Origin of the sequence: Paraburkholderia sp. GAS32, from assembly GCF_050434225.1 — a bacterium.
In the GTDB taxonomy this organism is placed as follows: domain Bacteria; phylum Pseudomonadota; class Gammaproteobacteria; order Burkholderiales; family Burkholderiaceae; genus Paraburkholderia; species Paraburkholderia madseniana.
Genome location: NZ_JBNPVS010000032.1, coordinates 1 through 57,671 on the forward strand (window position 1 = coordinate 1; position 57,671 = coordinate 57,671).

Annotated in this window: 51 protein-coding genes and 1 pseudogene (1 of these 52 running past the window's edge); 33 read left to right on the forward strand and 19 right to left on the reverse strand. The window is 61.2% G+C overall.

The window, feature by feature from the left end; genetic code table 11:
• Positions 1-946 precede the first annotated feature (946 nt).
• The 3 genes from P3T25_RS31280 to oxlT form a co-directional block, all read right to left on the reverse strand.
• Positions 947-1,666 (reverse strand): GntR family transcriptional regulator, encoded by a 720-nt coding sequence (locus P3T25_RS31280; protein ID WP_429360767.1) that lies wholly within the window; start codon positions 1,664-1,666, stop codon positions 947-949.
• Between the two features lie 299 nt (positions 1,667-1,965).
• The gene (locus tag P3T25_RS31285) at positions 1,966-3,603 is read right to left on the reverse strand and encodes a porin (protein WP_429360769.1); all 1,638 of its coding nucleotides are present in this window, start codon (positions 3,601-3,603) and stop codon (positions 1,966-1,968) included.
• A gap of 320 nt (positions 3,604-3,923) precedes the next feature.
• A complete protein-coding gene (gene oxlT, locus P3T25_RS31290; protein ID WP_429360771.1) occupies positions 3,924-5,222 on the reverse strand; it encodes an oxalate/formate MFS antiporter in 1,299 nt (432 codons plus the stop codon).
• A gap of 298 nt (positions 5,223-5,520) precedes the next feature.
• Between oxlT and P3T25_RS31295 the strand changes: the two genes are divergently transcribed.
• Together P3T25_RS31295 and P3T25_RS31300 are read left to right on the forward strand one after the other, a co-directional pair.
• A complete protein-coding gene (locus P3T25_RS31295) occupies positions 5,521-6,471 on the forward strand; it encodes a LysR family transcriptional regulator (protein WP_266239201.1) in 951 nt (316 codons plus the stop codon).
• A 144-nt stretch (positions 6,472-6,615) separates the two neighbouring features.
• Positions 6,616-7,005: a hypothetical protein gene (locus P3T25_RS31300; protein ID WP_154565359.1), complete on the forward strand. Its 390-nt coding sequence runs from the start codon at positions 6,616-6,618 to the stop codon at positions 7,003-7,005.
• 742 nt (positions 7,006-7,747) lie between these two features.
• Here the strand turns inward: P3T25_RS31300 and P3T25_RS31305 are convergent.
• Both P3T25_RS31305 and P3T25_RS31310 read right to left on the reverse strand, forming a co-directional pair.
• Entirely contained in the window at positions 7,748-8,023 is a 276-nt protein-coding gene (locus P3T25_RS31305; RefSeq protein WP_171928564.1) for a hypothetical protein, read from the reverse strand.
• A gap of 57 nt (positions 8,024-8,080) precedes the next feature.
• A pseudogene (locus P3T25_RS31310) lies at positions 8,081-8,524 on the reverse strand (IS6 family transposase); the annotation flags it as partial.
• Between the two features lie 120 nt (positions 8,525-8,644).
• On the opposite strand from P3T25_RS31310, the gene P3T25_RS31315 reads away from it, so the two are divergent.
• Positions 8,645-9,379: an IS6 family transposase gene (locus P3T25_RS31315; RefSeq protein WP_171928562.1), complete on the forward strand. Its 735-nt coding sequence runs from the start codon at positions 8,645-8,647 to the stop codon at positions 9,377-9,379.
• 95 nt (positions 9,380-9,474) lie between these two features.
• On the opposite strand, the gene P3T25_RS31320 is transcribed toward P3T25_RS31315, so the two are convergent.
• Positions 9,475-9,624, reverse strand: coding sequence for a hypothetical protein (locus tag P3T25_RS31320; RefSeq protein ID WP_171928561.1), 150 nt, complete (start codon positions 9,622-9,624; stop codon positions 9,475-9,477).
• Positions 9,625-10,104: 480 nt separating this feature from the next.
• On the opposite strand from P3T25_RS31320, the gene P3T25_RS31325 reads away from it, so the two are divergent.
• Both P3T25_RS31325 and P3T25_RS31330 read left to right on the forward strand, forming a co-directional pair.
• Complete coding sequence (locus P3T25_RS31325) at positions 10,105-10,401, forward strand: reverse transcriptase N-terminal domain-containing protein (protein ID WP_429360774.1); 297 nt, start codon at positions 10,105-10,107, stop codon at positions 10,399-10,401.
• Positions 10,402-10,954: 553 nt separating this feature from the next.
• Positions 10,955-11,170, forward strand: a complete 216-nt coding sequence (locus P3T25_RS31330; RefSeq protein ID WP_372342448.1) for an ankyrin repeat domain-containing protein — start codon at positions 10,955-10,957, stop codon at positions 11,168-11,170.
• Positions 11,171-11,182: 12 nt separating this feature from the next.
• Here P3T25_RS31330 and P3T25_RS31335 read toward each other — a convergent pair whose 3' ends face one another.
• Entirely contained in the window at positions 11,183-11,878 is a 696-nt protein-coding gene (locus P3T25_RS31335; protein WP_171928560.1) for a GntR family transcriptional regulator, read from the reverse strand.
• A gap of 505 nt (positions 11,879-12,383) precedes the next feature.
• Here P3T25_RS31335 and P3T25_RS31340 point away from each other — a divergent pair.
• The 12 genes from P3T25_RS31340 (at position 12,384) to argE (ending at position 25,391) form a co-directional block, all read left to right on the forward strand.
• On the forward strand, positions 12,384-13,112 hold the full coding sequence (locus P3T25_RS31340; RefSeq protein WP_429360777.1) for a maleate cis-trans isomerase family protein: 729 nt from the start codon (positions 12,384-12,386) through the stop codon (positions 13,110-13,112).
• Positions 13,109-14,599 (forward strand): dihydropyrimidinase, encoded by a 1,491-nt coding sequence (hydA, locus tag P3T25_RS31345; protein WP_429360779.1) that lies wholly within the window; start codon positions 13,109-13,111, stop codon positions 14,597-14,599. Before P3T25_RS31340 ends, hydA begins: the two co-directional genes overlap by 4 nt.
• Positions 14,600-14,708: 109 nt before the next feature.
• Positions 14,709-15,566 (forward strand): transporter substrate-binding domain-containing protein, encoded by an 858-nt coding sequence (locus P3T25_RS31350; RefSeq protein WP_429360781.1) that lies wholly within the window; start codon positions 14,709-14,711, stop codon positions 15,564-15,566.
• 13 nt (positions 15,567-15,579) lie between these two features.
• Complete coding sequence (locus P3T25_RS31355; protein ID WP_154565351.1) at positions 15,580-16,227, forward strand: amino acid ABC transporter permease; 648 nt, start codon at positions 15,580-15,582, stop codon at positions 16,225-16,227.
• 22 nt (positions 16,228-16,249) lie between these two features.
• On the forward strand, positions 16,250-17,083 hold the full coding sequence (locus P3T25_RS31360) for an amino acid ABC transporter ATP-binding protein (RefSeq protein ID WP_429360783.1): 834 nt from the start codon (positions 16,250-16,252) through the stop codon (positions 17,081-17,083).
• 22 nt (positions 17,084-17,105) lie between these two features.
• Positions 17,106-18,464, forward strand: a complete 1,359-nt coding sequence (locus tag P3T25_RS31365; protein ID WP_429360785.1) for an amidohydrolase family protein — start codon at positions 17,106-17,108, stop codon at positions 18,462-18,464.
• A complete protein-coding gene (locus P3T25_RS31370) occupies positions 18,461-19,657 on the forward strand; it encodes an ABC transporter ATP-binding protein (protein ID WP_429360787.1) in 1,197 nt (398 codons plus the stop codon). Before P3T25_RS31365 ends, P3T25_RS31370 begins: the two co-directional genes overlap by 4 nt.
• An 86-nt stretch (positions 19,658-19,743) precedes the next feature.
• The gene (locus tag P3T25_RS31375) at positions 19,744-20,802 is read left to right on the forward strand and encodes an ABC transporter substrate-binding protein (protein ID WP_429360789.1); all 1,059 of its coding nucleotides are present in this window, start codon (positions 19,744-19,746) and stop codon (positions 20,800-20,802) included.
• A 6-nt stretch (positions 20,803-20,808) separates the two neighbouring features.
• Entirely contained in the window at positions 20,809-21,660 is an 852-nt protein-coding gene (locus P3T25_RS31380) for an ABC transporter permease (protein WP_233465029.1), read from the forward strand.
• Positions 21,653-22,501, forward strand: coding sequence for an ABC transporter permease (locus tag P3T25_RS31385; protein ID WP_233465028.1), 849 nt, complete (start codon positions 21,653-21,655; stop codon positions 22,499-22,501). The genes P3T25_RS31380 and P3T25_RS31385 overlap by 8 nt, the downstream gene beginning before the upstream one ends.
• 38 nt (positions 22,502-22,539) lie before the next feature.
• The gene (locus P3T25_RS31390) at positions 22,540-24,039 is read left to right on the forward strand and encodes an amidohydrolase family protein (protein WP_429360792.1); all 1,500 of its coding nucleotides are present in this window, start codon (positions 22,540-22,542) and stop codon (positions 24,037-24,039) included.
• Between the two features lie 155 nt (positions 24,040-24,194).
• Positions 24,195-25,391, forward strand: a complete 1,197-nt coding sequence (argE, locus tag P3T25_RS31395) for an acetylornithine deacetylase (protein ID WP_429360794.1) — start codon at positions 24,195-24,197, stop codon at positions 25,389-25,391.
• A 12-nt stretch (positions 25,392-25,403) separates the two neighbouring features.
• Here argE and P3T25_RS31400 read toward each other — a convergent pair whose 3' ends face one another.
• Positions 25,404-26,135, reverse strand: a complete 732-nt coding sequence (locus tag P3T25_RS31400; RefSeq protein ID WP_154565347.1) for a GntR family transcriptional regulator — start codon at positions 26,133-26,135, stop codon at positions 25,404-25,406.
• Between the two features lie 478 nt (positions 26,136-26,613).
• On the opposite strand from P3T25_RS31400, the gene P3T25_RS31405 reads away from it, so the two are divergent.
• Genes P3T25_RS31405 through P3T25_RS31430 form a run of 6 tightly spaced genes read left to right on the forward strand, consistent with a single transcriptional unit; the run spans position 26,614 to position 32,762 of the window.
• Positions 26,614-27,531, forward strand: coding sequence for an ABC transporter substrate-binding protein (locus P3T25_RS31405; protein ID WP_171928555.1), 918 nt, complete (start codon positions 26,614-26,616; stop codon positions 27,529-27,531).
• 10 nt (positions 27,532-27,541) lie between these two features.
• Positions 27,542-28,603, forward strand: coding sequence for an ABC transporter substrate-binding protein (locus tag P3T25_RS31410; RefSeq protein ID WP_199203072.1), 1,062 nt, complete (start codon positions 27,542-27,544; stop codon positions 28,601-28,603).
• The gene (locus tag P3T25_RS31415) at positions 28,600-29,499 is read left to right on the forward strand and encodes an ABC transporter permease (protein ID WP_154565345.1); all 900 of its coding nucleotides are present in this window, start codon (positions 28,600-28,602) and stop codon (positions 29,497-29,499) included. The genes P3T25_RS31410 and P3T25_RS31415 overlap by 4 nt, the downstream gene beginning before the upstream one ends.
• A 1-nt stretch (position 29,500) precedes the next feature.
• A complete protein-coding gene (locus P3T25_RS31420) occupies positions 29,501-30,313 on the forward strand; it encodes an ABC transporter ATP-binding protein (RefSeq protein ID WP_429360797.1) in 813 nt (270 codons plus the stop codon).
• Positions 30,310-31,191 carry a carbon-nitrogen hydrolase family protein gene (locus P3T25_RS31425; protein ID WP_154565343.1) on the forward strand — a complete coding sequence of 294 codons (882 nt, stop codon included), beginning with the start codon at positions 30,310-30,312 and terminating at the stop codon, positions 31,189-31,191. Before P3T25_RS31420 ends, P3T25_RS31425 begins: the two co-directional genes overlap by 4 nt.
• A gap of 29 nt (positions 31,192-31,220) precedes the next feature.
• Complete coding sequence (locus tag P3T25_RS31430) at positions 31,221-32,762, forward strand: amidohydrolase family protein (RefSeq protein WP_171928553.1); 1,542 nt, start codon at positions 31,221-31,223, stop codon at positions 32,760-32,762.
• A 164-nt stretch (positions 32,763-32,926) separates the two neighbouring features.
• Here the strand turns inward: P3T25_RS31430 and P3T25_RS31435 are convergent, their stop codons facing one another.
• Complete coding sequence (locus P3T25_RS31435) at positions 32,927-33,487, reverse strand: class I SAM-dependent methyltransferase (protein ID WP_429360800.1); 561 nt, start codon at positions 33,485-33,487, stop codon at positions 32,927-32,929.
• Positions 33,484-34,428, reverse strand: a complete 945-nt coding sequence (locus tag P3T25_RS31440) for a LysR family transcriptional regulator (protein ID WP_154565341.1) — start codon at positions 34,426-34,428, stop codon at positions 33,484-33,486. The genes P3T25_RS31435 and P3T25_RS31440 overlap by 4 nt, the downstream gene beginning before the upstream one ends.
• A gap of 151 nt (positions 34,429-34,579) precedes the next feature.
• On the opposite strand from P3T25_RS31440, the gene P3T25_RS31445 reads away from it, so the two are divergent.
• The 7 genes from P3T25_RS31445 (at position 34,580) to P3T25_RS31475 (ending at position 44,832) form a co-directional block, all read left to right on the forward strand.
• Complete coding sequence (locus P3T25_RS31445) at positions 34,580-35,401, forward strand: aldo/keto reductase (protein WP_171928551.1); 822 nt, start codon at positions 34,580-34,582, stop codon at positions 35,399-35,401.
• A 265-nt stretch (positions 35,402-35,666) separates the two neighbouring features.
• Entirely contained in the window at positions 35,667-35,918 is a 252-nt protein-coding gene (locus P3T25_RS31450) for a hypothetical protein (protein WP_166618277.1), read from the forward strand.
• A gap of 673 nt (positions 35,919-36,591) precedes the next feature.
• Positions 36,592-37,263 (forward strand): heavy metal response regulator transcription factor, encoded by a 672-nt coding sequence (locus P3T25_RS31455; protein ID WP_154565339.1) that lies wholly within the window; start codon positions 36,592-36,594, stop codon positions 37,261-37,263.
• Complete coding sequence (locus P3T25_RS31460; RefSeq protein ID WP_171928550.1) at positions 37,260-38,654, forward strand: heavy metal sensor histidine kinase; 1,395 nt, start codon at positions 37,260-37,262, stop codon at positions 38,652-38,654. The genes P3T25_RS31455 and P3T25_RS31460 overlap by 4 nt, the downstream gene beginning before the upstream one ends.
• Before the next feature lie 268 nt (positions 38,655-38,922).
• Positions 38,923-40,197: an efflux RND transporter periplasmic adaptor subunit gene (locus tag P3T25_RS31465; RefSeq protein WP_154565337.1), complete on the forward strand. Its 1,275-nt coding sequence runs from the start codon at positions 38,923-38,925 to the stop codon at positions 40,195-40,197.
• Between the two features lie 16 nt (positions 40,198-40,213).
• Positions 40,214-43,318 (forward strand): efflux RND transporter permease subunit, encoded by a 3,105-nt coding sequence (locus P3T25_RS31470; protein WP_429360804.1) that lies wholly within the window; start codon positions 40,214-40,216, stop codon positions 43,316-43,318.
• A gap of 17 nt (positions 43,319-43,335) precedes the next feature.
• Positions 43,336-44,832 (forward strand): efflux transporter outer membrane subunit, encoded by a 1,497-nt coding sequence (locus P3T25_RS31475; protein WP_168435900.1) that lies wholly within the window; start codon positions 43,336-43,338, stop codon positions 44,830-44,832.
• A 234-nt stretch (positions 44,833-45,066) separates the two neighbouring features.
• Here the strand turns inward: P3T25_RS31475 and P3T25_RS31480 are convergent, their stop codons facing one another.
• Both P3T25_RS31480 and P3T25_RS31485 read right to left on the reverse strand, forming a co-directional pair.
• Positions 45,067-45,294 (reverse strand): hypothetical protein, encoded by a 228-nt coding sequence (locus P3T25_RS31480; protein ID WP_154565334.1) that lies wholly within the window; start codon positions 45,292-45,294, stop codon positions 45,067-45,069.
• A 373-nt stretch (positions 45,295-45,667) separates the two neighbouring features.
• A complete protein-coding gene (locus tag P3T25_RS31485; protein ID WP_171928547.1) occupies positions 45,668-46,366 on the reverse strand; it encodes an IS6 family transposase in 699 nt (232 codons plus the stop codon).
• A gap of 190 nt (positions 46,367-46,556) precedes the next feature.
• Between P3T25_RS31485 and P3T25_RS31490 the strand changes: the two genes are divergently transcribed.
• From P3T25_RS31490 to P3T25_RS31500, 3 genes are all read left to right on the forward strand, one after another.
• On the forward strand, positions 46,557-47,600 hold the full coding sequence (locus tag P3T25_RS31490; RefSeq protein ID WP_429360806.1) for a hypothetical protein: 1,044 nt from the start codon (positions 46,557-46,559) through the stop codon (positions 47,598-47,600).
• On the forward strand, positions 47,597-48,316 hold the full coding sequence (locus P3T25_RS31495; RefSeq protein WP_154567047.1) for an IS6 family transposase: 720 nt from the start codon (positions 47,597-47,599) through the stop codon (positions 48,314-48,316). The genes P3T25_RS31490 and P3T25_RS31495 overlap by 4 nt, the downstream gene beginning before the upstream one ends.
• Before the next feature lie 379 nt (positions 48,317-48,695).
• On the forward strand, positions 48,696-49,637 hold the full coding sequence (locus tag P3T25_RS31500) for a LysR family transcriptional regulator (protein WP_429260011.1): 942 nt from the start codon (positions 48,696-48,698) through the stop codon (positions 49,635-49,637).
• A 109-nt stretch (positions 49,638-49,746) separates the two neighbouring features.
• Here the strand turns inward: P3T25_RS31500 and P3T25_RS31505 are convergent, their stop codons facing one another.
• The 7 genes from P3T25_RS31505 to P3T25_RS31535 form a co-directional block, all read right to left on the reverse strand.
• Positions 49,747-51,126, reverse strand: a complete 1,380-nt coding sequence (locus P3T25_RS31505; protein WP_266239189.1) for an MFS transporter — start codon at positions 51,124-51,126, stop codon at positions 49,747-49,749.
• A 112-nt stretch (positions 51,127-51,238) separates the two neighbouring features.
• Positions 51,239-52,843: a GMC family oxidoreductase gene (locus P3T25_RS31510; protein ID WP_429360808.1), complete on the reverse strand. Its 1,605-nt coding sequence runs from the start codon at positions 52,841-52,843 to the stop codon at positions 51,239-51,241.
• 36 nt (positions 52,844-52,879) lie between these two features.
• Positions 52,880-53,686: an enoyl-CoA hydratase/isomerase family protein gene (locus P3T25_RS31515; RefSeq protein WP_154567045.1), complete on the reverse strand. Its 807-nt coding sequence runs from the start codon at positions 53,684-53,686 to the stop codon at positions 52,880-52,882.
• Positions 53,679-55,253 (reverse strand): AMP-binding protein, encoded by a 1,575-nt coding sequence (locus P3T25_RS31520; RefSeq protein WP_154567044.1) that lies wholly within the window; start codon positions 55,251-55,253, stop codon positions 53,679-53,681. Before P3T25_RS31520 ends, P3T25_RS31515 begins: the two co-directional genes overlap by 8 nt.
• Positions 55,246-55,773 (reverse strand): (2Fe-2S)-binding protein, encoded by a 528-nt coding sequence (locus P3T25_RS31525; RefSeq protein ID WP_154567054.1) that lies wholly within the window; start codon positions 55,771-55,773, stop codon positions 55,246-55,248. The genes P3T25_RS31520 and P3T25_RS31525 overlap by 8 nt, the downstream gene beginning before the upstream one ends.
• A gap of 29 nt (positions 55,774-55,802) precedes the next feature.
• Positions 55,803-56,624, reverse strand: a complete 822-nt coding sequence (locus P3T25_RS31530) for an FAD binding domain-containing protein (RefSeq protein WP_429360811.1) — start codon at positions 56,622-56,624, stop codon at positions 55,803-55,805.
• Positions 56,621-57,671, reverse strand: the 3' portion of a protein-coding gene (locus tag P3T25_RS31535) for a xanthine dehydrogenase family protein molybdopterin-binding subunit (RefSeq protein WP_429360813.1). The gene runs 2,018 nt beyond the window's last position; the window shows 1,051 of its 3,069 coding nt (coding positions 2,019-3,069); its start codon lies off the right edge, out of view; the stop codon is at positions 56,621-56,623. The genes P3T25_RS31530 and P3T25_RS31535 overlap by 4 nt, the downstream gene beginning before the upstream one ends.

Genomic DNA, 57,671 nt, shown 5'->3' on the forward strand with positions numbered 1-57,671 from the left:
CCTTCCGCTTGTGCGAGCCGCGCGAGGTCGGTGATCGGGATGCCGACCAGTCCAAAGATGGTGTGGATGTCGTTCAGTTTCAGCGCGTCGATGACGAGATGAAACCCGTCGGTCGTTTCGGTAGCTTTCGCGTCGTTTGTCATTTTGAGATGTCTCGCTGTCTCGCCTTCTATTGAACTTGCGGTGCGCGGCGGGCCATCGTTACGGCGACGTGCGCGGCAACCCGCAGGTGGGGGACGCGGAGGATGTGCAAGCCTTCCTCGACCCGGCCGTCGTTGCAGTCGATGAGGTGCTCTGCGGCGGGGTGTTCCCGGGTTCTGGCATGACGTCTCTCCTCTTTGGGTCGCTGCGTGCGTCGTGATATACAATATTCCACACACAGTATTTATTCAACCGTATTTTTACGTCGTGATGCCTTTGCTGCGCTGCGATGGACTTGAATCGCCCGAATTCAAGAGCGACTCACGGAAATTGATTTGCGACGCACAAAGCTTCGACAACGGCGAAATTGGCCTTCGAGCGTCGAATGCTGACGAGCCCGCATCGATGGGTGTGCCAATCGAGCGGTCAGCGGAATGTAATATTTCGTATTTCAGATGACGCGCTGCCAGACACCCAGAGGCGCGTCGGCGCTCGAACCCGGCGCAGATGCACGCGCGCGAGCCACGCGGGCGCGATCATCTCGCGGCCGCACAGGCTCGGCGGCCGCAAAGATCGACGCAATGAAACCGGCGGGTATTTACGTGGCCGGTTCACCGGCGGCGTTGGGCGACACGATGGTTCGTGTGCGATGAGGGGCGCTCGGTAAGCGCGTGTGAACAAGGTGCAGGGCGAGAAAGAGCAGCGCTGCAACGCGTCGGGCGTTTCAGCGCTGCTCCGTTCCGGTGCTTCGGGTTGGCGTGCTCCGGTTGCCCTCTTGACTCAGTATCCAAACGACTTTACGTCGTCAGTCGAGGAAGTCGCAGTTGGCTTCGACGAACGCCGCGAGATCGAGCGAGTGCTGGCGCACGAGCCGCTCGACCAGCTCGGTGTCGCGCTTCTCGAGTGCTTCGATGATGCGCATGTGATCGACGATCGAGCGCGACGCGCGGCCACTCTGCGCGATCGTCATCTTCCGGATCGCGCGCACATGCACGAACAGGTTCTTCATCGTGTCCAGGAGGATCTGCGATTGCGACAGCTGGACAATTGACTGGTGAAACGCGATGTTCGCTTCCGAATACTCCTCGATGTGCTCGGCCGGCGTCGTGTCGCGAAAATTGTCGAACATATGCCTCAGCGCCGCGATGTCCTCATCGGACGCGCGCAGCGTCGCAAGCCGGGCCGCCATGCTTTCGAGCGCCGCCCACATGCAAATCATGTCGACGATTTCTTTCTTCGTCTTGCGCTGGATATAGATTCCGCGCCGCGGCACCGTCCGCAGGAAACCTTCCTGCTCGAGCAGCGTCATGGCTTCGCGAACTGGCGTGCGGCTCACGCCGAGCGCTTCAGTCAGTTCCTTTTCGTCGATCCGGATTTCCTCGCGCGAATGATAGATGTCGGCGTCGGCGATGGCCTGCTTCAGCTTTGCGTACGCCTGATCGCGCAACGAAGCCGAAGCATTGATCGGTACTAGCGCCAGTGTGAGAGGCGCTGGGCGGACATCGGTTTGCGTATCACCCGACATTGATAATTTGCTCCCCCAGTTTCGGATAACCCATTGTGACGGTCTTGCCGGGCCCGCCGCCCGAATCCTCTGCCGACAGGCCGGCGCGGCTGCCCTCCCGTGTGGCTGCCGCGGCCTGATATGCCATCCGCCCGCAACTTAGATATATGGAATATTATATTCCGTATATGGAGAGTTCAAGGCGCTTTTTGTAATCGTCAGCGAAGTGCGCTGGAAGGTGGCGTACGAAATCCGAATCCTGGGTACCTCGATACGCCCCCGGCCACTTATGCCTGCCCTCCGCCAGGTTGCCAGCGCCCTCAGAACTTGTAATTCAGCCCGACGGAGAAGCCCATTTCTCTGCCGCCCGCGTAGCAAAACGGCGCACCCTGCGAGATCGAGCTGCCGTCATGACAATCAACGGTAACGCTTCGCCCGCCTGCACCCAGCGCATAGTGCGCCGCCGCTTGATTGATGACCAAGGCATAGTCGGCATACACAGTCGCATGTTTGTCGATCGCATGCTTGTACATCGCAGTGACCATATTGGCGCCGTTGGAAGGATTCGGGATGCCAATAGCGTTCGGGTCAGCTGGAGCCGTGTTGTGTTGCCCCGGGTCACCCGGCGTGCGATTGGCGTGCGCCCAACCGACGCTCACGCTGTCCTTGGGAGTGATTTCCTGCGTCAGAGCGAGCCAGAAGCCATTACGGCTGCGCTCGTTCTGTGTTTGCAGGTAGGCCGGAATCTGTCTGCGCATCACTTCATAAATTGCGCTCACCGTGGTCAGAGTGGGAAATTTATATTGCGCACCGACCTTGAATGCCCATTCGTTGCCGATATCGTTGGGGTCCGTCCCATCAGGCGAAGCCAGTGCAGCAGGAGTGTTCGTGACATCGCTTGAGCGATTCACGCCGAGGTGTATCTCATACGCTGTCGTAAAGTACAGGGGGCCGTTGCTATAGGCGAGGTTCGCGCTGTAGGCCGACCCGTAGCTGCCGTCGTTACACGCAATTGGATTTCCACCACTACCAGGGACATTGCCGCCCGTGCAACTCGACTCACCCGAAGCCTGCACCGAATTTTCGTAACCGCGGTTTTGCCCGGGCGAAACCAGTGCGTTGAGAGACCAGCCATGGAAACTGGGCGACTCATACCAGATCGCATGGTCCAGCCGCGTACCGAATTCGACGCGATTGTCGCCGCCCGTGTTACCCATGATCACGGAGTAATCGCCGAGCATGCCGGAAAACGGATTCATGCGTGCGGTCGACGTTTTGTAGGGCGCATCGGTCTTGCCGATCTTCAACGCGCCCCAGGTGGACGATGCTACGCCGATGAAGCTGTTGCGCGACGTCAGGGCGCCCTTGACGGTCGAATCCTGAGCGGAGTTCGAATTGGAAGACCCTGAGGTTGCCGAAATGTCCAGTTGGGTTTCCAGTTGATAGACGAAGGCCAGGCTGGCGTCGGAACCGAATGGCCGCTTGCCGCGAACGCCGACATAGGAAAGATTGGATGAGACGTCGGGCTGCCAGCCCATATGCCCTCTAGGCGAGACGACAGTCCCCCCCGGCGTGACATACGAGTCTTTGAGGCCCTTGGTCGCATAGTCCACGGAAAGATCGAGATTGCCGTAGAACTCCATATCCCCCAGCGCGGCCAGCAACGACTTAAGCTTGGGCGGCATGCCGGCGCCCCACCCTGAGGCGTCGGCATCCGATGTTTTTTGCGCGCCTGAGGTTGTACCCGTGTTTGCGCTTGTACCTGAACTTGTACCTGCGTTTGTGCTTGCGACAGCGGGACTGACCGCTGGCTGACTGTTCGCTGTTTGGGCTTGCTTTGCCACAAGCGCATCGAGCTTCTTATTGAGCGCTTCCATTTGTTGTTTCAACAACTGGATCTGTTGTTTGTCGTCATCTGCCGCAATTGCCTGAGCGAATGCTCCTCCCGAACAGGTCACGCTGCCAGCTGCAAACAGGCATAGCGAAGCCGCCGCATGACGCGGCTTCAGATTTCTTATTCCCATCATCTCCTCCTATATTAATTAGTATCACTAAAAAACAAGAAAAATAAATTCCGTGACCCGAACGGCTATTTCGATCCGATGAGAACACTTATGTCACGCAAGACAAGGCGACCCAAGTGCCCAAGACAGTTGGATATTTCCGTGATAGCTATTGTATTAATCCAGACTACCGGGGTATGCATCGAGGTGGTTGAGATAAGACCCGAAACGACGCATTAACGCATTCACGGGGCGCCAATGTCCCTATCGGGTGCTCAGAGATATCCCTTTGCGAGCGCGCCGGCCTCGACCGTTCGGTCGATCCACCGCCGTCTCATCGGCGCGAGGATGAATTTCGCGGACACCGCCGCTGTAATCGACACGACCGCCGCACAGTTGAACACCGTGTTCCACGAGCCATGCGCCGACAACACCGAGGCGATCGGCACCAGCATCGACGCGGTACCCTTTGCGGTGTAAAGCGTGCCCGCATTGGCCGCCGCGTATTTGCTGCCGAACGTGTCCGCGCAGGTCGCCGGGAAGATCGAGAAAATCTCGCCCCAGCAGAGGAACACGGCCGCGGCAAAGAACATGAATGCGTACGGATTGTGGCCGAACTGCATCAGCCCGAGCAACGCGATGCCTTCGCCGAGAAAGATCATGAACATCGTATTCTCGCGGCCGATCTTGTCCGAAAGAAAGCCGCACAGCGGACGCGTGAAGCCGTTGCACAGGTTATCGATCGACAGCGTCATCGTCAGAAGCGGCAGCGTGATGCCCATAAGGCTGACCGGCAGCTTCGCGAAGCCATATTCCTTCGCGATCGGCCCAAGCTGTGCTGTGGCGATAATGCCGCCGGCTGCGACGAACACGAACATCAGGTAAAGCACCCAGAAAAGCGGCGAGCGGATCATCTGGCTGGGCGTGTAGTCGACCTTGGTGGCCACGACGCGCTTGGCCGCGACCGCATTCGCCGGCGGCTTCGGACGCACCAGCAAGGTTGCGAGAAGCAGAATGCAGACGCCCTGGAAAATACCGAAGAACATGAACGTATGCTCGTAGCCGGAACGCTGGATCATGTTGGCGATCGGGATCACTGTGATCGCCGCACCAGCGCCGAAGCCGGCCGCGGTCAGACCCGCCGCCAGGCCCCGTTTATCCGGGAACCACTTGAGTGCCGTCCCGACACAGGTCCCGTAGACGCAACCCGCACCGATGCCCGCAATCACCGCCGCGACGTACAGTGCCCCCAGACTGCTTGCGTGTGCGTCAATGATCCAGCCGAGTGCGGCACACAGCGAACCGGCGATCACAACCGGGCGCGGCCCGAACTTGTCGACGAGCCAGCCTTCGACTGGCACAAGCCAGGTTTCCGTGACGATGAAGATGGTGAACGCAGTCTGAATCGCTGCCTGCCCCCAGTGATGCGCCGCGTCCATCGGCACGACGAACAAGGTCCACGCATACTGCAGGTTCGCCACCAGTCCCATACAGACGATGCCGACCGCCAGTTGAACCCACCGGTTATACCGTAGCGCCGTGCTGCGCGGCTCGGCCACGTTGGAATATCCCATGTCTCCATCTCCTTTGTAGAATTCGTCGTGCTCGAGCGGCGCGTTGCGTTGAATCGTGTAACCGAATCACTCATCGCTTGCGTGCGCGTCGGCAATGAAACGCTAATGGTCGGTCAGATGGAGATCGCACCAACAACAAAAGACCGGCGGGGGTGCGCAAAACGGTCTGGTAAAAGTGGTTGCGTCTTCACGGAGTCTGGGAGCATGCTCCGCGAGAACAGCCATCAGTGAAAGTTAAAACATTTTATGGTTTGCATTAGGCGTCCTGTATACGTCGATGCCTCAACGAACTTCAGCCATGAAAAACGCTACTCTGCGCCAACTCAAGATCTTCGAAACGGTTGCCCGGCACCTGAGCTTCTCGCGCGCGGCCGACGAGTTGTACCTGACGCAGCCCGCCGTCTCAACCCAAGTAAAACAGCTTGAGGAGCACGCCGGCCTGGCCCTGTTCGGGCAGCTCGGCCGGAAAATTTATCTGACGCCGGCGGGTTCCGAAATGCTCACTTACGCGCGCTCGATCATCGAGCAGTTCCGCGAAATGGACGAAGTGATGGCCCGCTTGCAGGGCATTGCGGGCGGTCAACTGAACGTTGCGGTGATCAGTGCGGGGGACTATTTTTTCCCGCGAGTGGTGGGCGAATTCGTGCGCCGCAATGACGACATCAAGCTCAAGCTGGCGGTGCACAATCGCGAGGAACTGCTGCATCAACTGGCGAACAACTTAACCGATCTCGCAATCATGGTGCGGCCGCCGCAGGACCTCGATACACATAACGAACCGTTTGCGCCTCATCCTTATGTGATCGTCGCGCCGCCCCTACACCCGCTTGTGGGCAAGAAGCGCATCCCTCAGTCGACGATCGCAAAAGAGCCGTTCATCGTCCGCGAAAAAGGCTCGGACACGTGGCATTCGATGGAAGACGGGTTTGCGGGAGGAGTCACCAGGCTCAATGTCGCCATGGAGATCAGGAGCACGGAAACGATCAAACAGGCGGTGATTGCAGGCATGGGCATCAGCTTCCTCTCCGCGCATACCATCGGCCTGGAACTGCAGGTCGGTCACCTCGCCGTACTGGACGTACAAGGCTTTCCGGTGATGCTCCACTGGTACGTGGTGCACCGAAAGAGCAAGCGCCTGCCCCCTGTCGCGCTTGCGTTCAAGGAATTCTTGATCGGCGAAGGCGCGACGCAGATCGCGCAGATCACTCACGTCGACGCCGATCTGCTGCGCGGTCAGTCCAAGGGATAATCGAAAGTCAGGGCGCAGCGTGCCGGCGTCGGCTTCACTCAAAACATAAGCAAACATTTATGGTTATTCACAACAACTTTAACTGTTGTTTATTTATAGCCGATCCTATGCTTCTAGCAAGCTATCCGCCCGAAGGAGACGATCATGGGCCACTCACGCGTTAGCGCACCTGAAACCGAGCGCGACCAGGACATGCAGGCGCAGCTTTGCGCATACAACACCGCTTTCGCGGAACTGGGTCTGCGGTTTCGCTGGGACGAGCGCACCCTCACGTCGCTCGCAACCATCGACGGCGAACGGGAGCGCATCGCCGCGTACATAGAGGCCCACCATGCGCATTTGCTCAAAGCGTACAGCGCGGAATTCCTGAGCCAGGCCATTCTCGAGAAAAAGAACGCGCGCTATCCGGTATGCTTGGCGACGCGCAGGGAAAGCGCAGCGAGCGTCAACAACGCGTTGCACCTGTTGCGTGCCGGGTCACAGTGGGAGCGCTCGTCGTGCGACTCTGATTTACCGGCGTTGGCGGGCGTTTAAGAGCGGCAAGCAGCCCGCTTCGCCGGGCTGCAATCGGTCCGGTAGGAGCGGCAGTCGGCCACTGAAACTTCTCGAGCCTGCGCTCGCCAACCATCCGGCGGCTTGGGACGAGATAGCGCAGACGCTATCCGCGGAATGACCTGCAGCCCCGGCCAAGGTCGCCGGCAAGGATCACGACGCCTGCGCCAACGAAAGCCTCTTTGCGCCCGCACCGCGATTGAAAAAACCGGCGTCGCCCTCGAGCGCCACTGATATATCGGCCTTCAGTAGCTCAAGCCACGCGCACGTTTTCACCTCCAGAAACCGGCGCGACGGAATCAGCATGAACACCCCGATTTCACGCGACCGCCAGCGCGGCAGCACATGCACGAGCGGGCCTTGCGGAACGCGTCGACGACCGCATAGCAGGGCAACCTCGCGATGCCGAGCGCACTCAGCACGCTGTGCAGCACGACCTCCGGGTTGTCTCCGACCACTGTGCCGGTCGGGTCGAGCGTTCAGACCTGCTTGCCGTCGACCAGCTCCCAATGCGGCGTGATCGAAAGATTGACGAGACGCAAACACGCGTGGTCGGCCAGCTCGCGCGGATGCCTCGGCTTGCCGTGCCGCGCCTGGTTGTCATTCCCGAACCATCAAACGGTTCACTAGATTGCGAGTTCCGCGCTGAGCCTGCCGCCAGCAGGTCCAGGAGTTTGTCCGAATTCGGAGATTCTTCCTGACGGCGAACAACTGGTTTTTCGCATCAGTGAGGGCGTCGGCCATTGGCGGCGTTAAATTGCAAGCTGCTGGCGATCAGACTGCGTGCGCGTCCATTACCGTTGCGATCGACGGGCGCACCGTCGAGGTAGAGCCGACGCTTTAAATCATAGAGGTGGCCGCGCGCAGCGACGCATTGACCGCGAACGTCGGCTGCATGGGACAGGGCGTTTGCGGCGCTTGCCGCTGCCTCGTGCGCCGTGACGGCGAGCGCGAGGCTCGCGTGCGAGACATTGCCGGCCTCCGGTCGCAGGGCGCTCATGAGGTTCTGTCGCAGTAAGGAAATAAGGAAGAGTCGGGGCGGAAAGAATAGGAATGCTTATGTCGCAAGATCGTAGAACTGCTCGGCGGGTGAACGATGCCGTCCACCATCGCTCTTCATCTGCCCTTTCGCTATTATGTGCATGAGTTCGATACCGCCTAAGATGATGCGGGCGCAACGAAAGCTCTTGAATCCAGGCATCGGTCTTACGATGCGTTTGATTGCTCGATGGTCCTGCTCCACAACGTTGTTCAGATATTTCGATTGTCGAATTCTGATCGGTATTTCGCGATCAACATTGATCGCATTTAGCCCCGCGAGATTTGCCCCGCTCTTGTCGATCGTCATCGTTTCCGGTACGCCGTTTCCAGCGATCGCCTTTTCGAAATAGCGCCGGGCCGCGCCCTTGTCCCGCTTGGCGCGGAGCAGGGAGTCAACTGTGTCGCCGGCCTTATCGACGGCCCGATACAAGTACTTCCATTCGCCCCTAACCTCGATATAGGGGTGAGTAGACCCAAGGAACTTCACCCGGAGTCTCTCGCAGAACCGTGCGTAAACCTCTCGATTTACACCGCTCCCGGGCACTGTCACGTTGCAGAGATGGTCAAGTAAGATCGGGTGATGAAGAATGCTAAATCGCTTTACCACGGTCATCGCTTTCCGGCGGCGGTCATCAGTTGCGCGGTACGCTGGTATTTCAGGTTTCAGCTCAGCCTGCGTGATATCGAAGAACTGCTGTTCGAGCGCGGGGTTATCGTCAGCTACGAAACGGTCAGACGCTGGTGCGATAAGTTCGGTGCGGGCTTCGCACACCGTGTGAAAGCGGCGCGTCGCAGGCCCGGCACCACATGGCACCTTGACGAAGTATTTGTAACGTTGCGCGGCGAGCCTTACCTGTTGTGGCGCGCCGTCGATCAACACGGTGCCGAACTCGATATCCTGCTACAGAAGCGCCGCGACAAGGCAGCAGCGAAGCGGTTTTTCAAGCGCGTGCTTGCCTCGTGTACTGAGGCACCGCACAAGATCGTGACCGACCAGCTGCGTAGCTATCCGGCGGCGAAAGCAGAGATTCCCGCACTGGCTCACGTCAGGCACGTCTTCGTCAAAGCCAGCGCGCGGGTCAACAACTGGGCGGAAAACAGTCATCAGCCGACGCGCGAACGCGAGCGACGCATGCGTGGCTTCCGCGATCCTGAACGCACGCAGGCTTTCTTATCGAGCTTCGGTCCTATCCGGCAGCACTTCGCGCTCAAGCGACATCTGCTACGCGCCTCACTCTATCGCAAACAGCTCGCCGCACGGTTTGCCGCCTGGCATCGTTTCACTGAGGCCACCCAAGTTCCGTCCGTTTTCTGAGCAAGCGTGCATATTCTCCGCTTTTGCGTCGCAAGCAATTTAACGTGACAGAGCCCTGAAAAGCATTGGCGGGACAGCGAACTCGGACAAGCCGCTCAGGTCGCCTCGGGAAACAGGAACAAGCGATGCTTGTCACCGTTGCCTTTAGTGACCTCCCCCGTGTCCGCCACCCCCGTGTCCGCCGCGTCCATGTCCGCCGCGTCCACCGCCATGCCAGTGCTCGTAACCGTGCCAATGGTGGTCACCTCCCCGTCCACCCCAAATATTGATCGTCCCATACGCCGGGACGTAGACGGGTCCAGACGGGTATCCATACGCAGAATCGTATGGCTGGGCATACCCACCGTCTCCATAACCCGGTGCGACTGCGCAACTACTCACACTTGCTGCGATGCCAAGCATTGCAATAATCCTAAGCACGGTGTTCATCCTAATGGCGAGTTGAGGGAGCGCTTTCGAAGAGCGAGGACTTATCGCCCTCGATCGTTCCCAGTCCCATTATCGATATCTGCGTCTGATGTAGGCATGGCGCGAAAATGTCATTTTTGACATTTCAGGAAACGCGCATCGGCCCACGCGCCCGATGTGAGCATGCCGCCGAAGGAACGTTTAGGGTCAGCGGGCCGACGGACAGCCTGCAGCAGCGATCCGGGGGGCGTGTGACGAGCGAGCGGGGATGGCCGACGGCAATACATCACCCGACGCGAAAGCGGGCAGACTTCCTCATGGCCTCTCCTCACCAGAGAGTTTGCAGAACCATCTATACGGAAGGAAAGCAAACGAGTGCAGCAATACGGGCGCGTGCGCCTTCCGGCGTGACGTGGGACGGCATCGATTGGGCCAATGTTCAACGCCAGGTAAGAAGGCTGCAGACACGTATGGTGAAGGCCGCACAGGCCGGCCGCTATAACAGGGTAAAAGCCCTGCAATGGCTGCTGACCCACTCGTTCAGCGGCCGTGCATTAGCCGTGAAGCGGGTGACTGAAAACAAAGGCAGCAACACCCCGGTGTGGACAAGGTAACGTGGAAAACACCGGCGGCAAAGGCCAACGCGATTGCGTCGTTGAAGAGGCGGGGTTACTCGTCCCTTCCGCTTCGGAGCGGTTTTTATTCTGAAGAAAAACGGCAAGACGAGGCCGCTCGGGATACCGACGGTGATCTCATAATGCACCTCTCACAGTTGAGTGTTGGAATGCTGCGGTTGAACCGTACTTTGAAGCCCGCTGGGGCAAGAAGACGATGAACTCGCCAAGGGGCAGGGTCAAACTCTACCGCGTCTGGCTACGGCAGGATGGCCTGTGTCCGACCTGTCAGGAACCGATCGCACCGGGCAGCCCTTGGGCGACCCGGTTCATTGTGAAAAGAACCGAAGGCGGATCAGGCGCGGCGAGCAACATTCAACTGCACCATCCCGATTACCATGGAAGTCAATATGCCGGGAAGTAAGTTGTGGACGCGGGTATCGAAAGATGCCTTTGCAGAGGCTTGAGCCGTGTGGATCGAAAGACCCATGCACGGTTCTGAGCAGGCTGGACGCGGGTAACCGCGCCCAGCTACCCGACAAAACCGTTGGGCATGCCCTGCAATGTCTATCAGACCAACAACGCAGGCGAAACCGCGCTCTCGTTTGCGCCGCTGTTTCGCCGCCTCGATATGATCCCGGTGCTGGTGGCGCACGGCGCAAACGCGAACCATGTGGATGCGCGCGGCGGCACCGCGCTGCAAATGGCTATCGCGCAGCGCAATACGGCGGCGGCAGATGCACTGCGCCAAGCGGGTGCGACGGAGTGAAGCTGGGCTAGCTCAGGAAAAGATCGCTTCGATATCCGGCGACGCGTCTTTCACCTCGTCGAAGTTCAGTGTTGCTTCGATATGCTGCAGGTGTTCCAGCATGCTCGCCGCAGCCTTTGCTTCGTCATGCGCTTCGATTGCATCAATCAGATCACTGTGCTCGTGATGCGGGCACGCCGGGGCGTTGGGCTTGTCGTAAAGCGTGATGACGAGGCACGTCAACGGCGCGAGTTCTCGCATCATCCGCAAGAGGATTTCGTTGCCGATCATCTCCGCGATCAGCACATGAAACTCGCCTGACAGCCGGATGATGGCGGGCCGGTCATTCTGCTTACGCGCGTCGCTTTCCTGCCGCACGTGCTTGCGTAACGCACGCACTTGCGCCGACGTCGCGGTGCGGCTCAACAGCCTGGCCATTTCTGGCTCGATCATGCGCCGCGTGACAAATACGTCTCGCGCCTGCTGGACGCTCGGGCTGGCGATAAAGGCCCCGCGATTCGGCACCAGCTCGACCAGCCCCTCGTGGGCAAGCTTGTTGAGCACTTCGCGAATCTTGGTCCGGCTCACGCCCGAGACCTCCGCGAGCCGCTCCTCAATCAATTTTGTACCGGGTGCAAGGCGATGCTCAAGCACCGCCTTCTGGATGCGGCCATAGATTTCCTCATTCGTAAACGGCGCCTTGGGCGCGGCAGCTTTACTGGCAGGCATGGAGGAGGCTCGACTCAAAGGGCTTCTCGCAACTGGGAATGGATCGATGATAGAGCAATCACGCGCGTTTTTGTACACAAAAATTCGATGGAGTGCCCGCGTCGAAACCACGCTCTAAAGGAGGAAACTGGAATTTTTTTGTATACAAACGTTCATCGGCGCTTATCGAGCCTGACAACCTGCAGACCTCTCTAGCAGGCGCCTTTTGGCCCGCGCAACAACCCTCATTTGGTGCCAATGATTCGATTTTGGTGCTCCCGTGCACCATCTTCAGGCAAGCGTGCGTGTCGCAGTTTTCGCCATGATCCATTGACGTTCGTTCCAGAGAAGGTGCTCAGGAAGCAGCCGTTTCCACTATCGAGCGCGCATCCATCATTGCATACAATCTCTTTTATATTGCGTACAAATACTATGATTTATGTTGGCATAAAGTTTGCATTATGAGCATCCAGCAACCATCTTTTTCCGGCGCGGCACGCCAGAAGCAACCCTTGATATGGAAATCATGACGCAACGCACTCTGATTGGCATGTTAACCCCGTCTTCCAACACGGTTCTCGAACCGGTGACTTCGGCGATGCTCGCGGGCCTGCCCGACGTCAGCGCGCATTTCGGCCGCTTCCGGGTGACCGAGATCGCGTTGTCCGAACAGGCGCTGGCCCAGTTCGATGACGAGGAAATTCTCGGCGCGGCAGGGTTGCTCGCCGACGCGAAGCTGGACGTGATCGGCTGGAACGGGACATCGTCGGGCTGGCTCGGGTTTGCGGCAGACGAGCGTCTGTGCCACAGCATCACAGAACGCACCGGTATTGCCGCCTGCACCTCGGTGCTCGCGCTCAACGAGATTTTCGCCATGACGGGCGTGCGTCGCTTCGGTCTGGTCACGCCATATCGCGACGACGTGCAGGCAAAGGTCACCTCTACGTATGGCAGCGCGGGCTTTGAATGTGTCGGTGAACGTCATCTGAACAAGCAGGACAATTTTTCGTTTTCGGAAGTCAGTGCGGACACGTTGCGTGAGATGGCGCGTGAAGTCGCAAAGAGCAAACCCGATGCGATTACGATTTTCTGCACCAATTTGCGCGGCGCGCCGCTCGCTGAAGAGCTCGAAGCCGAACTCGGCATTCCGGTGTACGACACCATCTCGACGGTGGTCTGGAAAGCGCTGCGGATGAGCGGCATCGATACGTCGCGCGTCACCGGCTGGGGCAGCCTGTTCCGGGAGGTCGCATGAGCGACGCGGCGGCCTTCGACCTCGTGATCCGCGACGCGGATATCGCCACGGCGGCCGACCGCTTCACCGCCGACATCGGCGTACGAGACGGGCGCATCGTCGCGCTGGGCAGCGGACTGGCTCGGGGCGCCAGCGAGATCGATGCAGGCGGCCGCCTCGTCACTCCAGGGGGCGTGGATAGCCACTGCCACCTGGATCAGGACACCGGCGACGATAGCGTGATGGCCGACGACTTCCTGAGCGGCACGGTTTCCGCTGCCTGCGGCGGCACCACCACGGTAATTCCGTTTGCGTGCCAGCAGAAGGGAAAAACGCTGCGTGCGGCGATCGATACGTACCACCGACGCGCCGACGCCCGCGCGGTGATTGACTACGCCTTCCATCTGATCGTCACCGATCCCACGCCGCATGTGCTCGACCAGGAGCTGCCGCAACTGATCGAAGAAGGTTATACGTCGTTCAAGATCTACATGACGTATGACGCGCTCAAGCTGAACGACCGTCAGATAATCGAACTGCTCGCACTGGCCCGCGTCCACGGCGCCATGGTGATGATTCATGCCGAAAACGCCGATTGCATTGCGTGGCTCACCGAAGCGCTGCTGGAGGAAGGCATCACCGCGCCGATCGGGCATGCGCTGTCCCGCCCGATGCTGGTCGAGCGCGAAGCGACGCATCGCGCCATCAGTCTCGCGCAGCTGGTCGACACGCCCGTGCTGATCGTGCACGTCTCCGGCCGCGAAGCGATCGAGCAGATTCGCTGGGCGCAAGGACATGGCCTCGCCGTCTACGCAGAGACATGTCCGCACTATCTGCTGCTGACCGAAGACATGCTCGAAGATGGCCCTCGCGGTTATCAATGTATCTGCAGTCCGCCGCCGCGCGACGAAGGCAATCGCCAGGCCGTCTGGGACGGACTCGTGAACGGTACGTTTCAGGTGCTCTCCTCCGACCATGCGCCGTTCCGCTTCGACGGTCCGCACGGCAAGCAGGTGGCCGGCGAAAGCCCGCGCTTCGATCAGGTGCCCAACGGCATACCGGGTCTCGAGACGCGCATGGCTTTGCTGATGTCCGAAGGCGTGATGAACGGACGCATCGACATTCACGCCTTCGTCGCACTGACCGCAACCAATGCCGCGAAGCTCTACGGTCTTTATCCGCGCAAGGGTTCAATCGCAATCGGCGGCGACGCCGATCTGGTGATCTGGGACACAGATCGTGCCTTCACGCTCACCAACGATGCGTTGCACCACAACGTCGACTACACGCCGTACGAGGGTTGGCAGATGAAAGCGTGGCCAGCGCTGACGCTGTCGCGCGGCGACGTAGTGTGGGACGGCGTGCAGCCCAGCGGCACGCGCGGCCGCGGCGAGTTCCTGCCGGCCTTGCGCCCGCAACTGGCGCAACCGCATCGCCCGTTGAACCCACGCATTGACGCTCACCGGGTGCTACCGCGCTTTGCCTTTCCCGCCGTCTATCTCGAGTAGGAATGGCTTTGCAGGCTCGCGCGGAACGTGCAGTGCATTCGGCACCTTCCGCGCCGCTTTACACGCTGTCTTTATAACGTACGTACTGTGATTTTCTCTGGAGAGCCTGATGTCCGAACGATTTTCGCGTCGCCAATTCCTCCAACGTGTTGGCGCGGGTGCAGCCCTCGTGTCGATTGGGCTGCCCCGCTTTGCGATGGCCGCCGGGCTCACGCTTGACGACATCAAGAAGGCCGGGGTGCTGCGTATCGGCTGCGAAGCGACCTATCCGCCGCTGACGTATCGCGACGCGAGCGGTGCGATGATCGGCTACGACGTGGATCTCGCCAACGCGTTTTGCCGCAATCTCGGCGTCAAGGCGCAGTTCATCGACACGGTCTGGTCGGGCGTGATTCCGTCGCTCTACACGAAGAAGTTCGATCTGGTGATGAGCAGCCTGAGCTACACGGTCGAGCGCGAAAAACACGTGGACTTCTCCGTGCCGTACGTCGAGGCCTCGCAGGCACTGCTGATTCGCGCGGCGGATCTGAAGAGCGTCACCAGCCTCAACGGCATGAACGGCAAGGTGCTCGGACTCAAGCTCGGCTCGCCGGGTCAGATACTCGAACCGAAGCTCGATGCACAATTGAAAGCAGCGGGCGGTGCGGGTTTCAAGGAAGTGAAAACCTTCGACGACCATCCGGCCGCCTATATCGCGCTGGCAGAAGGCAAAGTGGACGGCGTGCTCAACACATTGCCGACGCTTTCGCTCGTCCTGAAGAATGCGCCGGGCAAATACGCTATCGTCAAGGGTATCGGCGCGGATAACTGGGCGGGCATCGCAGCACGTACGGATGACACCGCGCTGATCGGCTTTATTGACCAGCAGCTGCGCAAGTTCAGAACAGACGGCACGTTGCATTCGCTGCAGCAGAAGTGGTTTGGTTTCGACATGAACTTGCCGGATGCAATTCCGGTGCTGTCCTGAGAGCGCGGCGTCCATGGACTGGAGCATTATCGTCATGGCGTTGCCGATCCTCGCGGTCGGCCTGCTCGCCACGCTGAAGGTTTGCCTCGCGGCCATCGCGATTGGTATCGTGCTCGGCTTCGCGCTGGGTTTCGGTGCGCTCAGCCGCTTCAGGGCGGTTCGCATCGCCGTACTGGCGTACGTAGATTTCGTGCGCGGCACACCGCTGCTCGTGCAGATCTTTCTCGTCTATTTTGCGCTGCCCGTCATCGGCATCAACTTCAACGAGTACTGGGCCGGCGTCATCGCGCTCAGTCTGAACGCGGGCGGCTTCATCTGCGAGATCGTGCGCGCCAGCATGCAGTCGGTCGATCGCGGCCAGACTGAAGCCGCGCAATCCATCGGCATGCGTCACGGCCAGATCGTTCTGCACGTGCTCTTTCCGCAGGCGTGGCGGCGCATCCTGCCGCCGCTCACCAACGAACTGATCTCGCTAATCAAGGGTTCAGCGCTGCTGTCCGCGATCTCCGTGTATGAGCTCACGCACGCCGGTCAGGAAATCATCGCAACGTATTTTTCGCCGTTCGAGATTTTCCTGCTAATCGCCCTCTACTACTACGCGTTGATCTCGGCGCTGGCGTGGCTGTCGCGCTACCTCGAGCGGCGACTGCCGCAATACTGACTTCATGAGCTCGGGTTCCAGCATGTCTTCCACCGTTACCGCCTCTGACCTGCCCGCAGCGTCCGCTATGGACGCTGCCGCGCGCGTGCATGAAGGCGGAGCTGCAACGCTGCTGTCCATAGAAGGGCTGCACAAGCGCTTCGGCGACAAGGTCATCCTGCCCTCCGTCTCGCTGGAGGTTGGGCACGGCGAGACCGTGGTGCTGATCGGGCCGTCGGGTTCGGGCAAGACCACGCTCCTGCGGTGTCTCAACTTCCTGGAGAGACCGGACGGCGGCACGATCCGCCTTGGCAACCAGCGTATCGGGTTGTCGGAGCAAGGCCGCGCGCTGCCCGAAGCCGAACTGGCGCGACAACGCAGCCGCTTCGGCTTTGTGTTTCAGCGCTTCAACCTGTTCGCGCATCTGAGTGCACTGGATAACGTTGCCGCCGGCCCGCAGCGCGTGCTGGGACTCTCGCGCGACGCGGCCCGCGCTCGCGCACAAGTTGCCTTGGAAAAAGTCCACCTAGCGCAGCACGTCAACAAGCGGCCCGCGCAACTCTCGGGCGGCCAGCAGCAACGCGTGGCGATTGCCCGCGCACTCGCGATGGAGCCGCAGATGATCCTGTTCGACGAGCCGACTTCGGCGCTCGACCCAGAACTCGTCAATGAAGTGCTCGACGTGATGCGCGATCTCGCCGCGGCCCATATGACGATGATGGTCGTGACACACGAGATGAGCTTCGCGCGCAACGTCGCGCATCGGGTGGTCTTCATGGACGCTGGCGCCATCGTCGAACAAGGCACGCCCGGCGACGTCTTCGGCCGTCCACGCGAAGAGCGCACGCGGCGTTTCCTGCAGCACCTGCACACCTGAACTGAACCGGACCACCTGGCTGATGACTGCCCCACCTATCGAGCTTGACCTTGACCTGTTGCTACTGGGCGCCACCGTCGTGACGATGGACCCGGCTCAACCGCTGTTGCACGACGCTGCCATCGGCATACGCGGTAACCGTCTCACCTTTGTCGGCCGCGCCCAGGATCTGCCGGTGCAGACACGCACGCGGTCCACGCGCCGGCTTGCCGGACGCGTCATCGTACCCGGCTACGTGAACGTCCATACCCACGCCATTCTGACGATGGTGCGCGGCGTCGCCGAAGACCTGGGCTTCGCGCCCGCCTACACGCCAGGGATTCCCCACGGCCATGACGTGCGCCCAGACGAAGCTATCGCGCTGGCGCGTCTCGGCGCGCTCGAAGCGATGCTGTTCGGCTCGACGCTGATCAACGACAGCTACGTCCACGCCGATCTGACCATGGAGGCCATGGCCGACCTCGGCCTGCGGGTGTATTCATGCGGCCGCCTGCACGACGTCGATTTCTCCGGCGTCGCGGACGGACGCTGGGAATACCACGCCGCAACCGGCGAGCGCACGCTCAACGACGCACTGGCGCTGGCCAGGCGCTGGCATCGCAAACACAACGGGCGCACTGGGGTCCAACTCGCCGTTCATGCGCCCGACACCTGCTCCGACGACTTTCTGCGTCTGATCGTTGAGGCGGCACGTACGCATGACCTCGGCGTGACGACTCATCTCGCGCAAAGCCGTACTGAAGTTAGTGTAGTGAAGCAGCGTTCTGGTAAAAGCCCCGCGCAGTTGCTTGACGAGGTCGGACTGCTCAACGAAAGGCTCGTGGCGGCGCACTGCCTGTATCTGGACGACGACGACATCGCACGCGTCGGACGGGCCGGCATCACGGTGGCGCACATCCCCAAGGGCAACGCAACGGGCGGCACGATGGCGCCCACGCCGCGTCTGCGCACCGCCGGCGCGCGCATTGCATTGGGCACCGACAACATGCACGCCGATATGACCGAGGTGATGCGCTGGGCGCTGGCCATCGCGCGCATCCAGTTGGGCGAAGTCGCTGCGGACTGGCAACCCGCCGATGCGCTCACCATGGCGACGCACAACGGCGCGCACGCCATGGGGCTTGGCGACGAACTCGGCTGCCTCAAGACAGGCTGGCTCGCCGACCTCGCCATATTCGATTTCCAGCGCGCGCATCTGATTCCGCACCCCAGTCCGTTGGGCACGCTAGTACACACGGGACTTGGGCGCGATGTCGAGATGGTCATCGTGGACGGGGAGATTGTGGTCGACGGCGGCGCCCCCACCCGTTGCGACGCCGACGCGGTCATCGCTGCTGGAAAGCACGCCGCCACGCAACTATGGAAAAGGGCTAGCGCATGAGCACCCCGCACAGTATCGATTCGCAGTCGAGGCGCGACTCAGCCGGCACCGGGACCTTCGTCCCTTCAACTACGCAAGCGCGTGCTTCGCAAACCGGTGCCGCCGTGCAGATGCGCGGCATCCAGCATCGTTTCGGCACCGTACCGGTTATCGAAGACGTCACGCTCGACATTGCCGCAGGCGAACTGGTTGCGTTGCTCGGTCCGTCGGGCTGCGGCAAAAGCACGCTGTTGCGGATTCTCGCCGGTTTGCAGGTGCAGTCCGAGGGTGAAGTGCATATTGGCGGACAACACGTGGACGGCCTCGCGCCACGCCAACGCGGCGTGGGCATCGTCTTCCAGAACTACGCGCTGTTTCCACACATGACGGTCGCCGCCAACGTCGCCTACGGTCTCGAAGCCAACGGCGTCGAGCGTCGTGATGCCGCTCACAAGGCGCTGCAGATGCTCGAAATGGTGCGCATGGAAGCATTCGCGAAGCGCTATCCGCGCGAGTTGTCGGGCGGTCAGCAACAACGCGTGGCACTGGCCCGCACGCTCGCCGTCGAGCCGCGCATCCTGCTGCTGGACGAGCCTTTTGCGGCGCTCGACAAAAACCTGCGGCTCGATATGCAGATCGAAATCCGCCGTCTGCAGCGCGAGTTGAATATCACGACCGTGATGGTGACGCACGATCAGGAAGAGGCGATGAGCATGGCCGACCGGGTCGCAGTGCTCAATCGCGGGCGGCTCGAACAATACGACTCGGCGGTCGCGATCTACGATCAGCCCGCAACCCCCTTCGTCGCCAGCTTCGTCGGCACGGCGAATCTGCTGCCGGTCACCTTGCGCGTGCACGGCAGCCAGTGCCTGGCAAACTTCGACGATGGCGCCGTGCTGGCCGTCGCTCAGCCCGGCCCGTGGCGCGATGCCGGTGCGGCGCTGCTGGCGGTTCGCCCCGAGCAATGGGCGTGGCAGTTGCCCCAACCGGGCGCCAGCGCGCGTCAGCTGCTGGCTACAGTGCAACTGGCGATGCCGATCGGTCCCACGCTGGTGGTCGATCTGCAGACCGATGCCGGACAGACCGTGAAGATTTCCGTGCCGCGCGCCGAGGGTGCCGACTTGCGCCCGGGCTTGCGCGTTGCGCTCGATTTCAAGTCGGGTGCGCGAGTGCGCACGTTCAAGGCGGCGCAACCCAGTAACGCAGGTGTTTAGCGCATGGTCACAATCGTCCTGGTCTAACGCGCCGCCCGCTTCGTTATCGCCGGTTCATCCTGTTCAACTATCCATCCAGAGGTCCTATGTCGCTGATCGATCACCAACGTCGCAAGCTCCTGCAACTGATGGGAGCAGCGGGGGCTGTCGGCCTGTCGCTCGGCAGCCCGCTTGCCATGGCTGCGTCCGAATCCCTCGCCGCCACCACGTTTCCCGGTGCGTGGGAAGAGTCGCAACGCAAGATCCTGTTGCCCGCGTTTCGCAAGGCTGCGGGCGTGAGCGCCGTGCTCACCGCATCGCAAGCGGTCGACACACTGACAAAGCTGGTGGCCGCGCGCAATAACCCGCCGTTCGACGTGGTCATGATGGACGAGGGCCCCTACCTGCAGGGCATCACGCAAGGCGTGTTCGAACCCATTCCGGCAGCCCGGGTGCCGAACCTGGCGAATCTGCCCGCGCACTTCATCGACCCGAAGGGTCTGGGCGCCTATGTGTCCGCGCAGGTCTATGGGATAGCGTACAACACGGAGCGCGTGAAGACCACGCCGAAATCCTGGAATGATCTGCTCAAGCCGGAATTCAAGGGCCGCGTCGGCCTCGTGAGTCTCGACTCCACCTTGGGCACGGTATGGATGGTGGCGCTCGCCAAGATGCTGGGCGGCGACGAAGATCACATGGACCCGGCGTTCGATTACATCAAGCGGCTGATGCCGAACGTCGGCGCGGTTGCCGCCAATCCGGGCGCACTCGGCACGCTGTTCCAGCAAGGTCAGGTGGATATTGCCTGCCACTACATCAACAACGTGGAATCGTTGAAGGCCAAGGGCGTGCCGGTGGCGCTCGCGCGCCCCGAAAGCAACTGGGGCATGGTGCGCAGCACGATGAATATCGTGAAGAACACCCAGGCGGCGAATCTCGCCGCAGCGTATATCAATACCGCGTTGAGCGTCGAAGTGCAGCAGCAGATGACGAGCGCGCCCTACTACGTCGCGCCGACCAACACGAAGGTGCCGTTCGGCGCAGCGCTCGCCGCTGTCGCTCATAACGCCAATGACATGACGTCGTTCGTGCAGGTCGACTGGGCACGCATCAATCCGCGCCGCGCTGAATATATCGACCGTTTCAACCGTCTGATCAAGGTCTGACGCATCATGAACGCGAATCACCGGATGCCGCGCGACTGGCTGCTCGTGCTGCCACTGGGCCTGTTCTTCATCGCGTTTGTGGGCGTGCCGCTCTTGCTCGTCGCGCTGATCAGCCTGCACAACGACACAGCCATGACGCATTTCGGCATTCGCCAATACATGGTTTTCTTTGGCGACGGATATAACCGCGGCATCCTCTGGCAAACGCTCTGGCTTGGTGTGGCGACCACGCTGGTGACGATCGTGCTCGGCTATCCGGTTGCGCATCTGTACGTGGTGAGCCCGCCGCGCTGGCGGCGTGTGCTGATCGTGCTGATCCTGCTGCCGCTTCTGACCAGTTCGGTGGTGCGCACGTTTGCGTGGGTCGTGATTCTCGGCAATGAAGGGCTGGTCAACGCGCTGCTGGTGGCGCTCGGGCACACGGGCCAACCGGTCAAGCTCCTGTACACGCCGCTGGCGGTGATCCTCTCGCTTGCGCAGATCGAATTGCCGTTGATGGTGTTGCCGCTCGTCACCACGCTCAGTTCGCTCGACATGCGCTTGCCCGAGGCGTCGCATGCGCTGGGCGCCAGCAGCTGGCGTACCTGGTGGAAGATCACAGTGCCGCTTGCGATGCCGGGTTTGCTCAGCGGAACCTTGCTGGTGTTTACCGGCGCAGTCAGCGCGTTCGTGGTTCAAACCCTGGTGGGCGGCGGCCAGCTGATGTACATGCCGTTCTACATCTACGAACAGGCCATCCAGACGCAGAACTATCCGTTTGCGGCGACGCTTGCCGTGATTCTGCTGGTGAGCGTGCTGCTCGTGGTGACCTTGCTCAACTATTTCGGCCGCAAGACTAGAGGGTTTGTCCATGGCTAAATCCACGCTTGCCGCGCCGGGCGTTATGCCGGCGCGCCGCACCCAGCCAGGTCGCCAGTCGTTCAATGCAGTGATGGGCTTGATGGGCGGCATCGGGCTGTTGATGCTGATCGGGCCCACGCTGATCGTACTGGTGACGTCGCTCACATCGGGCTACTCGTTGAAGTTTCCGCCGCCGGGACTGTCATTGCGCTGGTATCAGGCGCTGATCTTCGATTCGCCGGAGATCATCGACGATTTGCTGTTGAGCCTGAAGCTGGCTGCCGCTGCGACCGCCTGCGCGACCGTGCTGGCGGTAGCCGCCGCAGTGACGCTCGCGCGCCGCCGCACGTTCGCTGCGCGACTGCTGGATTCGTTTTTCATGGCGCCGCTGACCATTCCGTCGCTGGCGCTGGGGTTGGGTATCCTGATCCTGTTCAACCTCGAAAGCGCGGGGCTCTCGTTCTACAGTCTGCTCGCCGGACATATCGCGCTGTGCGCACCGTATGTGCTGTACACGACGTCGGCCAGTTATGCGCAGCTCGATCCGGCGCTGCTCGACAGCTCGACATGCCTGGGCGCGGGCGGCTGGTTCACGTTCCGCCGCGTCGTACTGCCGGCGCTGGTACCGGGCATTGCGTCGGGGGCGTTCATTGCGTTCATGAATTCGTTCGATAACGTCGCGCTGTCACTGTTCCTGTCGGACGCGCGATCCGAAGTGCTGCCCATCCACCTGTGGCATATCATCGAGGACAGCCTCGACGTCCGTGCGGCTGCGGCCTCAGGCGTGCTGATTATCGCCACCTTGATTTCCATGCTGCTGATGGAGCGGCTCGCTGGCTTGTCGCGGCAGTTTCGCTAGCCGCCGCAGTCCACCCTTCCTTCGATCTGGTAGAACCCGTGCGCAAGATACTTTCCAACGTCAAGGCATTACAGGGCACCGAACAGCGTTATGAGCCGCGACGCGTCGACGTCGTGATCGAAGGCGAGCGCATCGCCGCTATCGTGCCGGGCGGCAGCGCGACCGACGGCGAATGCATACCGCTCGACGACTGCCTGCTGGTGCCGGGGCTCATCAACGGCCATCAACATTCGCACGAGCATTTTCACAAGGGACGGCTCGAAAACCTGCCGCTCGAGTTGTGGATGCACTACGTGCGCGCGCCGCGCCCCGTGAAGCTGACGCCGCGCCAGGTCTATCTGCGAACGTTGATTGGCGCGCTCGAATCGCTGCGCAGCGGCACAACCACGCTCGTCGACGACGTGAGCCTCGGTCAGGCCATTGACCCCGCCGCCGTCGACGCTATCTTCCAGGCCTACGAGGACTCGGGGATTCGCGCGCTCGTGGGGTTCTCGATGATGGATCGCGCGATCGTCGATAACTTCCCGGAGGTCGACAGCATTTTCCCGCCCGCGCTGCTTGCGCAACTACGTGCGCAGCCGCGGCCCTCTCCCGATGCGTTCTTCGCGCTGCTGGAAAGCGAGTTGGCGCATCACCATCCCCAGCATGATCGGGTGGGCATGCTGATTGCCCCTTCCGCGCCGCAACGCTGCACGCCAGAATTTCTCAGGCGTTGCCGCAAATTCGCCGACACGCATGATCTGCCGGTCATCATCCACGTTCAGGAAACCCGCTTGCAGGTGGTAACGGCGCAAGCCTTCTACGGCAAGTCCATGGTGATGCGCCTTGCCGAACTGGAATTTCTGCGGCCAGGCACGTCGCTGATCCACGCGGTCTGGTTGTCGGATGCGGAGATCGCGTGTCTGGCTCAATCGGGTGCGAGCGTGCAGCACAATCCATGGAGCAATCTGATGCTCGGCTCGGGCATTCAACCGGTGCGAGCGCTGCTCGATGCGGGCGTCAACGTGAGTCTCGGCTCCGACGGCTGCGCGTCGACGGTCACCGTCAATATGCTCAACGTGCTTGGCAGCGCCGCAGCAGTGTCGAAGATACGCGGCGACGATTATTCGCGCTGGTTGTCCGCAGCTGAAGCGCTGCGTGCGGGGACAATTGGCGGCGCGACAGCGCTCGGACTAGGCAGCCAGCTCGGTGCAATCGAGCCGGGTTATCGCGCCGACCTGGTCGCTTACCGGACTGACACGATCAGCTTCACGCCGTTAACCGATCCGGTGCGGCAACTGGTGTATGCCGAGCGCGGCGCCGCTATCGACAGCGTGTTTGTTGCGGGCGAGGCAGTCATGCGGAACGGACGACTCACGCGCGTCGATGAAGGCGCGCTGCTGCGGGAGATCAACGCCGCTTATCAGGCATTGGGCGCGGAGTTCGACCTCGCGGATGAATCCGTCGCGCCGCTGCGCGCGGAGATGGAGAAGGTCTACGCGCGCGCCCAGGCACTTCAGGCCGAATGGCAACCTCATACAGCGAAACTGGCCGGTTGACGACGACGGACTCCTGCACTAGGCAATCCAGATGCCAGCTGGTGCCGGGCTTGCGACGCGCAGCTTTGCGGGGCCGCATACGTTGACGTACACATTGCGAATTTCGTCCGCCTACAATCGTTCGATGTTATTCGGAGGGCCCGACGGCACACGTGATGTTTGATAAGCCAACACTGAACACTAACGAACGCCCCGCCTATCTCGCGTTGGCCGACGAACTGATTCGCTACGATACGACGAGCAGCCGCTCGAATCTCGGCCTGATCGAAGCGATCCGGGACCGCCTTCGAGCCCATCAGATAGAAACGCTGCTGGTCTATGACAGGGCGAGGCAAAAAGCAAATCTGTTCGCGACACTGCCGGCCTTTAACGGGGAAACGAATGGCGGCATCGTGCTGTCCGGGCACACCGATGTCGTTCCCGTAACCGGCCAGAACTGGTCAAGTGATCCCTTCGATCCGACCATCCGCGGCGATCGGCTCTACGGCCGCGGCTCGTGCGACATGAAAGGTTTTATCGCAGTGACGCTCGGCCTGTTGCCCGACATCCAGAAGCGCTGGATACGCGAGCCTGTTCACTTCGCCTTCTCTTTCGACGAGGAGGTCGGCTGTCTCGGTGCGCCCCTGCTTCTGACTGAACTCGCGGAACGCGGCATCCGGCCGGCAGGCTGCATCGTCGGCGAACCGACCAGCATGCGGCCCGTCGTCGCTCACAAGGGCAACAACGCCTACCGATGCTGCGTGAAGGGCGTGGCCGCCCATTCGTCGCGCACGCCGAGCGGCGTCAACGCGATCGAATACGCCGCGCGCCTGATCTGCCGAATCCGCGATACGGCCGATACCCTGCGCCGCAACGGCCCGTTCGATCGCGCATTCGACGTACCGTTTTCGACGGCACAAACCGGCCTGATCAAGGGCGGCGTCGCAATCAACACGATTCCCGAAGATTGCGAATTCTTCTTCGAATACCGCAATCTGCCCTCCGAAGATCCGGAAAGGTTCTTTGAACAGATCGCCCGCTATGCCCGCGAGGAACTCGAACCACAGATGCGCGAAGTCTCCAATGCCGCGGCGATCTCGTTTGAAAAGGTCGGCACGACGTTGTCGCTCGACAGCGCTGAGCAAGCCGCCATCACGCGACTCGTGCGCACGCTGTGCAATGACTTTGAAACACGCAAGGTGACTTTCGGCACCGAAGCCGGCCTGTTCTCGCAAGCGGGAATCCCCACGGTGATTTGTGGCCCGGGCAGCATCGACGATGCGCACAAGGCAGACGAATCCGTCGAACTCTCGCAGCTGGCCGAATGCGACCAGTTTCTGCGGCGCGTACTCGACACGCTCACGGCACCCTGAATCGCATCGGCATCACAGGCCGTGAACGAGGATAGCCTCCAGGTCGTCGTTCTCTTCCTCCGGTCCATGCAGCCGCAAGGTCGCTTCGATATGATCGAGATGTTCGTCCATGAGCTTTTGCGCCAGCTTGACGTTGCCCGCTTCCACTGCGTCGATCAGACGCGCGTGTTCGTCGTGCAGGCACGCCTGCGCAGTCGGCGCGTTGTAGAGCAGGATCGTCAGGCACGTGAGCATCTGCAAGCCACGCATGGTCCGCTCGATGAAGCGGTTACCCGACACCTGCGCGAGCATCACGTGGAATTCACCTGATAGCCGCACCGTGGCACGCCGGTCATCACGCTTACGAGCCTCGTCTTCCTGTGCCACATGCGCGCGCAAACGCGCCAGGTCCTTCTTCGTGGCGCAACGGCACACCTTTTCGATGATCGGCAATTCGATCTGACGCCGCGCCTCGAACAACTCGCGAGCTTCTTCGACCGTCGGGCTCGCAACGAAAGCGCCGCGATTCGGCACGATGGTCACAACAAGCTCGTGCGACAGTTGCTGCAACACCGCGCGCACCGTGGTACGGCTCACACTAAAAATAGCGGCGAGCCGATCCTCGGCGAGCTTCGTGCCGGGCTGCAGCCGATGCTCCGAAATCGCATTCATCAAGCGCTCGTAAATCACGTGGCGATGAGCTCCGTCAAAGGAGCCAGCCACTTCAGTGTCGGCTGTCTTTGCCCTCTTCTTATCAGTCGGCATGAAAGGGTCCTGGTAGTAAGTTGGATCACGATGAGGGCAACGCGCGCGGTTGACTGCGCCGACTGCACACCTCAGTCACAGTGCGAATTATCGCCCATATTGCACACAAGTTATACGGCGAATTGTATTTTCATAACGAAAACAAATCGTCTGCGAAAGCGAATTTGCTTCCCTATAGCGCACCGGAAAGGGGTCCACAACGCGATGCCCATTGAGCGTGCTTAGCGCGACATGACGGTGCAAAATTGCCCTTTAGGCAACATCGCGGTGCATTTTCAGAAGGCTCGTCGGTGCATTATTGTGTACAAACAACCATAATTTTATAAAACAATATGTCCATCATCCTGTAAACAAAGAGATCCATCAAAGTGCACACAACTCGATGCCCGCTGGCACGGTCTTCGCTAAAACGTGGCCAAGCCCTCGCATCCGGCAGCCCATCTGCCGACGCGATTCCCGACGCCCCCGTGAACCCGTCATGCAAAAACTGCTCCTCGCGCACGGCAGTGCGCTTTCTAATCTCGCGTTGTTCGTAGCGGTCGATGCCGGCCTGTTCGAGCGCCATGGCCTGCAGGTCGAAGCACCGCCGCTGGCCCAGTTCGGTTCCACCGCCGCCTTGCTGAGAAGCGGCGAGGCTGACCTTGGCACCACAGGCTTTACACAGCCGCTGGTCGATCATGCCCGGCCCGATCCGCTGCGAATTGTCGGCGGCAGTGGCAAGCTCGGTATGGCGCTTATGGGTCTGCCAGGCCTTTCGATGAGCGATCTGCGTGGCCAGCGCGTGGGGACTTTCGCCGACGATCCAATGGAAGTCCTGTTGCACGATGCGCTGCGGGTACGCGGGATGGCCCCCGTGCAGATCGAACGCGTGCTGTACCCATCGCTCGCCAAGGCGGTCGACGATCTGACCAGCGGCCGCCTCGCGGCGCTGACGTTGATCGAACCGTGGATTTCCCGCCTTCGGATGCGCGGCTTCGAGGTACTTTGCGACGGCTTGCAGGCATGGGGCGGCGACTATCCCGACACATTGCTCGTCGCCCGCAAGAGCTTTCTTGACGCACATCCTGAGATCATCCGCGCGGCCTTGCGCGCGATGCTCGATGCGCAGGAAGCGATCACGAACAATCCCCGCGAAGCCCTGCGCGCCAGCGCGCACCGCTACCCCGAATTCACGTTCGATGAACTGCTGGCCGGCATCGCTGCGCAGCCGCCAATCATCGATATTCGCCCGCTTCGCGAGTGCATTCTCGCGCGTGCCCAGTCGCTGGAAGCACTCGGACGAATGCAGGTTTCTGGCTCGATCGGAGAGATCTTCAGCTTCGACCTGCTGGCACAAACGCTTGCGCAGTCGCCTGCGGAAACTTTCATATCCCCATCTGCCGTTCAACCTCTCTAAGGACCACGCGATGTTCAGGAAATTTGTTCAGCAAGACCCGGATGGTTACCCATTGACCGAACTCGGCAGCACGCGACGCGAATTTCTGATGCGCGGCGCGTGCCTGGCCGGCGCCGCGGCGTTGGGTGGTGCTTATCTTCCACAGGCTATGGCGGCCGGCCCGCTGACCCTCAAGGCGACGCACGGCACGGGTCTGTGCAATTGCCCATTCTTTCTCGTCAAGGAACGCAATCTCGCGCAGGGCGTCACGCTCGACTTCGTGACGACGCCGTCGAACGCCGACATCGCCGCGCTGTTCGGCGCGGGCGTGGTGGATGTGTCCGTCGTTCCGTACACCAACTTCATGACGCTCTACGATGCCGGCGCACCAATCAAGATCGTTGCAGGTTCGGGCGCGCAGGGTTGCGTAATCGTCGCGCAGCCGGGCATCACGTCGGCGGCGCAACTGCGTGGCAAAACCATCGGCACATTCCAGGCAGATACGCTCGAAATGTTGCCCTACGACTACCTGAAGAAAGCCGGAATGAGCTTCGCCGACGTCAAGGTGCGCTACTTCGGTACGTCGCCGGAACTCGCGCAGGCTTTTATCGCCGGGAACGTCGATGCGATGTGCCACATCGAGCCTTACGCAACGCAGGCATTGAAAGCGAGGCCGGGCTCTGTGCAACTCTCGAACGGCGTTGACGTCTACGGCGCGAACTACAGCGACTGCGTTCTTGCCGTGCGCAGCAAGCTGCTACACGAAAACCGCGATGCGGTGAAGGCGCTGATCAAGGCAATGATGGTCGCCCAGCATCAGGAAGAGCTGGACCGTGCTTCGGCTGTCAAGGACACCGTCGGGAAATACTTCAAGACGAGCTATGACGCCACACTCGATGCGGCCTCGAAACAGCCGGCAATGATCGATCAGCGAAGCAACCAGAATTTCATCCTGCAGCGCGCGCAGAACCTCAAGGATCTCCGTTACATCAAGCGGCTGCCCGGCCCCGAAATGTTCGACTGGGGGCCGCTCAATGAGGTGATTAAGGAAAACAGCGATCTCTATGGCCAGCTCAAGCTGAAATCCGCATGAAAGCCGATCCGACGACCCTCTTCGCGCACCGGCGCGTGGTGCGCCCGGCAGCAAGTGGCCGGCCACGCTCCGACCTTGTCCGGCGACTCGTGCCACTTGGTTGGGGCGTCGCCTCGCTGGCGTGCTTCATTGCCGCATGGGAATTGGCGTGGGCCGCAGGTTGGGCAGATCCCCTTCTGTTGCCGCCGCCGCATATCTTCCTGCGCAACTTCGCATCGCAAGCACAGTACTTCATTCCGACTGATGTAATTGGCGAGACTTCGAACGCAACAGCGCTGAAGTCGCTCGCCATGACCATCGTCGCAACAACGTTGCGGGTGTTAAGCGGCCTGGTGCTGGGCTTCGTCTGCAGCGTGGCGATGGGCATCGCGATCCGCTACTTCCGCCTGTTCGGCAACCTCACCCTACCGACTATTACGCTGCTGGCACCCATTTCGCCGATCGCGTGGCTGCCGGTTGCGATCTTCCTGTTCGGAATCGGTAATGCACCCGCTGTATTCATGGTGTTCATTTCGCTTTTTTTCGTCATGACCGTCTCGACGATCAGTCAGATCGACAACGTCAGCCGCACCCATCTCAACGTCGCCGCTGTGATGGGCGCGACACGCGCGCAGACTTTCCGCCACGTGATTCTGCCGGCCATCCTGCCATCGCTCTTCATGGTGCTGCGCATGAACCTGTTCGGCGCATGGATGGTGGTGCTGGTGGCGGAAGCAACTGGCGTCGGCAGCGGGCTCGGCCAGGTTGTCATGCTCGCGCGCAATACCTTCAACTCGAGCCTGTCGTTCTTCACGATGACGCTGATCGGCATCACCGGCTTTGCCTTCGACGTTGCGTTGCGGATCGTCCAGCGCAAAGTGCTGTTCTGGGTTCCGAATAACGGCCTGGGGAAATGATATGAGCCAGAATGAATCAACTTCCGTGCAACCGCCGCTCGTCACCTGCAAGGGCGTCGGCAAGACATGGCAGACAGACGGAGCACCGTTCGTTGCCTTGCGTGACATCGATCTGAATATTGCGCGCCGCGAGTTCGTCGTGTTCCTGGGCCCAAGCGGGTGCGGCAAAAGTACACTGCTCTATCTAATCTCAGGACTGGAACAGGTATCCAGCGGCCGCATCGTGTGCGGTGGCGCGGAGGTGCGCGAACCGGGCACGGACCGCGGACTCGTCTTCCAGGACGCCTCACTCTTTCCGTGGCTAAGCGTGGGAGAAAACATCACCTTCGGCCTGAAAATGCAGCACATGCCCAAGGAAAACCGGCGGCGTGTCGCAGAGGAAATTCTCGAGCGCGTCGGCTTGTCCGAAGCCATCGACAAACGGCCCAACCAGCTCTCGGGCGGCATGCGCCAGCGAGTAGCAGTGGGGCGTGCACTCGCGCTGAAACCCGAGATACTGCTACTCGACGAGCCGTTCGCCGCGCTGGACGTGCAAACGCGTGCGAAGATGCAGGATTTCCTGACCCAGGTCTGGCAGCAAAGCAACGTGTCGATGGTGTTCGTCACTCACCACATCGACGAAGCCATTGCGCTCGCCGACCGTATCGTCGTGTTTACGGCACGCCCCGGGCGCATCAAGACCATCATTCCGGTCGATCTGCCTCGTCCGCGGGACACGCGCAGCCGCGCGTTCCACGATCTCAGCGTCCACCTGACCGACCTGATGCGCGATGAAGTCGATCGCGCCTTCGCCGAGCAGGAGCGGGTCCGATGAATTTGTCGGTAGCCCTCAGCACACTTCGCGTCGCTGCACTGCAATTGCCTCCCTGCACGACCGACCTCGCCAACAACGAGGCCGCAGCATTTGCCGCCGTGCGCGCCGCCGCCGCTGAAGGCGCCCAGTTGATCGTCTTGCCCGAACTCTCCATGGTGCCGTACTTCGCAAGCGCGCCGGGCGGGCAATATCGTGACTGGGCGGAGCCCGCCGACGGTCCCCTCGCCGCACGCTGCTCCACGCTGGCCAAGGAGTGTGGCGTCACCCTGTTCGTACCGTTCTACGAAGTCGATCCCGCGACTGGCCGGTACCACAACGCCGTGCTCGGCTTCGACGCCAACGGCAAGCCGCTGCGCGCCGGCCCGGTTGCGCGCAAGCTTCACCTGCCAGTCGGCGACGACCCGCCGCCCGGCTACGACGAGGCCGCGCACTTCACGCCCGGCGACGCACTGCACGTGGTGCAGGTAGGCTCGTGGCGCATCGGCGTTCTGGTCTGCTACGACCGCCGCTTTCCGGAATGCTGGCGCGCGTTGCGTGCGACCGGTGCGGATCTCGTCCTCGTGCCCGTCGCGGGCAGCGGGGGCGACGATATGGATTTCTTCGTCGGCGAACTGCGCACCCACGCGCGGGAGAATGGGCTGGCGGTTGTTTGCGCCAACAAGATCGGAGACGAATTCCTCGATGGCGCGCGCATCGACAACTATGGCGAGTCGTGTGTGATCGCTGCCGACGGCGCGATGCTCGCGCACCGACGCGGCAACGAAGGGCCCGGCATCGTCAGCGCGACGCTCGCGCTTGCAGACATCGCGGCGACCCGCGAAAAGCTGACCTACTTCGACCACCGGCGTGTCGATCTATATGACACGCCATCGTTCTGAACCATTCCTCTATTCAGGTGAAAGCAACCATGTCCGAAACATTGATTGTCGCTGGGTGGATCGTGAAGGGCGTTACCAACCGGCACACCGCCGACATCATCCGCCACGGTGCGCTGTATCAACGCGACGGCGTGATTGTCGAGATCGGCGATGCGCAACAGCTGATCGCAAAATATCCGAACGTGCCGCGTCTCGGCTCGCCCGATACGGTGTTGCTGCCTGGCTTCGTCAACAGTCACCATCACGTCGGCCTGACGCCGCTGCAACATGGCTCTCCGGACCACGCGCTGGAACTGTGGTTTGCAAGCCGGATGGGTGCACGCGAGATCGATCTTTACCTCGATACCCTGTACTCCGCCTTCGAAATGATCGCGTCCGGCATTACGACTGTGCAGCACATCCACGGTTGGCGACCGGGTCCGTTGTCGTCGATACATGAAGCCGCTTCAGGCGTTCTCAAAGCGTATCAGGACATCGGCATGCGCGCGTCGTACAGCTTCGCCGTGCGCGAGCAGAATCTGCTCGTCTACGAAGCCGACGAAGACTTCGTTAAACGTCTGCCGGCGGACATCGGAGCGAAGCTCGCTGCGTATCTGAAAGCGCAGCAGGTCCCTCTGGCCGACCATCTGCAGTTGTTCGACATGCTAGTGCAGGACAACGAAGGCCAATCGCTGACTCGGATTCAGCTTGCGCCTGCTAACCTGCACTGGTGTAGCGATGACACACTGCTTGCCATCAAGGAACGCGCCGACAAAGCCGGCGTACCGATGCATATGCATTTGCTCGAAACCGCCTATCAGAAGGAATACGCGCGCCGCCGAACGGGCAAGACGGCCGTCGCGCACCTGAACGATCTCGGTCTGCTCGGTCCGTCGCTAACCCTTGGCCATGGCGTGTGGCTGACGGAAGCAGACATCGAAATGGTCGCCCATACCGGCACCTGCATCTGCCACAACTGCAGTTCGAATCTACGCTTGCGCAGTGGCGTGGCGCCCCTGAACGCGTTTTCGAAATACGGTGTGACGGTCGGCATGGGACTCGACGAAGCCGGTATCAACGAAGACCGCGACATGTTGCAGGAGATGCGCCTCGCACTGCGCGTACACCGCACGCCGGGAATGGACGATGACGTGCCGACTTGCCCGCAGATATTGAAAATGGCCACTGAGGACGGCGCTCGAACCACCCCATTCGGCGCACAAATCGGGTGTCTGGAAAACGGACGTCTGGCCGATCTGGTGCTGATAAACTGGAAGACCGCCACGTATCCGTATCAGGACGACAACATTCCCATGCTGGATGCACTCATGCAGCGCGCCAAGACGAATGCCGTCGATACCGTGATGATCGAGGGCGAGGTTGTGTATCACGAAGGCCGCTTCACCCGCGTGGATCGCGATGCGATTCTGCGCGAGATCGAGCAGACACTGGCGAAACCGCGCGCCTCGCAGGATCAGGCTAAACGTGAATTGGGTTCAGCGGTGTTTCCTTACGTGAAGGCGTTCTACAGCGAATATTTTGCGCAGACGCCCAAGCGGGAGCCCTTCTATGCTCCCTCGTCACGAACTTGATCGGAAGACACATGCCCCCGAAGTTCTGACTTCAGATCCTATGCGCGACGAGCGGTCGTTCGAGCGATATTTCGCCGCGCCGGAGACCAAAGTGCTGCATCCGCTCCCGCACGCGTCAGGCGACGTCGATCCGGCCACCATTTCCTTCTACGACGAAGAAGGCATCAAGTCCGGCAACCTCGGTGAACGGCCTGCCTGACTGCTGCGCCAGGCTTGAGCAGATCTGATAGCGCAGGTTGCAGAGGCGATCCTGCTGGGCATGACCGAAATCGCCGTTGTAGTGGAGCACTTCGGACCGCTGGATGCGACGTTGATCGATTCGAAACTGGGATAGGCGCCATATTGGTGGTGGGCGGCGTTTGCCTCGCTGCGGCGGTGGAATTCATGCAAAAGCTCGTACGTAGCATGCCTCCGGCAGCTCCGAGCAGATTCTCATTGCCTCCGGGAGGCACAAACTGCGTGTATCCGTTGGAACTTCGCCGCTCAACCTCCTCGTTGGAGATCGGTCCGGTGATAACGCCAGCATCGGTAAGCAAGAGCCTGCCGCCAGGTACCAACAGTCTCGCCATTTCATCGAAGAACATTTCACGGTTACGAAGATGAACCATGACGTCCACTGAGATGACCGCATCGAATGATGAATCGGCGAACGGAGTCGGCAAGTTCAGATTTCTTGGTCCATGGATGATCGGCAACCTGGTCGAAACCCATGTCCTGGCTGTCAACGATCCTGCTTGCGACGTCGAACGTGCGCAACGGGTGCCGCTGCCGATAATGACTCGAGGCAGAAATTGATGAACGCCTCAACTTTCGCAGCTCGATGGCGCCGGGATGGAAAGAGCGCATACAGCGGAAATCTTTCGTCCGACCAGTCCGGGAAGAGGTCCACGAGCAAGCCATCACGCATTGCCTGCTCGACGCCAATCTCCATCACCTGGGCGATGCCAGCGCCGGCTATACACGCGCCGAGCATGGTTTCCACGTCCGACACAAGGAGGCGGCCCTCCGCGGGTATCTCCGTGACCTTCTTACCGCGATGGAACTCCCACTCAAAGGGCTTGGCCGTGACCGGGTTATAAAACATGATTCGCTCATGTTTGCCCACCTCCTGCGGATTTCCTGGCTTCCCGTGCTCAGCCACATACCGTGGAGAGGCGACCGTAATGATGCGCGTCTCGAGTAGCTTGCGCGCAATCAATGTTCCCATCGGCGGGGGCCCAAAGCGCACCGCAAGGTCAAATCCATCTGCCACGAGGTCGCCGACGTCGTCGCGCATGATGAGTTCGAGCGAAAGGTCAGGATGATGTGCCAGAAAATCTGGCAATCGTGACGCCAGCACCGTCCTTGAAAAGAACGGGTCAACGTTAACACGAAGCTTTCCCTGCACAACATTCGCTGAACCCGATGCCGCCGAAGCCGCCTCCTCGATGCCTGTCAGATGCGGACCAACCGCGTCAAATAGACGCCTCCCTTCGTCGGTCAGCGTCTGCGAGCGCGTCGTCCGGTCAAGCAGCCGTACGCCTACCCGCTTCTCGAGACGTGAAATAGCACGGCTAACGCCCGATGGCGACAATCCGAGAGCGTCTGCTGCGCGCACGAAACTGCCGCTCTCCGCGACTGCGGCAAGTACGGTGATGCCAGAAAACAACCGACCATCAAACGTCATGCCCTCTCCAATGCTCGTCTCATTTAGATAGTTTAATCACGAGTGATTTGAGTAGCACATACTTTATTCAACAATCAAAAAATGAGAAATTGTCCTCCTGAACGCTGCGGCGGCCTTCGCTGCAGACCTGAACCGGCTTGGGAATGCATCAATGGAAACTTTGAAGACACAGGGAATTGAACTGCCACGCCTCGGATTTGGCACATACCGTATGCCGGGTGGCGGCTGCCAGCCGGTAGTCGAAAGCGCGCTGGAGCTCGGATATCGACACATCGACACTGCCGAGATGTATCAGAACGAGGAAGCTGTAGGCGCCGCAATTGCCGCGTCGGGTCTCGCACGAAAGCAACTGCATCTGACGACCAAGGTATGGCACGAGAACCTCAAGCCGGAGTCCCTCCGGCGCGCGCTGGACGCCAGCCTCGGAAAGCTCGGTGTCGACTATGTTGACCTGTACATGGTGCATTGGCCGTCGCGTGACATGGACCTCAGCGCCATCATGGAGACAATGCTAGGCTTTCTGCAGAACGGCACAGTCCGCTCAATTGGTGTGTGCAATTTCAACATGACGATGCTGCGAAAAGCTATCGAGGAAATCGGCGCACCCATCGCCTGCCACCAGATTGAATACCACGCGTATCTAGACCAGTCGAAAATGCTGAGCTACTTGCGTCAGAAAGGCATTCCACTCGTCGCCTATGCCCCGCTTGCACAAGGCAGGGCAGCGAGCGACCCCGTACTTCAGGGAATCGGCGTCAAGCATGGCGTGACCGCTGCCCAGGTTGCTCTTGCGTGGCTTCTGGAACAGAACGGGGTGGCCGTTATTCCTAAGGCTCAACGCCGCGAAAGTCAGAAATCCAATCTCGACGCGCTGGCGGTGAAACTCGACGATGATGACCGGCACGCTATTGCGGTGTTGCCGAAGAACCACCGTTTCGTCACTCCGCCGTTCGCGCCGGAATGGGACGCGTAACCGTTGTCTTCGCACCGCAGGCAGTCCGTCCGCTAGTCATCGCCGCGGCTCTGGTGCGCAATCGAAGTTGATTCATCGACATCCGTTTAACAGAACTTCAGATTCTCGCGTGAACCGCCGTCGATTGCGGCAATCAATTTCAACTCACGCGAAACATTGCCTCGGAAGCAACAACCCTACTACTTCAGAGCGGCGAAACGGAAGGTTGAAATTGAGCAAACCGCCTCCAACTCGGGTTGGGCCCCGACACACGCGTACAAACAACATGAAAACTGGAAGCAAATTCAGGCTGGTCGCAGCAGCACTCCTTCTTGCAAGCGTCGGAACGGCAAACGCCGCCGGTTGCCTTAAGGGCGCTGTCGTCGGTGGTGTGGCCGGTCATTACGCCGGTCATCACGCGGTGGTCGGCGCGGTAGGCGGATGTATTGTCGGTCACCATCTCGCGAAACAGCACGCACAGGAGCAGGCGGCGCAGCGTGCGGCGGCACCGCGAGCAACTGCTCATTCTGCTTTTTAAGGCTGGCTTAATCCCGGTGTCCTGACGCTTGCATTACATCGACGTCATGTTTGGATTTGGATGCCCGGAGTGAGCCACCACTTGTTCCTTGCATCTACGAGACGCGGACGTTCACCGAACACGACAGCGGGCAGGTCACACGTGTCGCAATAGGCCGACGAACTGTCGACAGAAAATTGGTTGTGTGGCTGACTCCGAGGCCGGAAAGCCGTGAATTTATGCGTTTGGCTTTTCGTACCAGACGTAGTGACGAGTGACAACAACGCGATGGTGGCGGTGATTGACGATCACCATCATGCCCCTGCCGCAAGCGCCCAACCGCGAATGTCAGTCTGATTGCGACAGCGGACAGGCCTCATTGCGGCACTGGAGCCGTAATATTGCCACCAGCCCCTGTCCCTGCTTTATCGTCGTCAACTACGCTTGAGCCATGAGCGGATAAGTGTCCCGATTCATGACTTTTTTGTCATTTCCCGTCCATCTTGACGCAAGGATGTCTTTCTATAATTATCTGTCTGCCGTTTCGAAGAGCACTGCCGAGGCGATGTCAAGAGAGTTGCCAGTATCGGCATTTGATTGACGCTGCCTCAGCGCGATACGCTGCGCAGACGCAATTAGCGTCATGTACGATCTGCATTGAATGCACGACTTGCTGTGCGAGAGGGTTTTCATCATGCGTATCCTGATCGTCGAGGACGAACCGAAGATGGCCTCGTACCTTCGCAAAGGCTTAATGGAGGCAAGCTTCATCGTCGATGTATCTAACGATGGCAACGACGGTTTGTTTCTCGCGCTCCATGAAGACTACGATCTCATCGTACTCGACGTCATGCTCCCGGGCCTCGACGGGTTTGAGGTGCTCAAGCGCTTACGCGCGCAAAAACGCACACCTGTGCTCCTCCTGACCGCGCGCGATGCGGTCGAAGACAAGGTCGCCGGACTTGAATCAGGGGCGGACGACTATCTGGCGAAGCCGTTCGTCTACTCCGAATTTCTTGCGCGAATTCGCGCGGTGCTGCGCAGACCCACGCAATCGGTCGACACCGTGCTGCGTGTCGGCGATATGGAAATCGACCTCGTCAGGCGCCGTGTGCGTCGCGGGAACGTACGCATCGACCTGACTGCGCAGGAATTCACGCTTGTGAAACTGCTCGCCGAGAGGCAGGGCGAAGTGGTCACGCGCACAATCGTCACGTCACAGGTCTGGGACATGAACTTTGACAGCGATACGAACGTTGTTGAAGTGGCTGTCAAACGTCTGCGCACAAAGATCGACAACCCATTCGAGAAGAAACTAATCCATACGGTCCGTGGCATGGGCTATGTGATGGAAGAGCGACCATGACTGCCGTGGATGGAGCGTACTCGCTGCTCAGGCGTCTGAGTCTCGCGTTTACCATCGTCGCCATATTGGTGCTCTCGATGGCCGGCGGCCTCCTCTATCATTCGCTCTCCAGCCAACTCAGGCAACGCGACGACAGCGAGATTTCGGTCAAGCTCGACGAGTTTCTGGCGGCCGCTCGCAGATACGGCTCGGCGGAGGCGATTGGCAGCAATAGCGACCTGTTTCGAGAGGAATTGCTCGCGCATCCCGCAATCTCATTCGCCATACTGGATAGTCAAGGAAGGGTATTGGCCGACTCGGGCCGGCGGGACCAGCGCTTGCGGTCGATTGGGTCGGGCAATCCGGCAGAACAACAGCCTTATTCATGCTCTCCCCCGTCCATCGGGCCTTCGCGCTGCGTATTCGGCGACGAAACGCTGCCTTCAGGCGAAGCGATACGCGTGCTGCTCTCACATGAAGCGGCGACGCGCGACTCCGTTCTTCGCGAGTATCAAGGCGATGTATGGCTCGTGCTCCTCGGTGGTTCCGCGCTGATGGGTTTGCTTGGCTACGCCATCGCAAAGCGGGGATTGTCGCCGGTCAAAACCATCGGCCAGCGAATTTCGCGCATCGAAGCCCACAATCTTGGCGAGCGCCTCGATATAGGCGGTGGTCCCGTCGAACTCCATGACATCGCGGGTCCAGTGAACCGGATGCTCGACAGGCTTCAACGTGCATTTGAGCGACTCTCGCAGTTCTCGTCCGATCTGGCGCACGATATGCGCACGCCGCTCGCCAACATGATCAGCGCATCCGAAATCACGCTTTCGCGTCAGCGATCCACCGAGGAATACGAAGCGCTTATCGACTCGAACATCGAAGAATGCCAGCGCCTTCAACGGATGATCGAGACCATGCTGTTCCTCGCGCGAGCGGACCACTCAAAGGAACCGCTTCGGCTGGACGTACTCGATTGCCATGAAGAGTTCGCAAGGCTCACCTCGTACTTTGAAGGAGTGGCCGAAAACAAGGGCGTCCATTTCGGCATCGACGGCGCAATCCAGGTTCGCGCCGATCCGTCGATGCTTCGACGCGCCGTCAGCAACCTCGTATCGAACGCGCTTGCGCATGCCGACGCCGAATCGGAGATCGCGCTGCGCGCCTACCGGTCTGGCGAGTACGTCGCCGTGGAAGTCACGAATAACGGTCAAACCATCCCGCCGGAGCATATCGGCAAGATCTTCGACCGCTTTTATCGTATCAATTCTGCGCGGCAAGGGTCGGCGAAGAACATGGGGCTGGGCCTTGCCATCGTACGATCGATCATGGAGTTGCATCGTGGCCGAGTCGACGTCGTGAGCCGCGCCGGCTTGACGACCTTCACGCTTTACTTTCCTTCCGTTACCGCGTGACACCCTGAGTCGCCGTTCCGCGCAATCACGCGGCATCCTTTTCTCCCAGAGTTCCGTTAGCTGAACCGCGCAAGATGGCGCGCCCGCGTCCGCCTTCCGTCGGCAAGCCAACGGCGCATTCTGCGCGTGCCTTCCCAAGGTGTCCGAAATGACATCTTCCCGCCACCTCGTAATCAGACGCGCAACACGACAATACGCTCTCCAGCACTGAGGGAAGCCGTCGCCATACCTCAGAGTCCTAAGGTCTGTTCAAACATCGAGAGCTATCGTGAACATTCGCTATCGCAAGCGTCTGCAGCTGTCTGTCGGGGGAGCGGGCATCCTCATTCTTTGCGGTGCCCTGCTTTCCCTTCACTCGCGGACTTCCCCCGCGGCTACCGAGTCAGCGCTGCCAGCTACGGCAGTCGATCAGGCTCCGCCGTTGCCCACTACCGTAGACCTCTCACCCGAGGCGCTCGCGAACGTCAAATTGCAGTTCGCGAAAGCGGAGCTTCGGCCCGGTGTGCATACCATTGCCGCTACCGGCATTGTCGCATTCAACGCGAAGCGGCTCGCGCAGCTAGGCTCTCCTTCAAAGGCAAGGGTCGTTGCTGTCGATGTCGCCGCGGGTGACCATGTGCGTGCGGGGCAACGGCTCGCCACGCTCGACGAGTTCGACTTGAGCGACGTACGTAGTCAGGTCGCAAGCGCGTCCGCCGCGGTGGCGGACGCGCGGGCTGCAGCCGATGCGGCCAATGCAGCACTGCAGCGCGGCACCGAGCTCGTCACCGGAGGCGGTATCGCGCAGAGCGAGCTCGACCGCCGCCGTGCTGCCGTGGTCAATGCACAGGCCATGCTGAAGTCGCGGCAAGCAGACCTGCAGAAGTGGCAGGGCATGCAGCAGCGCCTGATGCCGATCGGTGCGCCGGCGAATCGAAGCAATGGAACGGCCACGCTGGCCCGACTGAGCCCGGGCGATTCGTTAGGTGCGCTCGTCGCGCCGTTCGACGGTGTCATCAGCAACGTGGGCGCGGCCGCCGGCGACATAGTCGACACGTCGTCGCCGATTGCGACGCTGGCCGATCTTTCGACAATGTGGGTCCAAGCCAACGTCCCTGAGCGCGAGGCCGCAGACGTACGCCCCGGTCAAACGGTGCTTGTCCACATTGATGCGTATGGCAATCGACAGTTCACCGGCCGTGTCATCGATGTCGCCGACCAGGTCGACATCAACACCGGCACCGTAGCGGTCCGCTGCGAGTTGCCTAACGGTGATGGCTCACTTCGCGCAAACATGTTCGGCACGGTCGAGATCCAGTCGCCGCTCGGTCGGGACACGACGCTTGTGCCCGACACGGCGCTCCAGGATGTGAATGGACAGACAGCCGTATTCATTCCTTCCGGCAACGGCCGTTTCACGTGGCGCGCCGTTCGCACCGGCTACGCCGCCGACGGCATGACGCAGATTCTCAGTGGCATGTCGGCCGGCACGTCCGTCGTCGCCGACGGCAGCTACTGGCTGAAGGCTGCGCTCATGAAGGGCTCCATTCCAGACGAAGGCTAATCCGCGAGCGTATGCCATGATTACCAAACTTGTCGAGGCAGCACTGCGAAATCGCGCCGCCGTGTTGATTCTCGTTGCCGTCCTGATTGTAGCCGGGCTATACAGCATGCAACGGCTGCCTTTCGATGCGGAGCCGGACATCTCGCCGCAGCAGGTGCTGGTGACGACCCAGGCGCCCGGGCTCGCGCCAGTCGATGTCGAGCGCTCGATCACGGCGCCAGTCGAGCTCGCGCTGCAGGGCTTGCCTGGCATGCAGAGCCTGCGCTCAATTTCGCGTTACGGTCTCTCCGTGATTTACGTGCGATTCGCCGACGATACGAACCTGTACCTCGACCGCAATCTGGTCGGTGAGCGGTTGCAGACGATACAGCTTCCACCCGGCACCAGCGCGCCGCAGATGGGGCCGCTGTCGGATGGCCTGAGCGAGATCTATCAGTTTCAGGTACGTGGCCACGGCCAGTCGCTGATGACGTTGCGCACGCTGCTCGACTGGCAGATCTCACCGAAGCTGCGCCAGGTGGAAGGCGTGGTCGACGTAAATGTGAACGGCGGCCTCCTGAAGACCTACGAAGTGCAGGTCGACGACAATGCGCTCACGCGTTATGGCCTGTCGGTCGGCGACATTTTCAATGCCGTTCAGATGAACAACGGCGCAACAGGCGGCGCGACAATCGAGCACAACGGCGGAGAATCGATCATCCGCGGCGAGGGGTTGCTGCGTAACACGACCGACATCGGCAACATCGTGCTTCGTACCGCTGCGGGCGGTGCGCCGCTTTACGTTCATGACGTGGCGCATATCGACGAAGCGCCAATGCCTCGGCTCGGCGCGGTCACGCGTGACGGCAAAGGCGAAGCCGTCGTCGGCGTCGTGCTGATGGGCATCGGGCAAAACACGCGCGTCGTTGCGCAGCGCGTGCAGGACGCAATCAAGGAGATCAACCGGACGCTGCCGCCCGGCGTGGAGGTTGCGCCCTACTACAACCGTGCGGACCTGATGGACCGGGTGCTGCATACGGTCGCTCACAACATGGTCGAGGGTGCCGTGCTCGTCATCGCGGTGCTGCTTTTGCTGCTCGGGAATGCGCGTGCAGGGCTGATCGTCGCAATGGCGATTCCGCTGTCGATGCTCGTCGCCGTCATCGCCATGTACGGTACGGGAATGTCGGGCAATCTGATGAGTCTCGGCGCGATCGATTTCGGCCTGCTTGTCGACGGTGCAGTGGTGATGATCGAAAACGTCGTGCGGCGGCGTTCCGAAGCGCCGAATCAGCCGTTACGCCCGCTCGTGCAGGAGGCAGCAAAAGAAGTCTCCCGGCCTGTGACGTTCGCGGTCCTCATCATCACGGCCGTCTACCTGCCGATACTGAGCCTTCAGGGTATTGAAGGCAAAATGTTCCGGCCGATGGCGATGACCGTTATCTTCGCGCTGCTCGCGTCGCTCGTCCTCACACTGACGGTCATGCCGGTGCTCGCTAGCCTGTTGCTGCGCGGCAAGGTCGCAGAGCGTGAGAGCCGCATCCTTCACTGGGTGCGCCTGCGCTATGAGCCGATTCTCGCGCGTGCCGCGCAACAGCCTGCGCTGACGATGGGGCTCGCCGTCGCGTTGCTCGCGGTCGCGGCCTTCGCCGCCACGAGGCTGGGCGCTGAATTTTTACCGCGCCTGGACGAAGGGGCGCTGACCGTCACGACGACGAAGCTGCCCGGCATTTCCGTGCCGTCGGCGGTCCAGGCGCAAACCATGGTCGAACGCACGCTGATGCACTTTCCCGAAGTGCAGTCGGCTGTCACGCTCGGCGGCAGCTCGGAGATTCCGACCGACCCGATGGGCGTGGAGCAAAGCGACACCTTCATCATGCTGAAGCCGCAGTCCGAGTGGAAGACGGCGCAAACCCAGGACGGGCTCGTCGCCGAGTACTCCGCGGCGCTGGATCGCGCTGTTCCGGGCTTGGCGCTCAATTGGGCGCAACCGATCCAGATGCGCATGGACGACATGATCGCGGGCGTTCAGGCCGATGTTGCCGTGCAGATTCATGGCAACGATCTGCAAACGCTGCACGATACGGGCGAGCGGGTGGCGGCCGTGATTTCACGAGTGCCGGGCGCGGCTGATGTACAGGCGCAGCAGACGATAGGCCAGCCTTACGTGCGTGTCATCGTCAGGCGCGACGCGGTTGCCCGGTACGGGCTGAATGCTAGCCAGGTGCTCGATATGGTTCAGTCGCTGGGCGGGCGCACGATTGGGACGATTGTCGACGGTGAGGGCCAGTTCAGCATCCGGGTTCGCATGCAGTCGCAGGATCGCAACGATGTGACGCGAATCGGTGCGCTACGCATCAGCAATGGCGATGGCCGTGAAGTGCCGTTGTCGGAGGTGGCGGACATCCGCATGGAGCCGGGACCATCGACCATTGAACGCGAAGAGGGCCGGCGCGTCATCCTCGTTCAGGCCAACGTGCGAGGGCGCGACCTCGCCGGCTTCGTCGTCGCCGCACAACGTGCAGTCGAGACGCAGGTCAAGCTTCCGCCCGGCTATACGGTTTCGTGGGGCGGCAGCTTCAAGAACCTGCAGGACGCAATGGCGCGCCTTTACGTCGTGGTGCCCATCTCGCTTGTCACGATCTTTGCGTTGCTCTACCTGATGTTCGGCAGTGCCAGCCTTGCAGCGCTCATCTTCTGCAACGTGCCGTTTGCAGCAATCGGCGGCATTTTCGCCCTCTGGATACGCGGGCTGCCGTTCAGTATTTCCGCTGCGGTCGGTTTTATCGCGCTCTTCGGTATTGCCGTGCTCAACGGCGTCGTGCTGGTCAGCAGCATCGTCGAATCGCGCGCTCGCGGCCTGAGTGCCGTCGAGGCTGCGAAACACGCTGCCGCGACCCGGCTGCGGCCTGTCCTCATGACGGCAACCGTAGCGAGCCTCGGCTTCCTGCCGATGGCCTTCTCGATGAGCTCCGGGGCGGAAGTTCAGCGTCCACTTGCGACAGTCGTCATTGGCGGTCTCGTGTCGGCGACCTTACTGACACTGCTGGTTTTGCCAACCGTTTATCCCTGGTTCGATCGCCGCAAAAGCACGGCGCGTCTTGCGCACGTCCCCGAGCGCGAAACGCAATTCGCAGAATGATAGAAGGAGGCTATAACGTGATCGCTCTCAAACGTTCATCCACGCTGTTGATCCCACTACTGCTGGCGGCCTGCGCGGTAGGTCCTGACTTCAGGCAGCCGGCCGCCCCAAGCGGCGCGGGTTACACGCAGGCTCCGCTGCCTTCGAAGACCGCTGCGGCCCCCGGCGCAGTGGGAGAGGCGCAGCAATTCGCTGTTGGCGGCGATATTCCGGGCCAATGGTGGACGCTGTTCCAGTCGCCGGAGCTCAACACGATGATCGACCGCGCGTTCAAGGCGAGCCCAACCATCGCTGCCGCACAGTCCGCGCTTGCCGTGGCCCGTGAGAACATGCTGAGCCAGAGGGGGACGCTCTTTCCGAGCATCGGCGTCGACGCGTCAGGCAGCAGAAATGAAACGGCCACGGCGAGCCTTGCACCCGTCGCCGCGAACAACCAGCGCATTTACTCGCTCTACACGGGCGAGCTGACCGTGTCGTATTCACTCGACGCATTCGGCTTGAATCGCCGCATGATCGAATCAGTATCCGCGCAAGCCGACAATCAGCGTTTCGAACTGGAAGCGGCCTATCTGACGTTGAGCAGCAATCTCGCGCTTGCAGCGTTCAACGTTGCTTCGCTGCGCGGGCAGATCGCTGCGCAGCAGGAGGTGATCAAAGCCCATGTCGAACTCCTCGACATTCTCCGGCGCGAAAGCATGCTCGGTGAAATTGCCGAGGCGGACGTCCTGCAACAGGAAGCAGTGCTTGCGCAGGCGCAGGCCGCGATACCGCCGCTCGAGAAACAACTGGCGCTGCAGCGCGACGCGTTGATCGCGCTCATGGGCGGCTTTCCGAACGAGGATGTCGCGGCCGATTTCGACCTGTCCTCCTTGCACCTACCCGAGGATCTTCCCGTCAGTCTGCCATCGACCCTCGTGGAGCGCCGGCCCGACATTCTTGCCGCGTCTGCGGCATTGCATGCGGCTAGCGCGCAGGTGGGTGTCGCGATCGCCAATCGGTTGCCGCAAATTTCGTTGACAGCCGCCCTGGGAACTTCGCCCAGTGCCATCGCGAACGCATTTACGCCGTACAACCAGTTCTTCACCATTGTCGGGAAGGTCGCCCAGCCGATCTTCCAGGGTGGAGCGCTGCTGCATCGCCAGCGCGCGGCGCAGGCGGCATTCGATCAGGCCAGCGCCCAATACCGCTCAACGGTGATCAACGCATTTCAGAACGTTGCCGATGTATTGCAGAGCGTGCAGGCGGACGCGAAGACGTTGCAGGCGACCGTCAATGCGGAGCAGGCTGCCTCGCGCAGTGTGGCTATCGAACGTGAAAAGCTGCGCTCAGGCGAAGCGTCTTATCTGTCAGTGCTGACCGCGGAGCAGACCTGGCAAATGGCGCGCATTGCGTCGATACAGGCAAGGGCCGCCAGACTGGCGGATACCGCAGCCTTGTTCCAGGCCGTGGGCGGCGGCTGGTGGAATCGGTCCGATTCACTCGTCTCGACGTTCCCGTCAAACCAACCGCGATAAAACAGATCATGAAACGACTTTGTACGATTTTTGCGTTTGCGATCGTGCTAGCCGGTTGCGCGACCCAGTCGCAATCGCGCCATCTCACCTCGAACCGACAGACATCGGATGGCACCGTAGTCGACTACGCTGGCGTGCCCTGCCGCAATCAGAATATGCATGTGAAATCGCCCCTCTGCTTGTATCCGCGGACCCTGCACGCGTCACACGGAGCCCATATGAGGTTTTGATAAATCATCTCCGCTCGAGACGCGCACCGTGTGCGGGATTCTTCAACGACTCGAAGCGCGCCTCGCTGCTATCCGCGAGAATGGCATCGATGGACACAACGTTGTGCACCATGTTGTCGTATTCGATGGCGTTTACCCCTCTGCGGACCACGGCCACAAGATGCTTTTCAACACCCTGCCAGGTCACGTCACACATTACCAAAAGGTCATTTTCGGGCCATGTCGGGTTCATGCGTACGACGCAACAATGGAAAAAACGGAATCGTCGATCTTTTTCGACAGTGGAAACAATCGACGCGGTCCGTCAACTCAGTCCATTGGGGTTCAATTGATGTTATCGCGACTACCTACATTAAACCGTCTGATTGTCATCTCGGCTCTGCTCGCATCGATCGCAGGGTGCGCAGATTCGCCGAATGGAGCGGCCTACTCCTCCGCTCGCAACGAAACGCCGCGCCGGCCACACGCATATCCCTGCCAAGACATGCATGTGAAAACGGTCAACTGTCCGGTGACCTGAACACACGTGGGGGTTGTCACGTTGTAGGCGGCTTTGTCGCGATAACGATTTCAAGGTGAGCAAAGTCTGATGTGAACAGGACTACCTATGCAGCCAACGAATAGAACTGCTCAGCAGGAATTTGTCGGGCGCCGTTGTCTTTCATCTGCCCCTTGGCGATCATGTGCGCCACCTCGATACCACCAAGCAGAATGCGGGCGCACCGAAAATTCTTGAACCCGAGCATGGGTCGGGTGCGCCGCTTGATCGCGCGGTGGTCCTGTTCGATGACGTTGTTCAGGTACTTCGTCTGGCGGATCTTGATGGGCGTTTCGCGCTCGGCGTTGATGGCTTCCAGCGCAGCCAGATTGGCGCCACTTTTGTCGATCGTCACCGTCTCGGGTTCGCCATTTTGGGCGATCGATTTTTCGAAATACCGGCGCGCCGCGGCCTTATCCCGATGGGCCCGCAACAGAAAATCGATGGTGTTACCGTCCTTGTCGACGGCGCGATACAGGTATTTCCATTGGCCCTTGACCTTAATGTAGGTCTCGTCGACGCGCCAGCTCTTGCCGACAGGGCGTTTGTGACGGCGAAACGCTTTCTCCAGCACCGGCAACAGCTTGAGGGCCCAGCGATGCACGGTTGAATGATCGACCGAGATGCCTCGCTCCTCCATCATTTCTTCCAGGTTTCGCAGGCTTAGCGCATAAGACACGTACCAACGCACGCACGTCAGGATTACATCAAGTGGGTAATGCAGGCGTTTGAGCACTCGAGCCACGGCCGGATTCAGCGTCTTCATCAAGCTTTTAGTCATTAATCTTGTTCCGCACATCATAGCGGACCGCCTTATTGCGACAGAACCCACAAAGGTCCGTTGTCTGGACGGAACCGATGTTCGAACGTCCGTGTGAAACGGTGGAACAAAATCCGCCGAAGGCCGGCTGCTGGTGCACGGACCGGCAATCCGTGCGCCAGCACTCATCCGGCCAGTGACAAATTTCCTTCGCGTTGACCAAACACCTGTTCCCAAGGCGCGACCGCCATGGGAACCTCGCGTCGTCGCGAGTGGGCACTTTTACTGTCGCAACGGTGGCAGATTTAATCCGGTCTACGCGTGGCGAGCCTATTTTGCAGTCGACGGCATCACCGACGTCGCCGCCTTTCCCGACCACATCGATGACATCCGCTTTGTCCGGCAGCTCCCCGGCAAGGTAGCCGGGCTGCGCAACATGAACGAACGCCCGAGAAGGCTCTACGCCACAGGCGAGATCGAGGCCGTGGACATGCGGGCGGCCGGCCAGCTGCTGCATGAGCAGATCAACCGGGTGCTCGATCTCGTTCGCTTCGAGTACGACCACGCGAACATCAGCGTCGCGGATGACTTTGCCGCGTGCCGCTCCGCCGGCGGGTACTGGCGTGTGCTGCCGATTCCGAAGGTGGTGCCCAATCCGCGCGCGGCCGTCAGCGGCGAGGAGCTGCACCGGTTCGCCGGCAATGTCAGCCGCCTTGTGACCGGCGAGCGGTTTTCGCAGGAGGGGCGTGACAGGGTACTGGCCGCCTTCCGCCTGTATCGGACGGGCGCGGATGCGACCAACTTCGAGAACAAGCTCGTCAACTGGTCGACCGGGCTGGAACAGCTTGCGAAGGGCGGAGGAGGAACCAGCTCGATCGGCGGGGCGGTCGAGTCAAGTCTGACGCCCGTGCTGATGGGGGTCTCGATCGCCAACCACCTCGGCGCCTATCGCGAGGTGTTGCTGGAGCAGTCGATCGAACTCGTCGATCCGGGCGACGGTCAGCCGGTCGCGCTCAAAGAACTGGACCTCGCGCAGCTCTACACTGTCCTTGCTCAACCGGCGCATCGCCAGACGATCAACGACCGGCTGCGGGACCTGCCGTTCACACAGATGCGCTTTGACCAGTTCATGGGTTTCCTCGCCTCGCCGACCGACATGAAGACAGTTCTTGCGTTCCGGTGCAAATCGGAGGAGCCGATAGGTTACGCTCGGGTGTTGACGAGCGCGAGCAGGCAATGAGTAAGCTGATAGACATCGACAGGCTGTTCAACGGCCGCCACTTTGACCGCGAAGTCATTGTCCTGTGTGTGCGTTGGTATCTGCGTTACAAGCTTAGCCTTCGAAACCTCGTTGAAATAATGGCCGAGCGCGGCCTGTCGCTGGCGCACACTACGATCATGCGCTGGGTAAAACGCTTCGCGCCGGAGTTCGTCAAGCGCTGGAATCGATTTGCGAGATCCGCTGGCCGTTCATGGCGAGTCGACGAGACGTATGTGAAGGTTCGTGGCAAATGGGCCTATCTTTACCGTGCAGTTGACCGCGCAGGAAAGACGGTCGACTTCCGGCTCAGCGCCAGGCGCGATGTCGCTGCGGCTAAGGCTTTCTTCGTGAAGGCGATCAACAGTCAAGGGCTCGCCCCGAAGACCATCACGCAGGACGGCTACGCGGCGTCTCACCGCGCGGTGCGCGAAATGAAGACTGACGAGTTGCTTCCCGAGGACACGACGTTGCGATCGTCGAAGTATTTGAACAACTTAATCGAGCAGGATCATCGCAACATCAAGTCCAGGGTCAATGCGATGCTCGGCTTCAAACGCTTCAGGAACGCCGCCGTTACTATCTCAGGCATCGAATTGATGCATCGCATTCGAAAGGGTCAGTTTAACCTCACACAGCTGCGCCTCAAAGATACCACTGCGCCTGCAGTTTGGATGGCAGTCCTCTCAGATCGATGATGTAACGGCGATTAGTCGTCTATCTTTCGCTCGCGCCGGTAATTTGCACCAGAGCCGGTCGGGTCGCATTCCGTATTGCGCTACTGGGATGGGAAGTTATGGCATGCAGATGGACAAGTCTGCAGTAAACAGGACTGGCCGCGCAGATTACAAAATCCAGTCCTGATACGGCAGACAAATCTAGCCCCCTCAGAAAACCCGCAACCAGTTGTAAACGAAATTCTCAAGCATAGCGCCCATGCCGCGTCGCGCCATCAAGCTCAGGCATCTCGAGGAACCAGTGTGCTTCCTTCGAGATGAAATCAGGTTCGCCGTTGACCTCCACACGTCGATGTCGTTACACTTGATGTCTGGCCATCGCTCCTTCGCCTCCCGGCTCATGGATCTAAAGCAGATTCAGTATTTCATCGCGCTGTTCGAAGATGGCTCCGTAACGCGGGCCGCGAAGCGGCTCAATATCGTGCAGCCCGCGCTCAGCATGCAGATCTCCAAGCTTGAAACGGAACTGAACAGCCAGCTCTTTGAGCGCGGCCCGCATGGCATGACCCCCACCGACGCCGCACGGCAGATGTACCGCCTCTACATGCCGATCATGCGCGACATCGACCACGCGCGCGAGCAGCTCTGCCGGCACGATGTGATCGTGGCCGGGCGTATCTCGCTCGGGATGGTGGCGTCGGAAGCGCAGAGCGTCCTGCCGGAATCGCTCGCGCTATTCAACGCGCTCTACCCACATGTCGAGGTGTCGGTGGCCGATGGTTTCAGCGCGCAACTGATCGACGCGGTGGAAGCGGGCCGGCTCGACGCGGCCATCATCAACCGGCCCCGCGGGCGCCTGTCGCTCGATACGTCTCCACTGGTAGTCGAAGAGATGGTGCTCGTCACGAGCGCGGAACACGGCCCTGCGCTGCCCGACACCATTACGGCATCCGCGCTGACGGAGCTCGAGCTCGTGCTGCCGACGCGCCGCAACGGCCTGCGCGGCGTGCTCGACGCCGCGCTGCTGAATGCCGACATCGTGATCAAGCCGCAGTTCGAGATCGACCTGCTGACCACGATCGTGCAATTTGTCGAACAAAGCAGCATCGCGACGATCATGCCGCGCGTGGTCGTGCAGCGGAAGGTCGACGACAGCCTGCTGCGCGCGACCCCGATCTCGGCGCCGCGCATCGTGCGTCACATCGTTTGCGTGAGCCATCCGAAGCGGCCGATCGGTCCTGCCACGACCGAGCTCATCGACATCATCGCCGACCAGATCCGCCGCGTCACAACGGGGATCGAGATCGCGGACCCCGATCCGGCCAACGGCAACCAGGCGTGAGCCGCTTCGCTGGTGCTGTCCTTCCGCCGGCTGGCGCGCGTCGCTACGCGCATCGCTGCGGATAACGAACGGCGCGACGCAAGTCGGCCTATCGCGCGCGGTCGCGCGATCAGTACGGGTCGCGCACCGGCGTGTTGTCGAGCTTGCCGAGCGTCTCCGGCACGACGAACGCGCCGATGAGAAATATCACGCTGATCGCGCCGACGAACACGGCAAGCGTCATCGGCAGATCGAGTGGCGTCTTCGCGACCAGCGAGACGAGCGTGGGCATCATCCCGCCGATCGCAAAGCCAATATTCCACGACAGACCCGTGCCGGTCGCGCGGATCGCCGTCGGAAACCGCTCGTTCAGGAAGATCAGAATCGGCGCATAACCTGCGCTGCCGAGCGCACTCAGGATGACCGCGTAGACACCGACCATCGTGATGGTCTGCGCCGTCGGCAACAGCAGGAACAGTGCGGGCAATGCAAACAGACGGATTGCGCCGAGCAGGATGAAGGTCCGTTTGCGGCCGATGAACGTGCTCAGGTGACCGGCCGCGACCGATGCGATTACCACGGCCACGCTGCACAACATAAGGATCGCAGCAGCCGTCCCATTCGGTGCGTGATTGACGACCTTGAGGAAGGTCGGCAGATAACCCGACGTCAGGTAATAGCCGCTGCCGCCGCCGATCGTCAGCAGCAGGTTGACGAACAGGATCGAACGATAGTCGCGCGAGAACAGCGTGCGGATCGGCGAACGAACCACCTCGACCGGCGCGTTACGCGTCTTGTCGGCGGCGGCACGCGCGGCCTTTTCCGCGGCAAGCTTTTTCCACAGCGGCGATTCTTCGAGACTGTTGAAGACGAAGAGTCCGAGCACCGAGCTGATGATCCCGGTGAAGAACATGCAGCGCCAGCCCCACACGTCGAACAGGTCGCCGGGAAACAGCGACGACATCGCGAGATACGTCAGCGAAGCGAGCAGCGCACCAAGGCCTGCCCCTCCGCCGCCAATCAGCCCCGACACCGCGCCGCGATACTTCAGCGCAACGGATTCCGTGCCGATCGTGTGCGTCGACGCCACCACGCCGCCGACGAATACGCCCTGCACGAGACGCAGCAGCAGAAAGAGCACCGGCGCGATCACGCCCACCTGTGCAACGGTCGGCAGCAAACCGAACGCCGCCGTCGACAGACCGACACCGACCACCGCGAGAATCATCGCGCCCTTGCGGCCGCGCCGGTCCGCATACGAGCCGAACAACGCGGATCCGAGCGGCCGCATCAGCAGCGTGACGGCGAACGACGCATACACCGCGGCGAGCGACAGCATCGCGTGTTCGGAGGGGAAGAACAACCGGCCGACCACCGGTGCGACGAACAACAGGACGAACAGATCGAACAGATCGAGCGCCCATCCCAGACACGAGGCTACCACTGCGCCCATCACCTGCCGCCTGTTGATTGCGGGCACGGCGGCGCCACTTTGCGCTGCAACGGACATCATCATCTCCTAAGTTAATACCGGGCTGGCCCAGATGTGAACTCACCCGATGTGCGACGCGCTTCGGCCTCGTGAAAGGCACGGCGCGCTCTTGTTACGTTGACGAAAATCGTTATGACGTCAGGCGAGCCAGACCGCGCTGGTCTTGCGCCGCAAACTGCGTCTTGCCGAGCATCGCGTCGGCGATCTTCTCGGCGATCATGATGGTCGGAATGTTCGTGTTGGCTGACGGCAGACGCGGCATCAGCGAAGCATCGACCACCCGTAGCACATGCGCGCCATGCACTCGCCCTTCGGTATCCGTCACGGCGCTGCGCTCGCGCGCGTCGCCCATCCGGCAAGTACCGCTCGCATGCCAGACGCCGAACACGTTCGCGCGAATGAAGTCGTTCAATGCGCGCTCGTTTGTGAGTACCGACGACATCTGCACGCCGCGCGTGAAGAAGCGTTCGATCAACGCCCGACGCATCGGTGCGGGTGTATCGAGCAGCAGCCCCAGCAGCGACGTGATCACCGCATTGGCTTTACTCACGCGGCTCAACGCCTTCACGCGCGGCGAAAAAGCGGCGGGGAAAAAGTCGCGCTGATCCTCGCTCAGGCCCGAGGCCGCGACCACACGCGCCAACATGCGCACGCCCGCGGCGAGCCGCGCGACATCGCGTTCGTCGTCGAGCAGATTTAGATCGACCTGCGGTGCGGCGACCGGATCGCTCGAAACGAGTTGCACGCGGCCGCGCGAATACGGACGGTTGCACCACAGGAAAAACAGGCCAAGCCGGCTACCGAGTGCATGCCACGCGGCGCGCGTCGCGCTCGACAGGTACAGATCGGACGCCTCGCAATCCGCGACGCCCGACGTGAATCGCACTGCCGTCATGCTGGCGCGGCGCCGCGCGAGCGGCATGCGAAAGCGCGGCTCGAGAAAATGACAGAACGTCAGCGACGGATGGTCCTGCAGATTCCGCCCGACGCCCGGCAGATCGAGCACACACTCGATGCCGCGTGCGGCCACCCCTTCCATCACGATGCGCTCGACGCGCAGGTTCGAAAAGATATGCAGGTTCGGCCGCTTGCGTGTTTCTGCATCGAGATAGGCGACCGCGGTCGATACGCGCCGGTCGTCGCGATTCGAAAACGCGCCCGGAAAATAGCCGTCGTCGAACTGCGCGTTCTGGTCCTGCAACGCCGCGAAGCCGTTGCTGCGCAATCCGTGGGCGAACGCGTTGCAAAACGGCGGCCACTGCTGCGGCATGATGCGGCGGATCGGCACCGGTCCATCCGCACCGTGCAGCGGACCATATGGAAAGTCGACGTCGCTCTCGAGCTTGCGAAAATACGGCAGCACGTCATCCCACGCCCAGCCTGCCGCACCGCTCGCGGCCCAGTCGTCGTCGTCCCGCGGCAGGCCGCGATTGGCCGACTGCACGTTGATGCTCGAACCGCCACCCATCACGCGGCCCTGCTCATAGACTTTAGCCGCCGACTTCCGCGTGGCCTTCGCCTTGAGCTCAGGCCAGATCCAGGTCTCCCCGCAGAAAACAGGCATCGGGTAGCTGTCGAGGATCGCCTCCGGCACCGCGCCCGGCGGCGTATCCGCACCCGCCTCGATCAATGCGACGCTCACCGACGGCACGGCCGACAGCCGATGCGCGAGCACGCATCCTGCCGACCCACCGCCGACGATCACATAATCGAAACGCGCGCTTACCCGCTCCATGCCTGTCTCCTGAATTGCTCGATCTATGCGCTGCTATCAGCTACCGCGAAACACGGGCTTGCGTTTGCCATGAAACGCTTCGACGCCTTCACGGAAATCGTCCGAACTGCGCAGCCGGCTATAGCAATGTCCTTCCAGTTCGATCGCGATCGAAAGCGGCGCGTCTTCGGTGTCGTTCAGCAGCTTCTTCGCAGTACGCTGCGCGAGCGGCGAGAAGGCGCGCAACTCGTCGACGAGTGCATCGGTCGCGGCTTCGAGCTCCGCATCGGGCACGCAGTCGACCGCGATGCCCCAGTCATACGCCTGCTTGCCCGGAATGCGGCGCGAGCGCATCACGATGTCCTTCGTGCGGCCGACGCCGACCATCTTCTGCAGACGCGCCGAGCCGCCCGAACCCGGAATCTGGCCGAGCTTCTGTTCCGGCAGTGCGTAGAAGCTGGTGTCGGTCGCGATGCGGAAATCACAGGCGAGCGACAGTTCGAAACCGACGCCGAAGCAGAAGCCGCGATTGGCCGCGATCACCGGCTTCGAGCACCGTGCGGGCGCGGCGACATTCCACGCCAACTTCGACACGTGTTCCGGCGACGCTTCGAGAAAGCCCTTGATGTCGCCGCCGCTCGAGAAGTGCTCGCCTTTCGCACGCAGCACGATCACGCGGACGCGGTCGTCCTCGTCGAGTGCTTCGAATGCGGCGCGCAGTTGGTCGCGTGCATGCATCGAGATCACGTTGAACGGCGGGCGGTGCAGCATGATGTCGGCGCGTTCGCGCGCGGCGTCGATTTCGATCGAGAAGCCGTCGAGTTCCTGCAGCAGCGTCTGGCCGCGATGAGTCAGGTCAGTCATGTGTTACTCCTTTTGTGGTTCTGTCAGGTTGTGCGGCGCCGTGCTCCGGTTCGTACTCGCCCGCGGAAAGCTTGCGGCGCAGGATCTTGCCGACCGGCGATTTCGGAATGTCGTCGACAAACACGTATTCGCGCGGGCGCTTGAAGTTGACGAGATCGGAGGTCCGGCAAAAGTCATCGAGCGCCTGGGCTTCGACGTATTCGCTGCGCTTGATGAAGGCGACAACACGCTGCCCCCAGCGCTCGTCTTTCACGCCAGCGACGGCCACTTCGTCCACCGCCGGATGCAGCGACAACACCGATTCGATATCGACTGGCGAGATGTTCTCGCCGCCGCTGATAATCATGTCGTCGACGCGGCCCGATACGAAGAGATCGCCGTCGTTATCGAAGTAGCCGGTGTCGCCGGTGAAATACCAGCCGTCGCGCAACGACTTCGCGTTCGCGTCAGGCCGGTTCCAGTAGCCTTCGAACGACTCGTCGCCGAGCAGGTCCGCAATGATCTGGCCTTCTTCGCCGGTTTGCGCGAGTTCGTCGGGCGACGTCGCGTCGAGCTTCACGACGCGCAGCCGCGTATTGACGCCGGCGCGGCCCGCGCTGCCGGGTTTCAGCGTCGCGTCCTGATCGATACTGAACGTGTAGACCTCGGACGAGCCGTAGTGATTGACGAACAGTTCCGGCTTGAAAGCAGCCGAAAGACGCTTCAGCAGACCGTCGTTCATCGGCGCGCCGGCAAAGCCGAGTTTCGTCACCGAACTTTTGTCGGTGCGCGCGAACTCCGGTGCGGCCAGCAGATCGTGATAGAGCGTGGGCACCAGGTACAGACACGTCAGCCGGTACGTGCAGATGGAATCGAGCGCAAGGGTCGCATTCCAGCGGCGAACGCAGACGAACAGCCCGTCGACGAGTGCCATCGCCAGCAGCGAGCGCACGCCCATCGTGTGATAGAGCGGCATCACGCCGAGCGTGCGTTCGCCGTGGCGATAGAGGTTCTGTGCGACGTGCGCGAGCGCGGCGGCGCGTTCGTGGCGATGCCGGCGCGGCACGCCCTTCGCCTTGCCCGTGGTGCCGGACGTGTAGAGGATCAGCGAGTAGTCTTCCGCGGTGGCCGCAGCAACAGCTGCGCCTTCGCGCCGACGCTCGCCCAGCAGTGCATCGAACGAAATCGACGCGCCCGCCGCATCGTCCAGCGCAATGCGCGCAACGGCCTTCGCGGCGGCGCTTTGCGTGACGGCTTCGGCGCAAACCGGCTCGTACACGATGGCTTTGACGCCCGCATCGGTCACGCAGTAATCGAGCTCATCGGGTTTCGCCCGCCAGTTCAGCGGCACGATCGCCACGCCGGCGAACTGGCACGCCCAGTGCAGCGTCGCCATTTCCCAGCGATTTTGCAGCACGACGAGCAGACGGTCGCCGTGTGCGAGGCCGAGTTCGTGCAGACCGTCCGCAACGTTCAGGATGATCCGGTGCCACTGCGCATACGTGAGCGTCAGTTCACCATCGACGAGCGCCAGCGCGTTCGGGCTGCGCTCCACGCTTTGCAGAAAGGTTCGGCCGAGATCAAGCATCGCTCGTCTCCTTCTCTTCCTGCGCCTGGCGCCGGCGCGCCGCCACATCGAGCACGGCGGCGACGATCGGCGTATAGCCTGTACAGCGGCACAGATGGCCCGACAGCATGTCGCGCACCTGCGCCTCGTTTGGATCCGGTACGCGCTTCAGATAGTCGGCGCACGACATCAGAATGCCGGCGGTGCAAAAGCCGCACTGCAGCGCGTGATGACGCTGGAACGCCTGCTGAAGGTCGCCGAGCGTCTGGTCGGGCGCGAGGCCTTCTACCGTATCGATGCGGCGGCCGTCCGCCTGCAACGCGAGCATCAGGCACGAACGTCCCGCCACACCGTCGATATGAACCGTGCAGGCGCCGCACACGCCGTGTTCGCATCCGACGTGCGTGCCGGTTGCGCCCAGTTCGTGCCGCAGAAGATCGGACAGCAGATCGCGCGGCTCGCAATAGCCGCTCCGTTCGCGGCCGTTGAGCGTCAAGGTGATTCGCCGCCGTTCGCCGCGCGGTTGTATGCCCTGCGGCATCGTATTAACAGGGGTCTTCGGGGTCTTGCTCACTTCGCCTCCTCTATCACGCGCCATCCCAGTTGCCGGACCAGATGCCGGCGATACGTCGCACTGACATGCGCGTCGTCCTGCGCGCCCAGCTTCCAGCTCAAATCGTTCAATGCAGTACGCAAGTCGTCGCCCTGCAGACGCGGCCAGCGCTCCACCACCGGCCGGTCGGCGACGCCACCCACTGCGAGCTGGATCAGGTTATCCGTCACCACCGCCGCGCACGACACGAGGGCGAAATCGCCATGACGGGCGGAGAATTCCGCAAAGCCGTAGCGCTCGCCCGGCTTTTTCAGCGGAAAACGCACAGCCTCGACAAGTTCGTCCGGCTCGCGCGCCGTCATCAACATCCCCTGAAAAAAGTCCTCGGCGGCGAGCACGCGCTTGCGCTTTGTCGAGCGCAGCAGCACATCGCCGCCCAGGGCTGCCAATGCGAGAGGCAACTCGGCGCTCGGATCCGCGTGAGCGATCGACCCGCACACGGTGCCGCGATTGCGGATCTGAAAGTGGGAAATGTGCGGGAACGCGAGAGCGAGCAACGGCACTTCGTCGCGCAGAGACGGGCGCCACTCGACGCTGCCCTGCGTCGCCGCCGCACCAATAACGAGCTGCCCCGCCTCGTTATCGACCCGCACCGTATTCAACTCGTCGGTGCGGGAAATATCGACGAGCCAGCGCGGTTGCGCGAGGCGCATGTTCAGCACCGCCATCAGCGACTGGCCGCCGGCCAGCACGCGTGCGTCTTCGCCGCCATGCGCGAGCGCTTCGAGCGCATGTTCCGTACTCGTCGCGCGCAGATAATCGAACGGCGCCGGTTTCATGTTCTACTCCTGAAGAATGCGAGGAAGCGCGAGAGCCACGAGCCTTGCGCGCGGCCTTGATCGACGGGCTTGCCTGATGCTTGCCGGCCCAGCGATTCGAACAGTTGCCGCAGTACGACTTTCGCCGCGCCTTCGAGCATCCGCCCGCCGACTGCCGCAACCTTGCCCGACACCTGCGCTTCATAGTCGTACGACAGCCGCGTGCCGCGCTCCGTGGGCGTCAGTTCTACGAGTCCTTCGCCACGCGCGGTGCCAAGCGGCGAGCTGCCGGCACCCGCGAGGCGCAGACGATGCGGCGCGTCGATATCCGACAACCCGATCCGCGCTTCGAAGCGCGCCTTGATCATGCCAACGCCGACCGTCACATCGGCGCGATACTGGTTCGGTCCGGTCGCTTCGAGCGCGTGGCAGCCTGGAATGACCTTCGCGAGCGCCTGTGGGTCCATCAGCACCGCAAAGATCGCTTCAGGTGTGGCGTCGAGATCGACAGTGCCCTGCGCCGTCAGCGCCTTGCCGCCTGCAAGCGCCTTGTTCGACGCGGCGGCGGCGGCCGCAGCCGCTTGAAGTAACTCGGGACGCGAAGGCGGCGGATCGTCGATGCCGATCAGGTGCATCACCTTCGCAGGCGTGAGCGGCAAGCGGATATCCTCGACGCCGAGTGCATCGGCCACTGCATTTGCGATGCACGGCGGCGTGCTCATGTTGTTGCCTTCGCCCAGCCCTTTCGCACCGAGCGGCGTGAACGGCGACGGCGTTTCCAGATGCACGATCATCGGATCAGGCACTTCGCAGGTGGTTGGCATCAGGTAGTCGGCGAGCGTGCCCGACTGGAAACTGCCGTCTGCGCCGTAGCGGAACTCTTCCATCAGTGCCGCGCCCAGGCCCTGCGCGAACGCGCCACGAATCTGGCCGTCGGCGAGTGCCGGATTGAGCAGCGTGCCAGCGTCGTGGGCGGTCACATAGCGGTCGATGCGCACCCGGCCGGTTGCGCGGTCCACTTCGACGGCGCACATGTCGAACGCGAAACCGTAGGCCGCCGATGTGTTG

Excerpts from the sequence above, each read along its gene's own strand:
- P3T25_RS31280 (WP_429360767.1), bottom strand. The coding sequence starts at position 1,666 with ATGTCGGGTGATACGCAAACCGATGTCCGCCCAGCGCCTCTCACACTG.
- oxlT (WP_429360771.1), bottom strand. The coding sequence starts at position 5,222 with ATGGGATATTCCAACGTGGCCGAGCCGCGCAGCACGGCGCTACGGTAT.
- P3T25_RS31295 (WP_266239201.1), top strand. The coding sequence starts at position 5,521 with ATGAAAAACGCTACTCTGCGCCAACTCAAGATCTTCGAAACGGTTGCC.
- P3T25_RS31300 (WP_154565359.1), top strand. The coding sequence starts at position 6,616 with ATGGGCCACTCACGCGTTAGCGCACCTGAAACCGAGCGCGACCAGGAC.
- P3T25_RS31305 (WP_171928564.1), bottom strand. The coding sequence starts at position 8,023 with ATGAGCGCCCTGCGACCGGAGGCCGGCAATGTCTCGCACGCGAGCCTC.
- P3T25_RS31315 (WP_171928562.1), top strand. The coding sequence starts at position 8,645 with ATGAAGAATGCTAAATCGCTTTACCACGGTCATCGCTTTCCGGCGGCG.
- P3T25_RS31325 (WP_429360774.1), top strand. The coding sequence starts at position 10,105 with ATGGCCTCTCCTCACCAGAGAGTTTGCAGAACCATCTATACGGAAGGA.
- P3T25_RS31330 (WP_372342448.1), top strand. The coding sequence starts at position 10,955 with ATGCCCTGCAATGTCTATCAGACCAACAACGCAGGCGAAACCGCGCTC.
- P3T25_RS31335 (WP_171928560.1), bottom strand. The coding sequence starts at position 11,878 with ATGCCTGCCAGTAAAGCTGCCGCGCCCAAGGCGCCGTTTACGAATGAG.
- P3T25_RS31340 (WP_429360777.1), top strand. The coding sequence starts at position 12,384 with ATGACGCAACGCACTCTGATTGGCATGTTAACCCCGTCTTCCAACACG.
- hydA (WP_429360779.1), top strand. The coding sequence starts at position 13,109 with ATGAGCGACGCGGCGGCCTTCGACCTCGTGATCCGCGACGCGGATATC.
- P3T25_RS31350 (WP_429360781.1), top strand. The coding sequence starts at position 14,709 with ATGTCCGAACGATTTTCGCGTCGCCAATTCCTCCAACGTGTTGGCGCG.
- P3T25_RS31355 (WP_154565351.1), top strand. The coding sequence starts at position 15,580 with ATGGACTGGAGCATTATCGTCATGGCGTTGCCGATCCTCGCGGTCGGC.
- P3T25_RS31360 (WP_429360783.1), top strand. The coding sequence starts at position 16,250 with ATGTCTTCCACCGTTACCGCCTCTGACCTGCCCGCAGCGTCCGCTATG.
- P3T25_RS31365 (WP_429360785.1), top strand. The coding sequence starts at position 17,106 with ATGACTGCCCCACCTATCGAGCTTGACCTTGACCTGTTGCTACTGGGC.
- P3T25_RS31370 (WP_429360787.1), top strand. The coding sequence starts at position 18,461 with ATGAGCACCCCGCACAGTATCGATTCGCAGTCGAGGCGCGACTCAGCC.
- P3T25_RS31375 (WP_429360789.1), top strand. The coding sequence starts at position 19,744 with ATGTCGCTGATCGATCACCAACGTCGCAAGCTCCTGCAACTGATGGGA.
- P3T25_RS31380 (WP_233465029.1), top strand. The coding sequence starts at position 20,809 with ATGAACGCGAATCACCGGATGCCGCGCGACTGGCTGCTCGTGCTGCCA.
- P3T25_RS31385 (WP_233465028.1), top strand. The coding sequence starts at position 21,653 with ATGGCTAAATCCACGCTTGCCGCGCCGGGCGTTATGCCGGCGCGCCGC.
- argE (WP_429360794.1), top strand. The coding sequence starts at position 24,195 with ATGTTTGATAAGCCAACACTGAACACTAACGAACGCCCCGCCTATCTC.
- P3T25_RS31400 (WP_154565347.1), bottom strand. The coding sequence starts at position 26,135 with ATGCCGACTGATAAGAAGAGGGCAAAGACAGCCGACACTGAAGTGGCT.
- P3T25_RS31405 (WP_171928555.1), top strand. The coding sequence starts at position 26,614 with ATGCAAAAACTGCTCCTCGCGCACGGCAGTGCGCTTTCTAATCTCGCG.
- P3T25_RS31410 (WP_199203072.1), top strand. The coding sequence starts at position 27,542 with ATGTTCAGGAAATTTGTTCAGCAAGACCCGGATGGTTACCCATTGACC.
- P3T25_RS31415 (WP_154565345.1), top strand. The coding sequence starts at position 28,600 with ATGAAAGCCGATCCGACGACCCTCTTCGCGCACCGGCGCGTGGTGCGC.
- P3T25_RS31420 (WP_429360797.1), top strand. The coding sequence starts at position 29,501 with ATGAGCCAGAATGAATCAACTTCCGTGCAACCGCCGCTCGTCACCTGC.
- P3T25_RS31425 (WP_154565343.1), top strand. The coding sequence starts at position 30,310 with ATGAATTTGTCGGTAGCCCTCAGCACACTTCGCGTCGCTGCACTGCAA.
- P3T25_RS31430 (WP_171928553.1), top strand. The coding sequence starts at position 31,221 with ATGTCCGAAACATTGATTGTCGCTGGGTGGATCGTGAAGGGCGTTACC.
- P3T25_RS31440 (WP_154565341.1), bottom strand. The coding sequence starts at position 34,428 with ATGACGTTTGATGGTCGGTTGTTTTCTGGCATCACCGTACTTGCCGCA.
- P3T25_RS31445 (WP_171928551.1), top strand. The coding sequence starts at position 34,580 with ATGGAAACTTTGAAGACACAGGGAATTGAACTGCCACGCCTCGGATTT.
- P3T25_RS31450 (WP_166618277.1), top strand. The coding sequence starts at position 35,667 with ATGAAAACTGGAAGCAAATTCAGGCTGGTCGCAGCAGCACTCCTTCTT.
- P3T25_RS31455 (WP_154565339.1), top strand. The coding sequence starts at position 36,592 with ATGCGTATCCTGATCGTCGAGGACGAACCGAAGATGGCCTCGTACCTT.
- P3T25_RS31460 (WP_171928550.1), top strand. The coding sequence starts at position 37,260 with ATGACTGCCGTGGATGGAGCGTACTCGCTGCTCAGGCGTCTGAGTCTC.
- P3T25_RS31470 (WP_429360804.1), top strand. The coding sequence starts at position 40,214 with ATGATTACCAAACTTGTCGAGGCAGCACTGCGAAATCGCGCCGCCGTG.
- P3T25_RS31480 (WP_154565334.1), bottom strand. The coding sequence starts at position 45,294 with ATGAACCCGACATGGCCCGAAAATGACCTTTTGGTAATGTGTGACGTG.
- P3T25_RS31485 (WP_171928547.1), bottom strand. The coding sequence starts at position 46,366 with ATGAAGACGCTGAATCCGGCCGTGGCTCGAGTGCTCAAACGCCTGCAT.
- P3T25_RS31495 (WP_154567047.1), top strand. The coding sequence starts at position 47,597 with ATGAGTAAGCTGATAGACATCGACAGGCTGTTCAACGGCCGCCACTTT.
- P3T25_RS31500 (WP_429260011.1), top strand. The coding sequence starts at position 48,696 with ATGGATCTAAAGCAGATTCAGTATTTCATCGCGCTGTTCGAAGATGGC.
- P3T25_RS31505 (WP_266239189.1), bottom strand. The coding sequence starts at position 51,126 with ATGTCCGTTGCAGCGCAAAGTGGCGCCGCCGTGCCCGCAATCAACAGG.
- P3T25_RS31510 (WP_429360808.1), bottom strand. The coding sequence starts at position 52,843 with ATGGAGCGGGTAAGCGCGCGTTTCGATTATGTGATCGTCGGCGGTGGG.
- P3T25_RS31515 (WP_154567045.1), bottom strand. The coding sequence starts at position 53,686 with ATGACTGACCTGACTCATCGCGGCCAGACGCTGCTGCAGGAACTCGAC.
- P3T25_RS31520 (WP_154567044.1), bottom strand. The coding sequence starts at position 55,253 with ATGCTTGATCTCGGCCGAACCTTTCTGCAAAGCGTGGAGCGCAGCCCG.
- P3T25_RS31525 (WP_154567054.1), bottom strand. The coding sequence starts at position 55,773 with ATGCCGCAGGGCATACAACCGCGCGGCGAACGGCGGCGAATCACCTTG.
- P3T25_RS31530 (WP_429360811.1), bottom strand. The coding sequence starts at position 56,624 with ATGAAACCGGCGCCGTTCGATTATCTGCGCGCGACGAGTACGGAACAT.